General features: G+C 70.4%; 39 protein-coding genes (1 of these 39 running past the window's edge). 23 read left to right on the plus strand and 16 right to left on the minus strand.

What is annotated here, in order from left to right; genetic code table 11:
• The 3 genes from miaB to ACFQU4_RS36075 form a co-directional block, all read left to right on the plus strand.
• Positions 1 to 138, plus strand: the 3' end of a protein-coding gene (gene miaB, locus ACFQU4_RS36065) for a tRNA (N6-isopentenyl adenosine(37)-C2)-methylthiotransferase MiaB (protein ID WP_377501663.1). The gene continues 1,338 nt to the left of window position 1, outside the view; 138 of the gene's 1,476 nt are visible here — the last part of the coding sequence; the start codon falls outside the window, past its left edge; the stop codon is at positions 136 to 138.
• A gap of 130 nt (positions 139 to 268) precedes the next feature.
• Positions 269 to 796: a ferritin gene (locus ACFQU4_RS36070; RefSeq protein WP_377501665.1), complete on the plus strand. Its 528-nt coding sequence runs from the start codon at positions 269 to 271 to the stop codon at positions 794 to 796.
• A 58-nt stretch (positions 797 to 854) separates the two neighbouring features.
• Complete coding sequence (locus tag ACFQU4_RS36075) at positions 855 to 2,393, plus strand: hypothetical protein (RefSeq protein WP_377501667.1); 1,539 nt, start codon at positions 855 to 857, stop codon at positions 2,391 to 2,393.
• A 104-nt stretch (positions 2,394 to 2,497) separates the two neighbouring features.
• Here the strand turns inward: ACFQU4_RS36075 and ACFQU4_RS36080 are convergent, their stop codons facing one another.
• Complete coding sequence (locus ACFQU4_RS36080) at positions 2,498 to 2,704, minus strand: antitoxin (RefSeq protein WP_179748065.1); 207 nt, start codon at positions 2,702 to 2,704, stop codon at positions 2,498 to 2,500.
• Between the two features lie 182 nt (positions 2,705 to 2,886).
• On the opposite strand from ACFQU4_RS36080, the gene miaA reads away from it, so the two are divergent.
• From miaA to ACFQU4_RS36110, 6 genes are all read left to right on the plus strand, one after another.
• On the plus strand, positions 2,887 to 3,798 hold the full coding sequence (miaA, locus tag ACFQU4_RS36085) for a tRNA (adenosine(37)-N6)-dimethylallyltransferase MiaA (protein ID WP_377501669.1): 912 nt from the start codon (positions 2,887 to 2,889) through the stop codon (positions 3,796 to 3,798).
• 4 nt (positions 3,799 to 3,802) lie between these two features.
• Positions 3,803 to 4,648, plus strand: a complete 846-nt coding sequence (dapF, locus tag ACFQU4_RS36090) for a diaminopimelate epimerase (RefSeq protein WP_377501671.1) — start codon at positions 3,803 to 3,805, stop codon at positions 4,646 to 4,648.
• A 62-nt stretch (positions 4,649 to 4,710) separates the two neighbouring features.
• Positions 4,711 to 6,186, plus strand: coding sequence for a GTPase HflX (hflX, locus tag ACFQU4_RS36095; protein WP_377501739.1), 1,476 nt, complete (start codon positions 4,711 to 4,713; stop codon positions 6,184 to 6,186).
• A 132-nt stretch (positions 6,187 to 6,318) separates the two neighbouring features.
• Positions 6,319 to 8,400, plus strand: a complete 2,082-nt coding sequence (locus tag ACFQU4_RS36100) for an ATP-dependent DNA helicase (protein WP_377501673.1) — start codon at positions 6,319 to 6,321, stop codon at positions 8,398 to 8,400.
• A 30-nt stretch (positions 8,401 to 8,430) separates the two neighbouring features.
• Complete coding sequence (locus ACFQU4_RS36105; protein WP_377501675.1) at positions 8,431 to 8,664, plus strand: VOC family protein; 234 nt, start codon at positions 8,431 to 8,433, stop codon at positions 8,662 to 8,664.
• Positions 8,661 to 8,885: a VOC family protein gene (locus ACFQU4_RS36110; protein WP_377501677.1), complete on the plus strand. Its 225-nt coding sequence runs from the start codon at positions 8,661 to 8,663 to the stop codon at positions 8,883 to 8,885. The genes ACFQU4_RS36105 and ACFQU4_RS36110 overlap by 4 nt, the downstream gene beginning before the upstream one ends.
• Before the next feature lie 12 nt (positions 8,886 to 8,897).
• Here the strand turns inward: ACFQU4_RS36110 and lexA are convergent, their stop codons facing one another.
• Positions 8,898 to 9,761: a transcriptional repressor LexA gene (gene lexA / locus ACFQU4_RS36115; RefSeq protein WP_377501679.1), complete on the minus strand. Its 864-nt coding sequence runs from the start codon at positions 9,759 to 9,761 to the stop codon at positions 8,898 to 8,900.
• 264 nt (positions 9,762 to 10,025) lie between these two features.
• Here lexA and ACFQU4_RS36120 point away from each other — a divergent pair, with 264 nt between their 5' ends.
• Complete coding sequence (locus tag ACFQU4_RS36120; RefSeq protein ID WP_377501681.1) at positions 10,026 to 10,367, plus strand: hypothetical protein; 342 nt, start codon at positions 10,026 to 10,028, stop codon at positions 10,365 to 10,367.
• Here the strand turns inward: ACFQU4_RS36120 and ACFQU4_RS36125 are convergent.
• Together ACFQU4_RS36125 and ACFQU4_RS36130 are read right to left on the minus strand one after the other, a co-directional pair.
• Positions 10,342 to 10,875 carry an RDD family protein gene (locus ACFQU4_RS36125; protein ID WP_377501683.1) on the minus strand — a complete coding sequence of 178 codons (534 nt, stop codon included), beginning with the start codon at positions 10,873 to 10,875 and terminating at the stop codon, positions 10,342 to 10,344. The genes ACFQU4_RS36120 and ACFQU4_RS36125 overlap by 26 nt on opposite strands.
• A 964-nt stretch (positions 10,876 to 11,839) precedes the next feature.
• On the minus strand, positions 11,840 to 12,427 hold the full coding sequence (locus tag ACFQU4_RS36130) for a GNAT family N-acetyltransferase (RefSeq protein ID WP_377501685.1): 588 nt from the start codon (positions 12,425 to 12,427) through the stop codon (positions 11,840 to 11,842).
• A 96-nt stretch (positions 12,428 to 12,523) separates the two neighbouring features.
• On the opposite strand from ACFQU4_RS36130, the gene ACFQU4_RS36135 reads away from it, so the two are divergent.
• The 4 genes from ACFQU4_RS36135 (at position 12,524) to ACFQU4_RS36150 (ending at position 17,511) form a co-directional block, all read left to right on the plus strand.
• Positions 12,524 to 13,435, plus strand: coding sequence for an acyl-CoA thioester hydrolase/BAAT C-terminal domain-containing protein (locus tag ACFQU4_RS36135; RefSeq protein WP_377501687.1), 912 nt, complete (start codon positions 12,524 to 12,526; stop codon positions 13,433 to 13,435).
• Between the two features lie 49 nt (positions 13,436 to 13,484).
• Positions 13,485 to 13,964: a DUF2752 domain-containing protein gene (locus ACFQU4_RS36140; RefSeq protein WP_377501689.1), complete on the plus strand. Its 480-nt coding sequence runs from the start codon at positions 13,485 to 13,487 to the stop codon at positions 13,962 to 13,964.
• 156 nt (positions 13,965 to 14,120) lie between these two features.
• Entirely contained in the window at positions 14,121 to 14,666 is a 546-nt protein-coding gene (gene nrdR, locus ACFQU4_RS36145; protein WP_377501691.1) for a transcriptional regulator NrdR, read from the plus strand.
• A 28-nt stretch (positions 14,667 to 14,694) separates the two neighbouring features.
• Complete coding sequence (locus tag ACFQU4_RS36150; protein ID WP_377501693.1) at positions 14,695 to 17,511, plus strand: vitamin B12-dependent ribonucleotide reductase; 2,817 nt, start codon at positions 14,695 to 14,697, stop codon at positions 17,509 to 17,511.
• Positions 17,512 to 17,585: 74 nt separating this feature from the next.
• Here ACFQU4_RS36150 and ACFQU4_RS36155 read toward each other — a convergent pair whose 3' ends face one another.
• The 7 genes from ACFQU4_RS36155 to ACFQU4_RS36185 form a co-directional block, all read right to left on the minus strand.
• Entirely contained in the window at positions 17,586 to 19,430 is a 1,845-nt protein-coding gene (locus tag ACFQU4_RS36155; RefSeq protein ID WP_377501695.1) for a glycosyl hydrolase family 28-related protein, read from the minus strand.
• Positions 19,431 to 19,473: 43 nt separating this feature from the next.
• Positions 19,474 to 20,973 (minus strand): ABC transporter substrate-binding protein, encoded by a 1,500-nt coding sequence (locus tag ACFQU4_RS36160; RefSeq protein WP_377501697.1) that lies wholly within the window; start codon positions 20,971 to 20,973, stop codon positions 19,474 to 19,476.
• A gap of 71 nt (positions 20,974 to 21,044) precedes the next feature.
• The gene (locus ACFQU4_RS36165) at positions 21,045 to 21,371 is read right to left on the minus strand and encodes a DUF6385 domain-containing protein (RefSeq protein ID WP_377501699.1); all 327 of its coding nucleotides are present in this window, start codon (positions 21,369 to 21,371) and stop codon (positions 21,045 to 21,047) included.
• 22 nt (positions 21,372 to 21,393) lie between these two features.
• Positions 21,394 to 22,326, minus strand: a complete 933-nt coding sequence (locus ACFQU4_RS36170) for a DUF6772 family protein (protein WP_377501701.1) — start codon at positions 22,324 to 22,326, stop codon at positions 21,394 to 21,396.
• A gap of 38 nt (positions 22,327 to 22,364) precedes the next feature.
• Complete coding sequence (locus tag ACFQU4_RS36175) at positions 22,365 to 23,996, minus strand: exo-alpha-sialidase (RefSeq protein ID WP_377501703.1); 1,632 nt, start codon at positions 23,994 to 23,996, stop codon at positions 22,365 to 22,367.
• Positions 23,993 to 25,066 (minus strand): LacI family DNA-binding transcriptional regulator, encoded by a 1,074-nt coding sequence (locus ACFQU4_RS36180; RefSeq protein ID WP_377501705.1) that lies wholly within the window; start codon positions 25,064 to 25,066, stop codon positions 23,993 to 23,995. Before ACFQU4_RS36180 ends, ACFQU4_RS36175 begins: the two co-directional genes overlap by 4 nt.
• Positions 25,067 to 25,199: 133 nt before the next feature.
• Entirely contained in the window at positions 25,200 to 28,709 is a 3,510-nt protein-coding gene (locus ACFQU4_RS36185; protein WP_377501707.1) for a PQQ-binding-like beta-propeller repeat protein, read from the minus strand.
• 273 nt (positions 28,710 to 28,982) lie between these two features.
• On the opposite strand from ACFQU4_RS36185, the gene ACFQU4_RS36190 reads away from it, so the two are divergent.
• Both ACFQU4_RS36190 and ACFQU4_RS36195 read left to right on the plus strand, forming a co-directional pair.
• Positions 28,983 to 30,449: an extracellular solute-binding protein gene (locus ACFQU4_RS36190; RefSeq protein ID WP_377501709.1), complete on the plus strand. Its 1,467-nt coding sequence runs from the start codon at positions 28,983 to 28,985 to the stop codon at positions 30,447 to 30,449.
• A gap of 19 nt (positions 30,450 to 30,468) precedes the next feature.
• Positions 30,469 to 32,073, plus strand: a complete 1,605-nt coding sequence (locus ACFQU4_RS36195) for an extracellular solute-binding protein (protein ID WP_377501711.1) — start codon at positions 30,469 to 30,471, stop codon at positions 32,071 to 32,073.
• Between the two features lie 33 nt (positions 32,074 to 32,106).
• On the opposite strand, the gene ACFQU4_RS36200 is transcribed toward ACFQU4_RS36195, so the two are convergent.
• Complete coding sequence (locus tag ACFQU4_RS36200) at positions 32,107 to 32,679, minus strand: hypothetical protein (protein WP_377501713.1); 573 nt, start codon at positions 32,677 to 32,679, stop codon at positions 32,107 to 32,109.
• 487 nt (positions 32,680 to 33,166) lie between these two features.
• Here ACFQU4_RS36200 and ACFQU4_RS36205 point away from each other — a divergent pair, with 487 nt between their 5' ends.
• From ACFQU4_RS36205 to ACFQU4_RS36225, 5 genes are all read left to right on the plus strand, one after another.
• The gene (locus ACFQU4_RS36205) at positions 33,167 to 34,438 is read left to right on the plus strand and encodes a nucleoside permease (RefSeq protein WP_377501715.1); all 1,272 of its coding nucleotides are present in this window, start codon (positions 33,167 to 33,169) and stop codon (positions 34,436 to 34,438) included.
• 43 nt (positions 34,439 to 34,481) lie between these two features.
• A complete protein-coding gene (locus tag ACFQU4_RS36210) occupies positions 34,482 to 35,423 on the plus strand; it encodes an AEC family transporter (RefSeq protein WP_377501717.1) in 942 nt (313 codons plus the stop codon).
• 46 nt (positions 35,424 to 35,469) lie between these two features.
• A complete protein-coding gene (locus ACFQU4_RS36215; RefSeq protein ID WP_377501719.1) occupies positions 35,470 to 36,438 on the plus strand; it encodes a hydroxymethylglutaryl-CoA lyase in 969 nt (322 codons plus the stop codon).
• A 69-nt stretch (positions 36,439 to 36,507) separates the two neighbouring features.
• Positions 36,508 to 37,443, plus strand: coding sequence for a hypothetical protein (locus tag ACFQU4_RS36220; protein WP_377501721.1), 936 nt, complete (start codon positions 36,508 to 36,510; stop codon positions 37,441 to 37,443).
• Positions 37,427 to 39,094, plus strand: coding sequence for an NAD-binding protein (locus tag ACFQU4_RS36225; protein WP_377501723.1), 1,668 nt, complete (start codon positions 37,427 to 37,429; stop codon positions 39,092 to 39,094). Before ACFQU4_RS36220 ends, ACFQU4_RS36225 begins: the two co-directional genes overlap by 17 nt.
• Positions 39,095 to 39,105: 11 nt before the next feature.
• Here ACFQU4_RS36225 and ACFQU4_RS36230 read toward each other — a convergent pair whose 3' ends face one another.
• The 3 genes from ACFQU4_RS36230 to ACFQU4_RS36240 form a co-directional block, all read right to left on the minus strand.
• Positions 39,106 to 39,972 carry a P1 family peptidase gene (locus ACFQU4_RS36230; RefSeq protein WP_377501725.1) on the minus strand — a complete coding sequence of 289 codons (867 nt, stop codon included), beginning with the start codon at positions 39,970 to 39,972 and terminating at the stop codon, positions 39,106 to 39,108.
• Positions 39,972 to 41,432, minus strand: coding sequence for an anion permease (locus ACFQU4_RS36235; protein WP_377501727.1), 1,461 nt, complete (start codon positions 41,430 to 41,432; stop codon positions 39,972 to 39,974). The genes ACFQU4_RS36230 and ACFQU4_RS36235 overlap by 1 nt, the downstream gene beginning before the upstream one ends.
• An 83-nt stretch (positions 41,433 to 41,515) precedes the next feature.
• Positions 41,516 to 42,826 carry a hypothetical protein gene (locus ACFQU4_RS36240; protein ID WP_377501729.1) on the minus strand — a complete coding sequence of 437 codons (1,311 nt, stop codon included), beginning with the start codon at positions 42,824 to 42,826 and terminating at the stop codon, positions 41,516 to 41,518.
• A gap of 88 nt (positions 42,827 to 42,914) precedes the next feature.
• Here ACFQU4_RS36240 and ACFQU4_RS36245 point away from each other — a divergent pair, with 88 nt between their 5' ends.
• Complete coding sequence (locus ACFQU4_RS36245) at positions 42,915 to 43,778, plus strand: phosphotransferase (RefSeq protein ID WP_377501731.1); 864 nt, start codon at positions 42,915 to 42,917, stop codon at positions 43,776 to 43,778.
• A 12-nt stretch (positions 43,779 to 43,790) separates the two neighbouring features.
• On the opposite strand, the gene pgm is transcribed toward ACFQU4_RS36245, so the two are convergent.
• On the minus strand, positions 43,791 to 45,419 hold the full coding sequence (pgm, locus tag ACFQU4_RS36250) for a phosphoglucomutase (alpha-D-glucose-1,6-bisphosphate-dependent) (protein WP_377501733.1): 1,629 nt from the start codon (positions 45,417 to 45,419) through the stop codon (positions 43,791 to 43,793).
• Positions 45,420 to 45,500: 81 nt separating this feature from the next.
• On the opposite strand from pgm, the gene ACFQU4_RS36255 reads away from it, so the two are divergent.
• Complete coding sequence (locus ACFQU4_RS36255; RefSeq protein ID WP_377501735.1) at positions 45,501 to 46,430, plus strand: co-chaperone YbbN; 930 nt, start codon at positions 45,501 to 45,503, stop codon at positions 46,428 to 46,430.
• Positions 46,431 to 46,802: the final 372 nt, after the last annotated feature.

Consider the following 46,802-nt stretch of genomic DNA (forward strand, 5'->3'; position numbering starts at 1 on the left):
GACGACGGCATCACCGGACTGCGCCGGACCCGGGGCGGCGACGCCTGGGCGGCCCGGCAGGCCCGCGCCGCCGACGGCGTTACGGACCGTCCGGTGGTGGGGCTCGGTATGCCCGGAATCGGCGCGCCGAGCAGCTGAGCCGACGCTCCGGCGGCGGATCTGCGTACGGTCCCGCGGACGGTCAGTGGGCCGTGTCACGATGGGGGCGCGGGTGACCATCCCCCTGACGGTCACTGGCGCAAACCCAGAGCGACCAGGAGCAATACAGATGCCAGCAGAGCGTTTCGTGGAGCAGCTCAATGTCCAGATCGGACACGAGTTCTCCGCTCACCAGCAGTACATCGCCTGCGCCGTCTACTACGACGGCCTGACGATGCCCCAGATGGCCCAGTTCTTCTTCAACCAGGCGATGGAGGAGCGGGATCACGCGATGATGATGGTGCAGTATCTGATCGATCAGAGCGCGCCCGTGAAGATCCCCGCCGTCGACCAGCCGGTCAACGAGTTCGCCGACATCGTCGCGCCGGCCGAGTTGGCGCTCGAGCAGGAGAAGCGGGTCACCGGCCAGATCAACGAACTGACCAAGATCGCCCGCGAGGAGAACGACTTCGCCTCCGACCAGTTCATGCAGTGGTTCGTCAAGGAACAGGTCGAGGAGGTCGCCACGATGGGTGACCTGGTGACCGTCGTGAACCGCTCCCGGAACAACATCGAGGCGATCGAGGAGTACATCCAGCGGGAGCAGTCCGGCGGCGCGACCGACCCGACCGCTCCGCCCATCGCTGGCGCCGGCTGAAGATATCGGCCGGGCGGTGATCCGCCCGGCTGAACCGGCTGATGCAAGAATGACCGCCGTGGCTGACGATTGGGATTGGTTCTGGGCCAGCGAGTACGGCCGTGACCGGATGCTCCGCGACGAGGTCGAGACGCTGTCCTACCAGGCGTCCGCGGCGGCCAGTCGGGCCAGCCGGATGCAGAGTCAGCTGGCCAAACTGCAGGGTTCGCTGGAGTCCCGGCTGAACGCCCTGTCCAAGGCCTTCGACGCGTACGTCGAGCTCGGCGACGTCCGCGAGGAACTGGCCGGCTATCCGGACACCACGGCGATCCGGCGCGACGTGATGTCCGTGATCGAGCAACTCTCCAACGGCCTGCCGGTCAGCCCGGTCGACCCCCGCGGCGTCGACTACTGGCTGCCGCACGCCACCAACACCGTGATCGAGATCGCCGGCGGCAACGCCGAGGCCGGCAAGACGGACGTCGGCGCCGCGCCGGAGTCGAGGCTGTACGTGGTCGCCGCGGCCGGCGCCCTGGGCCACGGCGAGCGGGTCGCCGACCGGCTGCCGGAACTGCTGATCACCGACCGGGAGCTGACCGGCCACCAGGTCGTCCTGCTGGATGCGGTGGTCGCCGGCGTCTTCGGGCCGAAGGCGCTGGAGTCGCTCGAGCCGTCGTTCCGGCCGTTGCTGCAGCGGACCGACCCGGCCGGCTGGCGGGCGACCCTGGAGCGGGTCCTCGGTGTGACGAACGACGACTTCATCCTCACCTGGATCCGCGGCCAGCTGGCCGACAAGGGGACGGCGCCGTCACCGGACGCCCAGCAGTCGTCGCCGGAGGGCGGGCAGCCCGCCAAGCCGGCCGGCGCTTCGGGCGACGCGCCCCAGGGTGAGGGTGATCCGAAGGCATCACTGCGCGGTCTGGTGGCGGCCCTGATCGGCAGCGGGTACGGCGGCGAGGGCGCCCTGCTGGCCCGGGCCCGCGACCTGCGCTGGCAGATCGAGAACCCCGGCCAGACCCGGCCCGAAGCGGAACAGGGCCCGGCGCCGGCCGACGCGCTGGACCGGATCGTGCACTACCTGAAGGAACTGCCGGTCGGCTCGCCCGAGCAGCGGACCCTGCTCCGCTGGGTCGGGCCCGGACTGCAGACCTTCATCGACCCGCTGGGCACCGTCGCGGCCCGGCCGGCGGCCTCGGTCGACATCCGTACCTACTACGGGTCGGTCGCGGTCACCGCCGCCGGCCCCGACCAGAAGCGCTGGCAGCAGATCGTCCGCAACATCGAGGAGTCCGGCAAGGTGCCGCCCAGCAAGCTGTACGGGTTCGGCATCGCGGCCGCCGTCGGCGCGGTGCTGGCCCTGGTCTGTGCGCTGACCGGGCAGGTCGTGCTCGCCGTCCTGGCGGTCGTCGCGGCCGTCATCCTCGGCGTCCTGTGTGGCCTGCAGTTGCGCGCCCGGCACGAGGCGGTCGAGTCCGCGAAGGCGGGCCTGGACCAGGCGAACAAGCAACTCGGCGACGGCGTGAAGCGGGCCGAACTGGCCGACACGGCGGCCCGCGAGTCCGCCGAGGAGCGGACCCGGCTGGTCGATCACCTCCGGGCCAACCTGGCCCGTCTCTGACGGACGAACGCCCGGAGCCGGGGCAGCGCGACCGGGTCCGGGCATGAAGCGAGGGGCCGTCCAGGGACGACCCCTCGTTTGTTTGGCCTAAGTTCTGGCGAGAATCAGGCGGGCTGTTCCGGCTCGTCCTGGTTGCCACCGCCGAGGAAGTTCCCGGCCTGGTCCTTGACGAAGTCGGCACCCTGATCGATCTGCTCCGAGTGCTGCCCGCCAGTCTTCTCGTCGACAAAGTTGGCGGCCTGATCGATGCCCTGGTCGACCGCTTCCTGGTTGTCGCCCAGCATTTCCTTGGCCTTGTCGAAGATACCCATACTCCGTCCTCCGTTCCTGCTCTGGTACCGACCGCCACTCTGACGGCGTTGGCAGGCGACTCCCCGCATGAGCGGACACCTGCCGGTACGCCACCTTTCTACCGCTTCCGGTGTCCACCTGGCCAGTGCCCTCGCCGTACGTCGCGTCCGCTTCCGCGCGGCCGATCGGGCACACTGCTCGGGTGACAGTGGTGCTGGTCGGACCGACCGCCTCCGGCAAGTCGGCGCTGGCCGTGGCGCTGGCCGAGCGGCTGATCGCGGCGGGGCGCCCGGCCGAGATCGTCAACACGGACTCGATGCTGGTCTACCGCGGGATGGACATCGGGACGGCCAAGCCGAGCGCGGCCGAGCGCGCTGCCGTACCGCATCATCTGGTGGACATCTACGGCATCGACCGGACCGCGACCGTCGCCGAGTTCCAGGAGCTGGCGCGGGCGGCGATCGCCGACTGCCGGTCCCGTTCCGTGCTGCCGATCCTGGTCGGCGGCTCGGCCCTCTACATCCGGGCGATCGTGGACGACTTCCGTTTCCCGGGTACGGACGCCGCGCTGCGGGCCGAACTGGAGGCGGAGCTGGAGCGGACCGGACCCGAACCGCTGCACGCGCGGCTGGCCGAGGCCGACCCGGCGGCCGCGGCGGCGATCGAGCCGCGCAACGGGCGCCGGATCGTCCGGGCGCTCGAGGTGATCCGGCTGACCGGCGGGCCGTTCCAGGCGACGCTGCCGGCCCACACCGCGGTGCTGCCCGACCTGACGATGCTGGGCCTGGACGTGGACCGGCCGACCCTGGACCGGCGGATCGCGGACCGGGTGCGGGCGATGTGGCAGGCGGGCTTCGTCGACGAGGTACGCGAGCTGGCCGCCCGCGGTCTGCGGGACGGGCTGACCGCCTCCCGCGCGCTCGGCTACCGCCAGATGCTGGCGTACCTGGACGGCGAGACCGACGAGGCCGGCGCGATGGAGGCGACGATCACCGCGACCCGGAAGTTCGCCCGCCGGCAGGACGCCTGGTTCCGCCGCGACCCGCGGATCCGTTGGCTGCCGTACGACGCGGCCGACCTGGTCCCGTCCGCGCTGGCCGCAGTGGAACACTGAGACGGTGCACAGCTTCTCCTTCACCAAGGGCCACGGGACCCGCAACGACTTCGTGATCGTGCTGGACCGGGAGGACATGCACGACCCGAGTCCGGGCGAGGTGCGCGCGATCTGCGACCGCCGGGCCGGGATCGGCGGCGACGGGCTGCTCCGCGCGGTGAAGGCGGGCCGGATCGACGAGTGGGACGGCGATCCCGACCTCTGGTTCATGGACTATCGCAACGCCGACGGGTCGGTGGCCGAGATGTGCGGCAACGGGGTCCGGGTGTTCGCCCGCTACCTGGCCGACAACGGGCTGGCCGACGGGCCGGTGATCCCGATCGCGACCCGGTCCGGGGTGCGTGAGGCCACCCTGCTGCCCGACCGCCGGGTCCGGGTCGATGTCGGCGTCGTCACCGTCGACGCCGGTGCGGTCAAGGTCACCGCGGCCGGATTGGACCAGCCGGTGCCCGCCACGAAGGTCGACGTCGGCAACCCGCACGCGGTCGCGTTCATCGACGACCCGGCGGTGCTCGACCTCACCAAACCTCCGGTCTGGGAGCCGGCCGAGGCTTTCCCGGCGGGCGTCAACTGCGAGTTCGTCCGGATCGTCGGCGACCGCCATGTCGAGATGCGGGTCTACGAGCGGGGCGTCGGCGAGACCTTGTCCTGCGGCACCGGCACGGTCGCCGTGGCGGCCGCCACCGCCGAGCGGGAGGGCGTGGTCGAGCGTCCGGTCACGTACCGGGTGGACGTGCTCGGCGGCACCGTCGAGGTCGAACTGACCGGCGGCGACGGCGGCGACCAGGCGTTCCTGACCGGGCCGGCCGTGATCGTCGGCCACGGCGAGCTCACCCTGGCCGAGGACTGATCCTTCGCCCTGGGCCGAATTCGGTGGTCGGGATTTGCCCGGCGTGAGATTCTGGGTTGACGATGACATCTGCCGCAGAGAACTCCCTCGACGATGAGTACGTCGACGACACCGCACCCGAGCCGTACCCCAGCGACGAACCCGATCCTGAGGACGCCGGCTACGACGGAGCGCAGTGGGACCTCGCGGACCGGCTGTCGCTCCGCCGCGTGGCCGGGCTGTCCACCGAACTCACCGACGTCACCGAGGTCGAATACCGCCAGCTCCGGCTGGAACGGGTGGTCCTGGTCAGCGTCTGGACCACCGGCAGCGAGGTGGACGCCGAGAACTCGCTGCTCGAGCTCAAGCTGCTCGCCGAGACCGCGGGCTCGGAGATCCTGGAGGGCCTGATCCAGCGCCGGCAGCGACCGGACCCGGCGACCTACATCGGTCGCGGCAAGGTCGACGAGCTGCGCCAGGTCGTGGTGGCCACCGGCGCCGACACCGTGATCTGCGACGGCGAACTGGCACCTGCCCAGCTGCGCAACCTGGAGGATCGGGTCAAGGTCAAGGTGATCGACCGGACCGCGCTGATCCTGGACATCTTCGCCCAGCATGCCAAGAGCGCCGAGGGCAAGGCCCAGGTCGAACTGGCCCAGCTGCAGTACCTGAAGCAACGACTCCGCGGCTGGGGCGGCAACCTGTCCCGGCAGGCCGGCGGACGGGCCAGCGGCGGCGCCGGCATCGGCGGCCGTGGTCCCGGTGAGACGAAGCTGGAAACCGACCGGCGCCGGATCCACAGCCGGATCGCGAAGCTGCGGGCGTCGCTGCGCGAGATGGACTCGACCCGGGAGACCAAGCGGGCCGAGCGGCGCCGGCACGAGATCCCGTCGGTCGCGATCGTCGGTTACACCAACGCCGGCAAGTCCAGCCTGCTGAACCGGCTCACCGGCGCCGGCGTGCTGGTCGAGGATGCGCTGTTCGCGACCCTCGACCCGACCACCCGGCGGGCCGAGACCGCCGACAGCCGGGTCTACACGCTGACCGACACGGTCGGCTTCGTCCGGCACCTGCCGCACGACCTGGTCGAGGCGTTCGCGTCGACCCTGGAGGAGTCGGCCCAGGCCGACCTGCTGGTGCACGTCGTCGACGGCTCGGACCCCGATCCGGTCGGTCAGATCAAGGCCGTCCGTACGGTGCTCAACGACATCGGCGCCGGCAAGGTGGCCGAGCTGATCGTGATCAACAAGGCCGACCGGGCCGATCCTGACCAGCTGGTCGCGCTGCGCAGCCAGTATCCGGACTCCATGATCGTTTCGGCGCGGACCGGCCGCGGGATCGACGAGTTGCGGGCCCGGGTGGAGGCGGGACTGCCGCGCCCGGAGATCGAGGTGACCGCCCTGATTCCGTACCAGCGTGGGGATCTGGTCAATCGGATCCACCAGGCCGGCGAGCTGATCGACGTCGACCACCAGGCCGAGGGAAGCCTGATCCGGGCCCGGGTGAACGCCCAGTTGGCCGGGATGCTGGAGCCGTATCAGGTCGCTCCGGCCGGCTGAACCCTGGACCCCGAGCCGTCCCCACTCCGTCCTCTGAGTCGTCCCAACTTCGTGCCCTGAGCCGTCCCAACTCCGTGCCCTGAGCCTGTCGAAGGGCCCACTGTCGGCGAGGGCCCTTAAGGTTGTCGGGTGGTGGCGGAACCGACGGCGCAGGTACGCGAGAACGAGACGACGGATCCGGGGCACCGGAAGGTGCTCGACGCCGCCGTCTCGGGGATCTCCGGCCAGGAACGTCCCGGTCAGGTGGAGATGGCTGACGCCATCGCCGCCGCCCTGGATTCGGGCCGCCATCTGCTGGTCCAGGCCGGCACCGGCACCGGCAAGTCGCTCGGCTACCTGGCGCCCTCGTTGATCAAGCTCGTCGAGGGTTCGGCGACCCGGATCGTGGTCGCCACCGCGACCCTGGCCCTGCAGAGCCAGCTGGCCGACAACGACATCCCGGCCGCGCTCGAGGCGGTCAAGAAGGTGTCCGGCAAGCAGCCCCGGCACGCGGTGCTCAAGGGCCGGACCAATTACGCCTGCCTGTACCGGGCTCGGAGCGGGGGAGCGGACGACCAGGCGGCGCTGTTCGGCGTCGACGATCTCGCCTCGACCCTGCCCAGCGCCGGGACGGCCGAGCCGGAGTCGGCGCTCGGCGCGGAGGTGCTCCGGCTGCGGGAATGGATCGAGGAGGAGCACGACCGGACCGGTTTGGCCGACCGGGACGGCGCACCGAGCCACTCGGAACGGGCCTGGCAGCAGGTGTCGATCCCGGTGCGGGAATGCCTCGGCGTGCAGCGCTGTCCGTACGGTGACTCCTGTTTCGTCGAGCGGTCCCGCGACGTCGCCCGGGCCGCCGACCTGATCGTCACCAACCACGCGCTGCTGGCGATCAACGCGATGCACGGCGAGACCGCGCTGCCGGAGCACGACGCGGTGATCATCGACGAGGCGCACGAGCTGGTCTCCCGGGTGACCGGCGCGGCGTCCGCCGAGCTGAGCCCGCAGGCCATCGAACGGGTCGGCCGGCGCGCGGCGGGATACCTGGAGGACGAGGTTGCGCTGGATCTGCTCGAATCGGCGGACACGCTGCGGGCGGCTCTGGACGAGTCGCCGCTGGAACGGATCGAGGACGCGGATTCGCCGCTGGGCCTGGCCTGCGCGACGGTACGGGTCGCGGCCCGGCGGGCGGTCAGCGACCTGACCAGCGGCGGTGAGAAGACCGATCCGGAGCAGCGCCAGGCGGCCGCGGCGGTGAAGGAGATCTTCGACATCGCCGAGCGGATGGCCGGGATGAGCCAGTACGACGTGATCTGGGTGACCGAGCGGGAGCGGACCGGCCGGGAGGCCTGCGTGGCGCCGCTCTCGGTGTCCGGGCTGATGCGGTCCAGCATCTTCGGGGCGCGGACGGTCGTGCTCACCTCGGCGACGTTGCGGCTCGGCGGCGACTTCGGACCGGTCGCGGCGTCGGTCGGGCTGCGGCCGGAGGAACGGGACGACTCCGTACCGTCCGGCGACGGGGACACCGAGGGCGAGAATCCCGACGGGCCACAGCCGTGGCGCGGGCTCGACGTCGGTTCGCCGTTCGACTATCCGCGGCAGGGCATCCTCTACATCGCGACCGATCTGCCGCCGCCCGGCCGGGACGGCATGGCGGACGCGACGCTGGCCGAGATCGCCGAACTGGTCTGGGCCGCCGGTGGCCGTACCCTCGGGCTGTTCTCGTCCCGGCGGGCCGCCGAGGCCGCCGCGACGTACGTCCGGAAACAGCTGCCGAAGCAGACGATCCTCTGTCAGGGTGACGCCCAGCTGACCGAGCTCAAGCGGCGGTTCGTCGCCGAGGAGGAGAGCTCGCTGTTCGGCACGCTGTCGCTGTGGCAGGGCGTCGACGTGCCGGGCTCGACCTGCATCCAGGTGATCATCGACCGGATCCCGTTCCCGCGGCCGGACGACCCGCTGTTGCTGGCCCGGCAGCGGTCGGTGGCCGAGGCCGGTGGCAACGGCTTCATGGCGGTGGCGGCGACGCACGCCGCGCTGCTGCTGGCGCAGGGCACCGGGCGGCTGATCCGCCGGATCAGCGATCGCGGCCTGGTCGCGATCCTGGATCCGCGGCTGGCCACGGCGCGGTACGGCAGCTTCCTGCGCGCGTCCCTGCCGTCGTTCTGGCCGACCCGGGACCGCGAGGTCGCCGTGCAGGCGTTGCGCCGGCTGACGACGCCGCCCGGGACGGCCTGAACTGTCGGCGGCCGCGGCTAGCGTCGGATCATGGACTCAGCTGCGGCCGAACCGCCCGGGCTCGGATTCACCTTCGACTGCGCCGATGCGGGCGCCCAGGCGAACTTCTGGGCGCGGGCGCTCGGGTACGAGCCGGCTCCGCCACCGACGGGCTGGGACAGCTGGGAGGCCTGGCTGACCGAGCACGAGGTCCCGCGCGAGGAGTGGAACGAGCTGGCCGCAATCCAGGATCCGGCGGGCCGCGGGCGTCGTGCTCCTTCGTGACGGTGCCGGAGCGGAAGACGGCGAAGAACCGGCTGCATCCGGACCTCAAGGTGTCCGGTGGGCGTCAGGTCGATCAGGCGGTGCGGCGCGAGCGCATCGAACGCAAGGTTGCCGAGGTCGTCGCGGCCGGCGCCACTGTGCAGGCCCGGCTCCTGGTTGGCGAGCATCTCGATCACGTGATGCTCACCGACCCCGAAGGCAACGAGTTCTGCGTCGTCTAGCGACGCCGGCGATCAGCCGAGCCGGCGGAGCACGGCGACGACCTTGCCGAGGATCGTGGCGTGGTTGCCGTCGATCGGGTCGTAGGCCGGGTTGTGCGGCATCAGCCAGACCTGGCTGCCGGTGCGCTTGAACGTCTTGACGGTCGCCTCGGTGTCCAGCAGGGCCGCGACGATGTCGCCGTTCTCGGCGGTCTGCGCCTTCCGGACCACCACCCAGTCACCGTCACAGATCGCGGCGTCGACCATCGAGTCGCCGCGCACCTCCAGCAGGAACAGCTCGCCGTCGCCGACCAGCTGACGGGGCAGCGCGAACACGTCCTGCACCTGCTCCTCGGCCAGGATCGGGCCGCCGGCCGCGATCCGGCCCAGGACGGGAACGTGCACCGGCGCCGGGAAGCTGTTGCCGACCTCCGACTCGTCGAACTCCGACTGGGTCGCCGACGCGACCGGCCGCGCCACCGCGGCGGCCGCCGGATCGCCCGGCAGCAGAACCTCGAGCGCGCGCGGCCGGTTCGGGTCGCGGCGCAGGAACCCCTTGGCCTCGAGCACCTTCAACTGGTGCGCCACGCTGGACGAACTGGCCAGCCCGACCGCGTCGCCCATCTCCCGGATGCTCGGCGGGTAGCCGCGGGCCTCGACCGTTTCCTTGATCACCTCGAGGACGCGGCGCTGCCGCGGAGTCAGCCCGGCGGCGTCGATCGGGCCGTCCGGCAGCGAGCTGACGGTCGCGCCGAGTTCGGCGGCGACGTCGGCGTCGCGCGGCCGGCCACGACGGCGCGCCGGGGTGGTGGGGGTCTTCGACGCGTCGTCGGTCGCCCGTGACCGCGTCGCCGGGCCCCGCTTCTTGTCCGATGCATTGTCGTCGCGCTTCGCCATGCACCTGACAGTAGAGAAGCGGTACGACAAATTCAAACATCTGTTCGACCGGCGTGTCGGTCCGTTCGAACACCTGGGGGAGCCCCGAACCCGGTCGGCGATCTTGTCCGGGGCGGACTGTCAGTGGTCGCTGATTGACTCAAGTTCATCGGAAGACACACCCGAACACGCGTGCGAATGTGCTTGCTTTCGACGGCAACGAATGGGCATTATCAAACACACGTTCTATCGAACATCAGTTCGAGCTGACAGAGGGAGAAGGCGATGGCGACAGCAGCCTTGATCGCGAATCCGACCCGGACTCGCGTTCGTCGTCCCAGCCGTGGATCGGCCCGGCTGGGCCGGCCGGTGACGCAGCCGGTGACCGCGATCCGCGGTCCGCAGGTGCGGAAGGTCCCCGTGGCGGGTGTGCGTTCCTGCCGCGACGCGGGCGTCGTGCCGGTGCGTGACCTGGATGTGCAGTGGCGGCTGACCAGCCGGGGGATCGCGGTGATCATGGTCGTCGGGCTGCTGATCGCCGCCGCGGCGCTGACCGTGATCGGCGCGACCGTGGCGCGGGTCACCAGCGACGACTACCGGCCTACGGCGCAGTCGGCCGTTCGCTGACCGGCCCGGCCTGCTCGGCCGGCTGGTCGACGACGATCGTCTGCATGACCTTGTCGGCAAGGGTTTGCCGCTTGTCGTCCCAGAGTGGCCAGAGATAGCCGATGTAGGCGGCACCGTCGATGACGTGCACGATGTCCCGCAAGAAGGCGTAACCCGCGCCGATCGGCTGCCCGCTCTGCTCGCCGATCAATTTGATCTTCATCACCCGTTTGCCGAGTGACTGGCCGGTCCGCCCGGCCGTGATCCATCGGTTGTAGATCGTCCAGCCGAGAGAGATCAACCAGAGCACCACGACAACGACGATCCAGACCGTCAGGCCCGACAGATCCGGGTTGAAGCGGCCCGAGGTCTGAATGGACGCGAACATCGTGAAGATCACGTTCATGTAGCCGATCATGAAGACGACCACGTAGATCAGCGACGGAATCGAGTCGATGAGGTTCGCCCCGACCCGCTTGCCCCAGTGCGCGTAGTCCGTGCGGAGCTGCGGCCGGGGTGGGAACGGCATCGGATACGGCCGGCCCGCAACCGGCGCCGGCTGCATTGGCCCGGGCGGTGCGGCCGGCGGGCCCTGTGGGGCGAATGCTCCCGGTCCCGGCTGGTACGGCGGTGCCTGGTTCGGCCCCGGTCCGCCGCCGGTCCAGGGCTGCTCGGCAGGAGCAGGCCCGGGCGCAACCCAGGAGTTCTCCCCGGGCTCCGGCGCCCACGGCTGACCGGACTCGGATGGCCTCGGCCCTGGTCCTGCCGTCTCGGGCTGGGTCGAACCGGGCTGGGACGGTCCGGCTTGCGGTGCACCGGATGGAACCGATCCGGGTTGAGACCAGGATTGCGCCGGATCTTGCTGTTCGGGCTCGGGCTGGGCAGCGGCCGGGCGGGCCCAAGGGCTCTCCTGGGTCGGCGGTTCCGCAGCGGCACCGGCTGAGAACTCAGGTGTCCCCGGGCGGGTCGGCGGTGCGAACGCGGCAGGCTCACTGCCGTCCTCCGCTGCTGGCGGAGACAGCTGGTGATCATGATCCCCGGGCAGATCAGACACTTGGCTCGTGCTGTCCCCGGAGTGCGGCCGTTGGCCGAGATCGTCGACGACCGGCGACTGGTTCGAGAAGCCCGCGGGATCCGCTGCCTGATCCTGGGTCGGTGCCTGATCCGTGTTGGTCACGGGGCGCCCTGACTGGTCCGGGCTGCCGGCCGGGGCCGCTGAGCGGTCTGGGTCGGCCATGGCCTGCGCTGGCTGGTCGGGGTTCGCCGGCTGGGTCGGCGGCTGTTGGACCGATGGCCACGGTGGGGCTGGTTCGCGGGGCGGGGCCGGGTCGGTTCCGGCCGTGCCGGGATCGGGCTGGTGCCCGGGTTCGATCGGTGGCTGGCTCACTGTGCGCCCTCCCGCGTCGGGACGCCGCCGTCGTGGCGGCTCAAGCACGGGAGCCTAGCGCTCGTTGCTGTCTGGACGAGGGCGGCCCGAGCGTTGTTCCTGCTCCTCAGGACAGTCGGGCGGGGTCGAGGGTCCTGGTGATGATCCAGGAATGCTTGCCGACCTGGCGGAACCGCGTGAAGCCGTACTCCTCGAAGAGTTCGACGGTGGCGGAGAACAGGAAGCCGCTGGGTGCCTTGCGGCCGGCGGTCGTCTGCGAGACCGCCTCGATCCGGCCACCGCCGGCCGCGGCGATCAGGTCCAGCGCACCGCCGAGCGCGGCGCGAGCCACGCCGCGTTTCCGGTGTCGCTTGTCGACGAAGATGCAGATGATGCGCCAGTCGGCGGGCGGCGGCGGATCCTGGGCATAGGCCCGCCGATGGGTCAGGCCCGGCAACTCCGCCGGGCTTCCGTACTGCGCCCAGCCCTGGGCCAGACCGTCGCTGTCGAGGACGAGGGCCGCGTGGGCCCGGCCGGTGCGGACCCGTTCCTCCTTGGCCGCCCGCTTGTCCTCGGGGGTGGCGAGACCGGGCTGTCGGTGGTTGTTCTGGCACCAGCAACCGCCCATCACGCCGCCGTTGCGCTCGACGAGTTCCGCGAAGGCGTCCCAGGTCGACCCGTCCAGCCCGCGCACCGTGAGGTTGCCTGTCGTCATCAGGACAATCTGCCAAGCGCCGGTGCGGTCCGCCAGGGATTCGGCTCCTTTACCCGGCGTCCGGGGAGTGTCGGAATCGATCCGTAGGCTCCCGCCATGGACGTGACGGTCGATCGTGATCAACCCCGAGCGGCGGGACTCAGCGGCCTGTTGATCACTCCCGCGGACGGTGCTGCCGAGGGCGGTGTGGTCCTGGTGGGCGGGTCGGAAGGTGGACTGCACGAACACGACGCGATGGTGCTGGCAGGTGAGGGCTTCGCCGTCCTCGCCCTGGCCTACTTCGGGGCGCCCGGCGTGCCGCCGGTGCTCAAGGACCTTCCGCTGGAGTACTTCTCCCGCGGGGTGGAGTTCCTGCTGGGCACCGGCGTCCGGCGGGTCGGAATCCTCGGCGGCTCCCGCGGGGGCGAGGCCGCGCTGCTGGTGGCGAGCCATGATCAACGGGTCGCCGCCGCGGTGAGTGTCGTGGGCAGCGGCGTGGTCACCCAGGGCATCGACTACACGCTCGGCTCGGTGGACGTGATCATGGGCACGCCGACCGTCGCCTGGACGGTCGGCGGGGTGCCGTTGCCGGCCTTGCCGAACCGGGTCTCCGCGGACTTCACGTCGGCCGTGGCAAGCGGCGGGCCGGTCGGCCTCGCCGCTCAGTACGCGCCGCTGCCGGCCGAGGCCGCCGCGCTGGACCTGATCAGCGTTCCGGTGGAGCGCAGCGACGCAGCCATCCTGCTGATCGCCGGCGAACGCGACGCGATGTGGGACTCCGCCGCGTATCACGCGGTTGCCGCCGCCCGGCTCGAGGCGGCGCGGCATCCACGGAGTTGGCGCAATGTCGTGCTGCCCGGTGCGGGCCACGGCATCGCCGGGCCGCCCGGCCCACCGATCACCAGTACGGTCTCGCCGGGCCCGGGAGTGGCGTTCGAACTCGGCGGTGACCCGGCGGCCACGACCGCGGGCCGGGCGGAGGCGTGGCGGCTCACGGTGGAATTCCTGCGGGAACACCTGCAGGACTAGCTGAGCGCCGCCCGCCGGGGACGGACTCACGGGGTGCAGAATGGGCCGCATGGCCGGACATCACGGGACCCAGCGGGCCGATCGGAGCGCTGTCTCCGCAGCCGATGCTGTCCCCGCCATCGCGACGTCCGAACCGTTCCGCGCCGCGACCGGACTGAAGTACCTGGCCGGCTTCTTTGGTGGCGGCGTCGCGCTCAGCGCGCTCTATGCGGCCACCGGCCAGGGCATCCCGTGCCCGCTCCGGATGCTGACCGGCTGGGAGTGCCCGCTCTGCGGCGGCACCCGGCTCGGCAGCGCCCTGCTGCACGGCGACCTGGCGGCCGCGTTCGCGTACAACCCACTGATCTTCCTCGGCCTGATCGGCCTCACCGTGGTCGGCGTGCTCTGGATCGTCGAGGCCGTCGGCGGCCCGAAGGTACGGCCGCCGGCGAGGGTCGGCGCCCTGCTCAAGCGGATGACGGCGACCCGGTGGCTGATCGCCGGCCTGGTCGTCTCGGTGGCGTACCTGCTGCTGCGCAACCTGCTCTGACGGGCCATACCAGACCGCGAATCCCTCGCCTGTCATTTACTCCCTAAGATCCCTTGCGTGTCGCTCAGGTGAGCCATAGGGTCTAGATGTAGTAGTCAGGGGACGGACCACGGCCCACAGATAGTGGTAGCCGGGTCCCGGGGAGAGGACAACCGAATGCACTGCCCGTACTGCCGACACACCGACTCGAAGGTCTTGGACTCGCGCACCGCGGAAGATGGCTGCAGCATCCGCCGTCGCCGCCAGTGCCCGTCCTGCTCGCGTCGCTTCACCACGATCGAGCAGATGCAGCTCGTCATCGTGAAGCGCAGCGGCGTCGTGGAGCCGTTCAACCGGGACAAGGTCGTCTCCGGGGTACGTAAGGCCTGCAAGGGACGGCCGGTCGACGAGACCCAGCTGGCCCGGCTCGGCCAGGTGGTCGAGGACACGCTGCGCGCCTGCGGACAGTCCGAGATCCCGGCCGACGAGGTCGGCGTCGCGATCCTCGGCCCGCTCCGGGAGCTGGACCAGGTCGCGTACCTCCGCTTCGCCAGCGTCTACAAGCAGTACCACTCACTGGAGGATTTCGAGTCCGAGATCGCGATGCTGCGGATCGAGTCCGAACCGCTCGGCATCGAACCGCTGATCCCGGATGAGGTCGCCGACAACAAGGTCAGTAACTTCACTCCCCACAAGCTCACCCCGGGACGGACCAACTCCTGAGGGGCACGACGAGAGGAACCCATACGCAATGACGGAGCGCACACAGTCGATTCCCCACGGCGCCGGACCGGCGCCGCGGGGACTGCGGATCGATCGGGTGTTCAGCACACCCGGCGTGCACCCGTACTCCGAGGTCACCTGGGAGAGCCGGGACATCGTCCAGACCAACTGGAAGACCGGCGAGGCGATCTTCGAGCAGCAGGGGACCGAGTTCCCCGACTTCTGGAGCGCCAACGCGGCCACCATCGTTGCGACGAAGTACTTCCGCGGCGCGCTGGGCTCGGCGAACCGGGAGCGGAGTCTCCGGCAGCTGATCGACCGGGTGGTGCGGACGTACCGCCGGGCCGGTGAGCAGTACGGCTACTTCGCCACCCCGGGCGACGCCGAGGCGTTCGAGCACGAGCTGACCTGGCTGCTGCTGCACCAGTACTTCTCGTTCAACTCGCCGGTCTGGTTCAACGTCGGCACGCCGGCCCCGCAGCAGGTCAGCGCCTGCTTCATCCTGTCCGTCGACGACACGATGGATTCGATCTTGAACTGGTACCGCGAGGAGGGGCTGATCTTCAAGGGCGGCTCCGGCGCCGGGGTCAACCTGTCCCGGATCCGTTCCAGCAAAGAGCTGCTCAGCTCCGGCGGTACGGCCTCGGGGCCGGTCTCGTTCATGCGCGGCGCCGACGCGAGCGCCGGGACGATCAAGTCCGGCGGCGCCACCCGGCGGGCCGCGAAGATGGTGGTGCTCGATGTCGATCATCCCGACATCGAGGAGTTCGTCGAGACCAAGGCGCGCGAGGAGGAGAAGATCCGCGCGCTCCGTGAGGCCGGCTTCGACATGGACCTCGGCGGCCGCGACATCAACTCGGTGCAGTACCAGAACGCCAACAACTCGGTCCGGGTCACCGACGAGTTCATGCGCGCCGTCGACGACGGCACGGAGTTCGGCCTGCGTGCCCGTGCCGACGGCCGGATCGTCGACACCGTGGACGCCCGCGAGCTGTTCGACAAGATCGCCAAGGCGGCGTGGGAGTGCGCCGATCCCGGGCTGCAGTACGACGACACGATCAACGACTGGCACACCAACCCGGAGTCCGGCCGGATCAACGCGTCCAACCCTTGCTCGGAATACATGAGCCTCGACAACAGCAGCTGCAATCTGGCCAGCCTGAACCTGCTCAAGTTTCTGGCCGACGACGGCACCTTCGCCGCGGAGCGGTTCGAGCGGGCGGTGGAGTTGATCATCACCGCGATGGACATCTCGATCTGCTTCGCGGACTTCCCGACCGAGGCGATCGGCCAGACCACCCGGGACTTCCGCCAGCTCGGCATCGGGTACGCCAACCTCGGTGCGCTGCTGATGGCGACCGGCCACGGCTACGACACCGAGGGCGGGCGCGCGCTCGCCGCCGCGATCACGTCGCTGATGACGGGTGCCTCGTACCATCGCTCGGCCGAGCTCGCCGGCGCCGTCGGTCCGTACGCGGGCTTCAGCCGGAACGCCGAGGCGCACCGCCGGGTGATGCGCAAGCACCAGGCCGCCAACGACGCGCTGCGGCCGGTCGGGTCGCTGGACTCGTCCGTCCAGAAGCGGGCGACGGCGGCCTGGGACGCGGTGATCAAGTCCGGCGAGGCCAACGGGTTCCGGAACGCACAGGCGAGCGTGCTGGCGCCGACCGGCACGATCAGCTTCATGATGGACTGCGACACGACCGGCATCGAGCCGGACTTCTCGCTGGTCAAGTTCAAGAAGCTGGTCGGTGGCGGGTCGTTGCAGATCGTCAACCAGACGGTGCCGCGGGCGCTGCGGAAGCTCGGCTACGCCGACGAGACGGCCGAGGCGATCGTGGAATACATCGCCGAGCACGGCCACGTGATCGACGCGCCCGGGCTGCGGACCGAGCACTACGAGGTGTTCGACACGGCGATGGGCGAGCGGGCGATCAAGCCGATGGGCCACGTCCGGATGATGGCCGCGGTGCAGCCGTTCCTGTCCGGCGCGATCTCCAAGACGGTCAACCTGCCCGAGACGGCGACGGTCGAGGAGATCGGCGAGGTCTACCTGCAGGGCTGGAAACTCGGCCTCAAAGCGCTCGCCGTCTACCGGGACAACTGCAAGGTCGGCCAGCCGCTCAGCGACGGCAAGGCGAAGCAGAAGGACGCGCCGGCCGACCAGACCGTGATCGAATACCGGCCGATCCGCAAGCGGCTGCCGAAGACCCGGCCGAGCCTGACCACCTCGTTCTCCGTCGGCGGCGCCGAGGGCTACATGACCTCCGGTTCCTATCCGGACGACGGGCTGGGCGAGGTGTTCCTCAAGCTCGGCAAGCAGGGCTCGACCCTGGCCGGCGTGATGGACGCGTTCTCGATCGCGGTCTCGATCGGCCTGCAGTACGGGGTGCCGCTGGAGACGTTCATCCAGAAGTTCACCAACCTGAAGTTCGAGCCCGCCGGTCTGACCGACGACAAGGACATCCGGATGGCGCAGTCGATCATGGACTACATCTTCCGGCGGCTGGCCCTTGATCATCTGTCGGTCGAGCGCCGCGCCGAGCTCGGCATCTACACCGCCGAGGAACGCGCCCGCCAGGTCGAGACCGGCTCCTACCTGCCGGCCGACGACTCGGTGAGCGAATCCGAGTCGCTGAAGAGTACGGACGGCGAGGCCGAGCCGGACGCGACCCCGGCCGCCACTCCGGCCGATCCGTCGGTGCACACGACCGCCGAACTGGTGGAGTCGATCTCCGGCACCAGCGTCGACGCCCCGCTCTGCTTCAGCTGCGGGACGAAGATGCGGCCCAGCGGCAGCTGCTACGTCTGCGAAGGCTGCGGCTCGACCAGCGGCTGCAGCTGAACCCCGACGGTCCCTGAGCCTGTCGAAGGGCGAGGTCCGAGATGGCCCGGCCCTTCGACAGGCTCAGGGCACGATCAGGCGATCGGGTCGGCGAGCGGGATGCGGCGCCAGGCGGTGCCGTCGGACAGCGCCAGGCAGGGCTTGCCGTCGTGACCGTCGCCGACCTGGATCAGGGCGCCGGGAGAGTCGCCGGCCGGCGGCAACGTGGCGACCGTGTACGGGTGCAGCCGGGTCGCGTGGGTGTAGACGGACCGTAGCCCGGCGTCCGCGCTGCCGAGGTCGCGGGCGTTGTCGGCCGGCGGGATCAGCCCGGCGACGCTGGCCTGGAAGGACACCACCTCGTTGGTCGAGTTCGTCGAGCAGAGCAGGTTGGTGGCTGCCGAGCCGCCGTCGTTGACGGCCACCACGTCGATGCCGCCCTTGATGCCGGGTCCGGATCCCGCGGCCAGCGCGCTCTCGACCAGGTAGCCGCCGAGGCGTTCCTTGGCCGCGACTCCCTCGGTGGCGGTGCTCACCACCCGGGCGGCGCCGCCCTTCGGCGCGGCGAGCTGGAGCCGGGAGAACCGCCCGGGTTCGGACTCGACGAACGAGTCGGCCGCGATGGTGCCGGCGGCGACCAGGGCGGAGGACTCGAACACGTTGCCGATCACGTTGGACTCGCTCAGCGCGCCGGTGATCTTGATCGGCGCACCGTCCGGATTCCCTCCGGTGGAGAAGGCGTTGCTGCTGACCGCGAACCGGGTCGCGTCGGCCATGGCGAGCACGGCGGCGTGGGCCGACGCCTTGCTCAGGTTCCAGTGATCGAACGAGTTCGCGGTGATGCTGATCTTGTCGGCCGGCCGGTCGAACCGGATCGGGGAGCCGGCGATCCAGTTGAACGAGTTGGCCGAGATCGTGACGTTCTTCGCCTCGACCGACCCGCCGAACTGGATGGCGTACCGGGGCGGGTCCCAGGCGCCGGGCGTGGTGTCGAAGCCGCCGATCACGTTGCCGCTGATGGTCAGGTTGTGGCCGCCGGAGTTGATCTCGATGATCGCGTTGCCGGTGCCGTTCTCGACCACGTTGCCGGTGATCGTCGAGTTGATCAGGCTGCCCTTGAACAGCCGGCGGCCGATGTCGAGCAGGTTGTTGCTGATCACCGCGCCGCGGAAGTCGCCGTCCGGGGCGCCATTGAACACGATCGCGTCGAAGTTGGAGTGGAAGTGGTTGTCGGTGATCAGCCACTTGCGCAGCCCGTACGGGAGCAGGTGCACGCCGGACCCCTGGACTCCCTCGGTGGGCCAGGAGATGGTGATCCCGGTCGAGCAGACGGCGACCTTGTTCTTGGTGAAGAGGAAACCGCGGCCGACGCTCTCCATGGCCCGCTGGAACCGGAGGAACGAGCACTCGACGATGATCACGTCGGTGTCGTCGGTGTTCGCCGTCCGGGCGATGTGCAGCGCGACGTTGTTGGCGGTCTTGGCCGGGGCGTCGAACGCGACCCCGTGGATGCCGCCGAGCGAGGCCTCCCAGCGGATCCCGATCCCGTCCTGGTGGAAGATGATCTTGGACGGCTCCTCGCCGAACATGCCGTAGCCGCGCAGCACGAAGCGGTTCAGGTGTTCGCCGGGAGTCTCGTACTCGTGATCACCGACGACGATCGTCTTGGTGACCTTGTACTGCCCGGGCGGCAGTACGACGATCTTGTTCTGTTGCTTCCGGGCCGCGTTGATAGCGGCCTGGATGGCGTCGCTGTCGTCGGCCACACCGTCGCCGACGGCGCCGAAATGCTGCGGGGTGAGTACGGGCGTGCCGTCCTCGTTCGTGGTGCTCGGCGGTTCGGCCTTCGCCGCGCTGCTGGTGGCGGCGAGCAGGCCGATCCCGGCCGCGCCGGCCATGATCATCCTGCGGCGGTTGAGATTGATGTCGTCGTCGGTCATCGCACTGCTCCAATCGATCGATGTTGGCGTGGGTTCGTGGTGGTCATTCGGTCACCGAGACGTTGTCGAAGCGCGGCAGCCCTTCGCCGTCGGCGACGAAGCCCGCGACGGTGGTCCGGGTCGCGAAGACGTTGTCGACGAACATCGGGTACATGCCGACGGCCTCGTTCCAGATCAGGGCGGTGGCGTCGGCATAGGCCTGCTCGCGGGCGGCCGGATCGGTGGAGCTGCCGGCCTTCTTCAGCAGCGCATCCAGGTCCGGATTGCAGTAGCCGGTACGTTTTGCGGCGCAGGGGTAGAGCCGGCCGAGGTTGTACGAGGCGTCCAGGCCGAGGGTGCCGACCTGCTGGATGTTGATGTCCCAGCGCAGCGCCAGCAGGTCCTCGGTGTAGACGGCCTGCTCCTTCTCCAGCACCTCGACCTTGACCCCGACGGCTGCCAGATCGGAGGCGACCGACTGCACCCACTGCTTGAACTGGGCCTGCGAGAAGTGGAACCGCAAGGTGGTGTTCTCGAAGTCGAAGCCGGCGTCGGCCAGGGCCTGCTTGGCGGCGTCCGGGTCGTGGGCGACCGGCTGCTGCGGCGCGTAGCCGAAGACGGTCGGCGCCAGGACGGAGTCCGCCGGCTTGCCGCTCTCCGGATAGAGCTGGGTGATCAACTTGTCGAAGTCGACCGCCTGCCACAGCGCGCGCCGTACCTTCGCGTCCTTGAGCGCGGGCGTCGAGGCGTTCATCCACATCGTGATCACCGCGGAGCCGACCGCGGATTCGATCTTGATCTCGGGGTTGGCGCGAAGCTGGCGGACGTCGTCGTCGGACATGCCCCAGATGACGTCCAGCTCGCCGGTGCCGAGCGCGGTGACCCGGGTGGCCAGCTCCGGGATCGACCGGATCGTCATCCGGTCGACCTTCGGCTGGTCGCCCCAGTAGTGCTCGTTCGGGATCATGACCAGGTCGCCGCCGGGGGAGAACGACTCGACGGCGAACGGCCCCGAGGTGACCGGCTTGCCCTCGTAGCTCTGCACGGTGGCGCTGGCCGGAGTGATCATCAGCCCGGTCAGCTTGGCCGGCAGGGCCGGGTCGGCGGCGGGCGCGGTGAAGGTCACCGTACGGTCGGTGGCCTCGACCTGGACGCCGATGAAGTTGGCCGAGTACGGGCCGTCCGACTCGACCGTCCGGGTGAAGGCGGCCGCGACGTCCTGGCCGGTGATCGGGGAGCCGTCCGAGAAGGCGATCCCCTCCTTCAGGGTGAACTCGAACGTCTTGGCGTCGGCGCCGGCGTCCCACTTCTCCGCGGCGACGCCCTCGAACTCGCCCGGGCCGATCGTGCGCAGCAGCGGGCTGTACAGCTGGATCGAGGCGACCCGGGTGCCGCCGTCGATGGCCAGCTTCCCGTTGGGGTCGATGGACTCGATTGGGAACTGGCCGGCCACGGCGAGCTCGCCGCCGCCTGGCTCGCCGGAGCCCGGCGTCGCGGGGCCGGTGCTGGTCGTGCTGCAGCCGGCGATGATCATGGTCAGGATCGCGGCGGTCGCAACCGCCACAGGCCGAAGGGTTCTCATGGCCTCACTCCTCGTTGAGTCGGTACTGCATGCGTGGTGATCGGGACGGGTGATCAGCCCTTCAGGGCGAGGTGCACCAGGACCCTGGCTGGTTGTTCGGGTGTCGCGCCGGCGAAGGTCAGCCGGAGCCAGCCGCCGAAGTTGGCCAGCTCGATGGCGATGATCTCCTCCTCGGCCGCGATCACGCGGGACTCGCCGCGGTCGACCCAGTGCAGGCCGTCGGGGGAGATCTGGGCCTGGACGGACAGGTCCGGATGATCACCCTCGACCTGGACGAAGAAGACGGCCTCGGCGGCCCAGCCCGCTTCGTACGGATGGGTCGCGTGGACGTCGCTGATCGTGAGCCGGCGTTCGATGACGGACGTGGCGAAGTTGAGCACTGCGTTGGCCTCCGTGGCGTGGTCAGTCGGTGGAGTAGACGACGGAATCGAGGAAGAGGTTTACGCTGCGATTCGTGTCGGTCTCGACGAAGAAGATCGGGTTGATCAGATTGGTGATGCTCTTGTACGGGCTGACCAGCGTCGGCGCCAGGCCGCGCAGGTCGAACGTCCGGTCCATGCTCTGCAGCTCGACGTACTCGCGGGCCTGGTAGTCGATCAGGAGCCGGAAGTAGAGCCAGTTGATCTTGTCCGGGCTTTCGTTGTACAGCAGGTCCTGGGCGCCGTCGGGCACCCACTGGAAGGCGTCGGCCGAGCCGTCCGGGAAGCGGCGTCCGTACCAGAGGTTGTCCACGCCCGGCCGCTGCCAGCCGTCCTCGCGGCCGTAGCACCAGTCCTTCTTGGTCACGCCGTCGGCGACCTTCCAGTACTGCCACTTCTTGGTCAGCTCGCCGTTCACGGAGTTGACGTAGCGGACGCCGGGCATCCACCGGTACTCGGAGTCCTGGATGTCGAAGTAGAACCCGAAGGCCCGCAGGTCCTCCTCGCCGAAGCCGAGCCGGTCCTGCTGCGGCGTGTACGCGTACCAGGTCTCGATCTGGACGTGCCGCAGGTCCGGGTCGAAGTTCGACAGCCGCTTCAGCGCGACACCCATGCTGCCGTCGGCCGGCTTCTCCTCGTAGCGGTTGGCGACCGGCTTGGTGTTCAGCTTCAGCGAGTACGTGCCCTCCATCGACCCGTGCGTCGCGGCGAACCGCATCGGCGCCGCGCTGATCATGGACGGCGCCCAGCTGGCCAGGTCGACCTCCGACGGGTGGTGCCGGTAGTCGTCGTTGACGAAGTTCGGGGTCAGGTCCAACCAGCCGTTGAAACCACGATCGAAGTCGTCGTAGGTGACGATGTTGCGCAACGGCTTGAACTTCTCCAGGCCTCGTTCGTACTGAATGACCTTCTGCACTGTGCCTCCGAGCGAAGAGTGATGGATGCGATGGATGCTTAGGGGTCGAGCCGGAGCTCGTCGACCTGGAACGCGTAGCCGGCGTCGGGACCGGGATCGACGGCGACGAACTCGATCCGCACCGGTCGGCAGGCCCGGACCATGATCATCCCGAGCTCGACCTCGAGGTACGGGTCGCCGGTCGACGTGGCGACGACCCCGCCCCGGCGGCGGCCGTCGACCTTGATCATCACCGCCGCGCCGGATTCCCGCCCGGGAGCACGGAACCGGCACCGCAGCCGGCGCTGGCCGGACGTCGGCGGCACGATGATCATGGTGTGCCCGTCCTGGCGGGCCGCCGCAGGCACGGCCAGCACGGCGGAGCCGCCGGCCGCCGGGTCGATGATCATCGGTGCCCGGGGAACGGTGGACTCGGCCCGGAGCCCCTCGGCCTGATGCCGATGCCGGAGCCCGACCGGCCCGGTCCGTACGTCGTCGTGGCCCTGGCTGAGCCAGCCGAGGTCGAACCGGCCCGCCACCACGTCGAGCGTCTCGGCACCGGAGCCGCCGAGCCGGCTGTACAGCACCAGTGCCGTCGCGTCGTCCAGCCAGACCGCATCGGAATAGCCGACCCGGGCGTCGTCGACCACGCGGCCCCAGGACCAGGACTCGGCGCCGTCGTGGCTGATCCGCGCATACAGGGTGTCCCGGGCCGTGCCGGCCACCGGGCTGGTGTAGACGACCCGCTCGACCCCGTGCCGGTCCACCCGGGCGGCCAACCCGACGGTGATCCCCGCGTGCGGCGGGATATTGGTCTCGATCGCGGCTTCGGTGAAGGTCAGCCCACGGTCCCGGCTCCGGGCCGCGGCGCGGCTGGTGTTGCTCACGCCGCCGCCCAGTCGCGAGTTCATGATCACTTCGCCGGTGGCCAGCTCGGCGATCCGTGCCTCGTTCAGGCCGAGGCCGGCGCCGTCCGGGACGGTGCCGCCGCGCGCCCAGGTCAGGCCGCCGTCGTCGCTGTAGATCACGCTCGCCGTGTAGTCCCGTTCGGCGGCGGGCAGGTCCAGCGGCCGCCGGTGCCAGACCTCGACGAGCAGCCGGCCGTCGGCGAGCTGGATCCCGCGGCCGGGACCGGGCAGATGGAACGTCCAGCCCTCCGGGTTGCCGGTGAAGAGGTGAGTCTCCTCGGTCGGGTCGCTCCAGCTGAGTCCGTCGTCGGCCGACCAGCGGCGGAAGACCCGCGACGCCTGGCCGCGGTCGTTCCAGGCGTACCAGACGGTGATCCGGCCGGTGCGCCGGTCGACCACCGGAGTGGGGTTGGCCCAGCCGCCACCGTCCTGCCGTTCCAGGTACGTCGTCGGCTCCCAGGTCCGGCCGCCGTCGAGGCTGCGGCGCAGGACCAGGTCCTTCGGCCCGTCGTCCGCGCTGGTGCCGACCCGGGCCTCGCTGAAGGCCAGCACGACACCGGCCGGGGTGGTGTCGACCGCGTGGACCCGGAAGTCGACCCAGCCGTTCTCGCCGCGGATCCACAGCGTCGTCTGCTCGAGGCGTCCCGGCCGGTCGGCGGTACCGGGGGAGTCGTCGGTCGGTTCGGCCGCCGCCGCGCCCGCGGAACCGGTCACGATCGCCGCCGTGATCGTCCCGGCCCCGGCCAGGAAGGTGCGTCGTGGGGTCGCATCGGGGCTCCTCACGACCGTGCCACCGGCCGGGTCCGGGGTGCCGCCACCGAGTCCCCGGGGATCGGGATGCAGTCCAGCATCAGCTGCCGCGCCGCGCCGGCCTCGTCGGCGAGCAGTTCGAGGAGCAGTTGGACGGCGGCCCGGCCCATCTGCTCGCGCGGGATGGCGAACCGGGTCCAGTCCCGGGCGGTCGCGTTGACCAGCGGCGGATCACCGAGCACGACCACCGACAGGTCCTCCGGGATCCGCGCCCCGACCGCGGTGACGGCCCGCTCCACGGCGGAGATCGCGGTGTCGTCCTGGCTCGGTTCCACCAGAACGGCCGTGATCCCGGCCGCCAGCCAGTCCTCGATCAAGGACTCGGCGACGACGTCCGAATCCTCCAACGGATGCAGCAGGATCCCGTCCGCCGGCAGGCCCAGCTCCTCGACGCCCTGCCGGAAGCCCGTCTCGCGGTCCTTCGTCCATTCCTGATCATGGGCGACCTTGAGGTACGCGAGCCGCCGGTGCCCGAGCTCGGCCAGGGAACGCACGACCGTCCGGGTCGCTCCGACGTAGTCGGCGCCGACATAGGAGAGGTCGTGGCCCGGCACGTCGCGGCGGCCGATGAAGACAAACGGGAAGTCCTCGCGGAGCAGCGCCGCCATGTCGTCCTGGTGCAACCGGCGGCCGAGCAGGACGCAGCCGTCGGCGACCTTGAGCCGGTTCACGCCGTTGGCGTAGATCCGCCGGTCGCCGCCGGCGCTGGCGGAGCTGAACAGCAGCAGGTCGTAGCCGTGTTCGGCGGTCGCCTCCTCCACGCCGAGCAGGAACGGGAAGTAGAAGTCGCGCTGGTCCACCGGGAAGACCGGCTCGAACGTGTAGACGCCGAGCAGCCGGTTCACCCCGCCCTTCAGGTTGCGCGCCGACGCGTTGACGGCGTAGCCGAGTTCGGTGGCGACCTCGAGCACCCGTCGCCGGGTGCCCTCGGCGATCAGGTCACTGGCCGGGCCGCCGCTGACGACCAGCGACACCGTCGACTGGGAGATGCCGAGCCGGGTCGCGATGTCCTTCTGGGTCGCGCGTCGTCGCTGAGCGGCCATTGACATCCTTAATACGTATGAATAGCGTGTACCTCACGTTACGAATCGGGTGCGGGCGCCGTCAAGGGCTTCCGGGCGATATTCCGTGCAGCCATCCGGCCGGGCCAGCGGCCCGGTGTTGGCGTGCGATTCTTCAGCTCAGGTACGGGAGCCAGGCATGTCCGCCGGCCCCGTCGCGGAGGTACAAACCGGTGCCGTTGTCGACGCGGAACGGTGCGACCTGCAGCACCGGACCCGGTCGCTTGAGGTGGCCGGAGTCGGTGCCGTCGAGGCCGAATCGCAGCACCGGGCCGGTGGTGGCGACGACGACGGTGCCGCCGGCGACGGTCGCGGCGACCACCGCGGATCCGACCCCGCGCTGCCAGCGCGTCGATCCGTCCGGTGCGACCCGGTACAGGAAGCCCGCCCTGGTCCCGATGATCAAATCGTCGCCGGTCCTGGTGACCGCGGTGATCACGTCGCCGAACGCGCGGTCCCAGGCCCGCTCGCCGTCCGGGCGGTAGGCGGTCAGGTGCCCGTCCCAGCCGCCGAACACGGCAAGCCTTCCGGCCCCGCCGGGATTCGGTACGGAAGCGACGACCGACCCGCCGGAACTCTCGACGCCACGGGTCCGGAACAGCGCGGTCCCGTCCGGGCGGACGGCGTGCCAGGTCCAGTACTCGGTGGCGGCGATGATCTCGTCCAGGCCGTCCCCGTCCAGGTCGGCCGGGCCGGCCGCGGACGCGGCATGGACCACCTCGTAGCGCCAGCGGAAGTCGCCGTCGCCGGTGAACGCCTCGACGTGGCAGCTCTCCGTCGCGATGATCACCGACGGCGGCCCGTCCGGGTCGAGCCGGGCGGAGAACGCGGCCCGCACCGTCGCCGGGTGACCCATGTGCGGCTGGAACGTCTGCCGCCACAGCGGTGCGCCGTCCGGGGCGAGCACGGCGAGCCGGCCGTCGGCCTGGCCGACGATGATCCCGGACCCGTCCGGCCCGCCGCCGCGGCCGAGCGCCGTCACCGGCGCCACGGTGTCCGCGCGCCAGAGAAGTTGATCTTCGCGGTAGCAGGACACCCCGGTCGCGTCGCCGAGCAACAGCCGGTCGGTGCCGTCGCCGGCCAGGTCGGTGATCAACGTCGCGGTGGCCGGGTGCTCGAACGACCAGCCGGGTTCGGGGTGCGAGGTGGCCTGCCCTTCGACAGGCTTAGGGAGCGTTGGAAGTTCGGGCTCAGGGAGCGTTGGAAGTACGGGCTCAGGGGACGATGGGAGTGCGGGCTCAGGGAATGATCGGGTCGGACTGGCGGTGGGGGCGGCGTCGGTGATCACGCGCGGGCCGTCGCCGGCGGCGAGGGCACCCAGATCGAGCTGCCGGGACTGGTTCCCGATGATCATCCGGACCAGGTCGCCGGACCGCTCCAGGGCAGCTTCGCCCGGGCCGTCGGCCAGCAGGTGGACCAGGGTCCGGGACTCGCCGGCCCGGAGGTCGGCCGCGGACACCTGGCGGAGCACGGAGACCTCCGGCTCGGCGTAGCGATAGTCCGGCCAGTTCGTTCGCCGGTACGGCTCCGCGGCGAGCTCGGTCCGCCACGTGCCGGCCGGGGCCGCGGTGATCAGCCGGAGGCGCTCCTCGCCCATGATCGTCGTCCAGCGGTCACCGTCCTGCTCGGTGCGGCCGACGGTCCGCCACAGGCAGTGCGTCTCGACCGGCCCGGCGGTGCCGGCGGTGATCGTGTCGACCACCAGGAAGCCTAGCCCGGGCAGCATGATCACCGAACGGTTCCAGTCGCAGCCGGCCAGGCCGGCCAGGCCGACGGTGGCCATCGCCGCGCGTTGATCATGGAACTGCCAGCGCAGGCTCGCGTACGGCGGCCGGGCCGACGTCTCGCCGTCGCGGAAGATCAACACGGTGTTGTGGAAGTTCGCCGAGATCTTGTCGTAGTCGGCGTCCTCCAGCCAGAGCCGGTTCCGCGAGGTGAGCCGGACGATCGCCCCGGCGTCGACGTGGCCGTGCCCGCCGACGCCGACACCGTCCAGCAGCAGGTAGCGGTCGGCCTCGCCGATCCCGTCCCGCAGGGCCAGCTTGTCGAACCCGTCGGCCGGCGCCGGCAGTCGTACGCTCTCGACGAAGGCCGGCTCCAGCGGCCGGACGTCGATCGGCGCCACGGTGAACAGGGTGTCGTCGCGGCGCCAGGCCGAGGACCCGTAGTCGTGCCCGATCGGGTCGATCCCGAGGTGGGCCGGCTCCGGCCGGGAGCTGAGCTTGCGCGACACCAGCGAGCGGGCCGCCGGATCCTGCAGCAGCCAGGCGGCCGGCGCCCAGAACGCGAGCTCGGTGTAGTTGCCGTCGTAGCGCGACGCGTCGCCGTGCGGCACCTGGTGGCCGAGGTTGTCCATGGCCGTGATGCCGCGGTCCAGCGTGGCCCGGCACCAGGCGTCCTCGACGTAGGCCGGGTGGGGTCGGACGAGGGCGTACCGCAGCGTGTGGGCGAGGGTCAGCCAGCCGTAGCTGTCGCAGTCCTCGGTCGGCTTGGTCGCGGTGAGCTGCGGGCCGAAGCACTCGTCGGCCATCGCCAGCCAGCGCTCGGCCCGGTCCGGATCGTGGCTCCCGGCGATCATGGTCGCGCCGAACAGCAGCCCGAGCGCGGCGAAGGTGAAGTGGTTGTGTCGGGCCGGATGGCTCGCCGTGGCCTGGTGCATCACCCACTGCTCCTCGCTGTTGCCGAGGTAGGCCAGCAGGTGCGCGGTCAGCTGCCGCCGGTCCTCGGCGGTGAAGGTGGGGGAGTCCTTGATCGCGTGCCAGCCGGCGATCATGCCCACCGCGGCGAAGTCGGCGTCGAAGCCCCAGCGTCCCCACTGGTCCGGCTGCCAGGCCGCCGTCTCGGTGATCATGTCGGTGAAGATCGCCAGGTAGCGCTCGGTGAACCCGGGGTCGCCGGTCAGCTGATACATCAGGGCCAGATGGTTCAGGTACGGCGTCATCCCGCGATGGGTCCTGGTCCGGTACGCCTGCACGGCCGCGGCCCGGAACTCCTCGGCGCCGAGTCCCTCTCCGTCGTGGTCCGGTGACAGCTGCGGATACCGGCGCCGCAGCTCGTCGGCGATCACCACCTGGTGCACCCGGGCGATCGCGACCCGGCCCGGCTCGATGATCAGGTACGGCTCCAGCAGTTCCAGCGCGGTGTCCAGGTCCTCGTCGTCGCTGACCCCGATGATCAAGGCGTCGACGCCGTGGCCCCACGGATCGGTGAAGGTGCGCAGGTAGGCGCCGCCGTGGCCGGGGAAGGTGGGATCCACCGGGAGGCACTGGCGGTGGTAGAGCCCGGCGAAGTCGGGGTTGCTGTCCAGGTTGCCGATCATGATCCGGAGCGACTCCGTACCCGCGCGGAACTCCTGCGGCGTCCGGGGCTCGCCGGCCGGCCAGCCCGCGGCGACCGGCTCCGGCACCGTGGTGCCGAGCCCGGCCGTGCGACTGGCCTCCCGGAGCCGTTCGGCCAGCCGCTGGCCGGCGGCCCGGCCCGGCGGCGAATCCGGGCAACTGATCTGGAACGTCGTTCCGGACCGGTTGATCATGGTGAACGCGTCCGGACCGGGCACGTCGATGATCTTGGTCAGCGGAACGGGATAGTCGGCGTTGAGTTCGGCCCAGGTGGGCAGGGGGCGCATCGATGTCCTCAGAAGTGATCGAGCGAGACCGCGTCGTCGAATCACTGTAACAACATTGGGACACACTTAACTAGCTAATGTGTCTGACCTTATCTACGATGATGGAGCTACCAGAAAGGAGCTGAAATGGATCGACGTGGATTTCTTTTCGGCACATCATTGACCGCCGCGGCCGTAGCCGTCGGACTGTCCGGGTGCAGCGACCAGACCGGACAGCCCAGCAGCCGTGAAGCCGGAAGTGGTGAGCTGCCGACCCGGGTGCCCTTCGAGTCCGTGAAGCCGGACCTCCCGGAAATCGAGGGCGGTGTGCCGCCGGCCTACTTCGCGTACCCGACGAAGCCGGTCAAGCGGGAAGGCTTCCCGCACCAGAACGCCTCCGGGCCGATCACTGCACTGCTGCAGGGGAACGCGGCGGTCACGCCGCGGGACAGCAACGCGTGGTGGAAGAAGCTGGAGGAGTCCTCCGGGTTCAACTTCAACATCGCCAGCGTCGTCTCGGCCGACTACACCGCCAAGTTCCAGGTCACCCTGGCCGGCGGCGACGTACCGGATCTGGTGCAGATCGTCGGCGTGCCGGGGTTGCCCGGCGTGCTGGACAAGTACTTCACCGATCTGACGCCCTACCTGGCGGGCGACGCGATCAAGGAATACCCCGGTCTGGCGTCGATCCCGACCGACACCTGGAAGATCGGCCAGGTCAACGGGAAGATCTGGGGCATCGCCCAGCCGCGACCGCCGGCCGGCACCATCCCCAGCTACCGCGGCGACCTGTTCGCGAAGTTCGGCATCAACGAGCCGCCGGAACTGCGCGACGGGCAGGACTTCCTCGACCTCTGTGGCCAGGTCAGCGACGCCAAGAACTCGATCTATGCCATGGGCGCGCGGCCGGCCGGCTGGATGGTGCCGGCCATGCTGGAGATGATGGGCGCGCCGAACCAGTGGCAGGACGAGGGCGGCAAGCTCACGTACGTCTGGGAGACCGAGGTGATGAAGGACGCCCTCGACCAGGTCGCGCAGATGTTCAAGAAGGGCTACCTGCATCCGGACTCGGCCGCGGCCGGCGCGGAGAACTACACCTGGTGGCAGAGCGGCCGGACGTCGGTCTACCTCCAGTCGTTCGCCGGCTGGAGCGGGTACGCGAAGCTGAACCCCGGTTGGAACCTCGACGTGCTGACCCTGCCCAAGTGGGAGGGCGGCGGCGTGGCCGCCAAGCAGCTCAGCGTCGCCGGCTACGGGGCGTACGTCGCGATCAAGAAGGGCAGCGACGAGCGGGTCAAGGAACTGCTGAAGTTCTGCGACTACCTGGCCTCGCCGTTCGGCACCGAGGAGCAGTTCCTGATCAGCTTCGGCATCGAGGGAACCGACTTCAAGAAGGAGGGCGGCGGCGACCCGGTCGCCCTGCCCGCCGCGACGACGAACTCCCCGCCCGGCATCGGCTACATCGGCGGCCAGAGCTCGGCCGTGATCTACACGCCGAACAGCAAGGAGATCGTGCAGAAGCAGCACGACTACCTGAAGAAGGTGCTGCCCGGCGGGATCCAGAACCCGGTGCTCGGTCTCTACTCCGAGGCCTCCGTGACGTCCGGTGCCGCTGCCGCGACCGAGGTCCAGGCGACGATCGACGAGATCGTGATCGGGCGCAAGGCGGTCTCCGACTGGGACGCCCAGGTCGACCGCTGGCGCAAGCAGAGCGGCGATGAACAGCGGCAGGAGTACCAGGAAGCGCTGCAGAAGAAGTAGCCAACTCCAAGGAGCGGACGTGGATCGGCGAGGATTTCTGGTCGGCACCTCGGTCACCGCGGCGGCGGTCGCCGCCGGGCTGTCGGGATGCAGCGACCAGTCCGGACAGCCCAGCAGTCGGGAGGCGGGCAGCGGCGAACTGCCGACCCGGGTCCCGTTCACGGTGAAACCGGATCTGCCGGAGATCGAGGGAGGGGTGCCGCCCGGCTACTTCTCCTATCCCGAACCGGTGAAGCGGGACGGCTTCCCGGTGCCGGAGGTCTCCGGCCCGATCACGTCGCTGTTGCAGACGGGCGCGACCATCGCCCCGAAGAGCAGCAATCCCTGGTGGCAGAAGCTCGAGGAGGTGTCCGGCTTCACGTTCGACGTGACCGGCACCCTTTCGGCCGACTACCAGGCCAAGCTCCAGGTCACCCTGGCCGGCGGCGACGTACCGGATCTGGTGCAGATCGTCGGCGTGCCGGGGCTGCCCGGCGTGCTGGACAAGTACTTCACCGATCTCACGCCCTACCTGGCCGGCGACGCGGCGAAGGAGTATCCGGGGCTGGCGGCGATCCCGACCGAGACCTGGAAGATCGGCCAGGTCAACGGCAAGCTCTGGGGGATCGCCCAGCCGCGGCCGCCGGCCGGCACGATCGCCACCTACCGCGGCGACATGTTCGCCAAGGCTGGGATCACCGAGACGCCCGATTTGCGGGACGGCCAGGACTTCCTGGACCTGTGCGAGCAGATCACCGACGCGCGCAACTCCGTCTACGCGATGGGCGCCGATCCGGCGGGCTGGATGGTGCCGGCGATGCTGGAGATGATGGGCGCGCCGAACCAGTGGCAGAACGAGGGCGGCACGCTGACCCACGTCTACGAGCTGCCGGTGATGAAGGACGCGCTGGACCAGGTCGCGCAGATGTACCAGAAGAACTACCTGCACCCGGACTCCGCCTCGGTCGGCTCCGGCAACGTGACCTGGTGGCAGAGCGGCCGGACCTCGATCTACCTGCAGGCGTTCACCGGCTGGGGCGGCTTCGTGCGGCAGTACCCGGCCTGGAACGTCGGCGCGATGATCTTGCCGAAGTGGGACGGCGGCGGGCCGGCGGTGAAGCACCTCGGCGTCGCGGGCTACGGCGCGTACGTGGCGATCAAGAAGGGCAGCGACGAGCGGGTCAAGGAGTTGCTGCGGTTCTGCGACTTCCTGGCCTCGCCGTTCGGCACCGAGGAACAGTTCCTGCTCGCGTACGGTCTCGAGGGCAAGCACTTCGAGCGCGAGGGGTCCGACCCGATCCGGCTGCCGGCCACCGACACCGACGTCCCGCCCGGGATCGCCTACGTCGGCAGTCAGGGGGCCTCGGTCCTCTACACCCCGAAGAACGAGGCGATCGTCCGGAAGCAGTACGACTACCTCAAGCAGATCCTGCCCACCGGGGCCACCAACCCGGTGCTCGGGCTCTACTCCGACGCGGCCGCATCCTCCGGTGCCACCGCCGCCACGGCGATGAACGACCTGATCAAGGAGATCGTGGTCGGCCGGAAGACGGTCGCCGACTGGGACGCCCAGGTCGGCCGCTGGCGCAGCGAGACCGGCGACAAGCAGCGCGAGGAGTACCAGGAAGCCTTGCAGAAAAGGTGATCCGCTGCGGTCAGCTGATCATGGAGTGATCAGCTACACCCGTACCTTGGACGGCCGGTCGTAGCGACGGGCGCGCCGCCGGGACCGTTCGGTGGCGAGGTCGATCGCGGGTGCCAGGCCCGGTCGCTCGACGGCTTGTTGATCACTGCGCTGATCAAGGAGGGCGAGCAGCGCGGGCACCCCGTTCCGGACCGCCGCGACGGCCGCCTCGGGCAGCCCGAATCCGGACAGGTCCGACGACGGCATGGCGGCCAGGACCTCGGCCCGGCGCGCGGTGACGGGATCGGTGAACTCCGGGTATTCGGTGCAGTCGAAGGCATCCTCGGTGCTGTGCAGGAACCGGCCGAGCTGTGGGTCGGCCTCCGCCGGCAGCGCGGACACCCAGGTCAGCCAGGCCGCCGCCGCGGCCACGCCGCTCGGGGTGCGGTCGTGCCGCAGCGTACCGAGGTCGATCGTGGCGGACCGGGCGACCAGGTCGGAGCTGAACTTGCGCATGCTCAGCTCGGTCGGGCCGTTGTGCCAGCGGACATGCCAGCCATGCCGCCAGCTCTGGCCCGGCCCGCGGTAGACGAGTTCCACCTCGACGTCGGTTCGCCGGGTCAGCATGCGGCCCAGGATCCATGCCTGAAACGACTCGTGGCGCCAGCTGTCGCGTCGTGGTTCGGTGAACATTCGGGTTTCCTATCTGGGTTCCGCTCGGCCGGGCCATGCCTGTGGGCTCGGTGAGCGGGGTGAGCTGTTCCTGCCGGATCGTCCGCCGGCCGAACCTGGGTCGTCGGGCCTCACCAGGTTCACCTCCAGCGATCGGTGCCGTCTGGACGAGGCAGGGCCCCGCAGCCCGGGCCGAGTGAGTGCCCGTTGCCCTGCTTCATGGAGCTAGACACCTGGTCCGGCACCGTTTTGACGCGGCCGCAACGTGATCTGGGGCACAGTCGTCTTGCCGCCAGGTCCGAGGAGCGGCCCCGGCGGGCCGGCGACCCGAGGCGTGAACCGCGCCGGAGACTTGCCGGAAGGCCTGCCTCGGGCAGGCGCCTTCCCGTACGATGAGGCGCAGGTCACAAGATCATCGCAGTGCTGCGAGAGGGGCTTGATCATGGCGGGTTCCGAAGAGATCGAGTTGCCGAAGCTCGGCGGCGGCACCGGGCCGACCCGGTTGTCGATGGGCATCCGGGTTCGGCTGTCCGGACTGATGCTCGGCGAGTTCTTCGTCTGGGGCGCCTGGTTCGTCACGCTGGGCACGTTCCTGACCCAGCAGATGGGGGCCTCCGGCGCGGAGATCGCGCTCGCGTTCCTGACCCAGTCCCTCGGCGCGGTGCTGGCGCCGTTCATCGTCGGCCTGATCGCCGACCAGTTCTTCCCGGCCCAGCGGATCCTTGGCGTGCTGCACCTGGCCGGTGGCGTGCTGCTCTGGATCGCGTCCTTGATCACCGACTTCGGCCCGTTCTTCGTCGTGATCTTGATCTACATGATCTTGTTCATGCCGACCCTGGCGCTGGCCAACACGGTGGCCTTCCGGCAGTTGCACAGCCCGGAGACGCAGTTCCCGGCGATCCGGGTCTTCGGCACCATCGGCTGGATCATCGCCGGGCTGCTGATCGGCTTCCTCGCCTGGGAGTCCACCAAGAGCCTCGACCTCACGTTCAAGATGGCGTCGATCATGGCGATCCTGCTCGGCATCTACTGCTTCACGCTGCCGCACACGCCGCCGGAGGGCCGCGGCCAGAAGCGCACGGCCCGGGACATCCTCGGCCTGGATGCCCTGGCCCTGTTGAAGAATCGGACCTTCGCGGTGTTCTTCGTCTCGTCCATCGCGATCTGCATCCCGCTGGCCTTCTACTACAACTTCACGAACCTGTACCTCAACGAGATCGGGATCCAGGGTGCCGCCGGGTTGCAGACGATCGGCCAGATGAGCGAGGTCGCGTTCCTGCTGGTGATGCCGTTCCTGCTGAAACGACTCGGCGTCAAGATCACGCTCGCGATCGGTATGGCGGCCTGGGCGCTGCGCTACGTCCTGTTCGGTTTCGGCGATGAGGGCGCCCTGTTCTGGATGATCGTGGTCGGGCTGCTGCTGCACGGGGTCTGCTACGACTTCTTCTTCGTGGCCGGCCAGGTCTACACCGACCGGTTCGCCGGTCCCGGGCTGCGGGCGTCGGCGCAGGGCCTGATCACCCTCGCCACGTACGGTGTCGGCCTGCTGATCGGCTCGCTGATCTCCGGACCGATCGTGGACTCGTTCGCGACCGGCACGGCGTCGCACAACTGGCTCCAGATCTGGATCATCCCGGCGGCCATCGCGGCCGTGGTGCTGGTCGGGTTCTGGCTGCTGTTCCGGGACTCCAAGGAAGGCGCCGGATCGGCATAGGAGACACTTGACCCGGTTCAGATCACCGGGTCAGGAGTCGAAAGTGCTGGGAGTTCTCGAGGGCTTTGTCACGATCATCGTGATCATCGTCCTCGGCGTCGGCCTGGCCCACTTCAAGATCGTCGAGCTGTCCGGGCAGGTGTTGCTGTCCCGGATCTCCTTCTTCGTCGCCAGTCCGGCACTGATGATCACGGTGCTCGGCGGCACCGACGTGAGCACGCTGTTCTCGGCCAACCTGATGGCGTCGATCGGCAGCGTGATGGTCACCGGCGTGATCGCGCTGATCCTGCTCCGGGTGGTCTGGCGCCGGAGCGGGGCCGAAACCGTGATCGGCATCTTCTCCGCCGCGTATGTCAACGCCGGCAACCTGGGCCTGCCGATCGCCGCGTACGCGCTCGGCGACGCCTCCCTGATCGCGCCGATGCTGCTGGTCCAGTTGCTGGTGCTGCAGCCGATCGGGATCGCGGTGCTCGACCTGACCACCCGACCCGAGGAGGCCGACCGGTCCCGGCGCCGCCGGCTGCTCCGGTTGATCGGGCAGCCGTTCCGGAACCCGCTGATGATCGCCTCGTTGATCGGCCTGATCCTGTCCGTGACCGGCTTCCAGCTGCCCCGGGTGATCAACGACCCGCTGCACCTGGTCGGCGGGATGGCGGTGCCGGCCATGCTGCTCGCGTACGGCATCTCGCTGCGGCTCGGGCCGCTGCCCGGCCGCGGCGAGCCGCCGGTCCAGATCGGCACCCTGGTCGGGCTCAAGCTGATCGTGCAGCCGCTGATCGGGTTCCTGCTGGCCAAGTTCGTGGTCGGCCTGGACCCGCTCGGCGTGCTCGCGGTGACCGTGATCGCCGGCCTGCCGACGGCGCAGAACGTGTTCACCCACGCGGTCCGGTTCGACCGCGGCATCGTGCTGGCCCGGGACACGATCTTCCTGTCCACCCTCGGCTCCATCCCGCTGATCGCGATCCTCGCCGCCGTCCTCGGCTGACCCGGCGGCCCTCTTCGGCCGGCACCGGGGAGCGTAGGGTCCGGCCATGAGCGGATTTCCGTCGCCGTACCCGATGGCCGGGCTGCCGGACCGGGTCAGCGTCTACGAGGTGGGCCCGCGGGACGGGCTGCAGGCGGAGTCGGTCCTGGTGGACCCGGCGACCAAGATCGAGTTCATCCGGCGGCTGGCCGGCTGCGGTCTGCGGACGATCGAGGCGACCAGCTTCGTGTCGCCGAAGCGGGTGCCGCAGCTGGCCGACGCGGATCAGGTGCTGGCGGCGCTCGACCTGGCCAAACCGGGCCTGCGCTACCCGGTGCTGGTGCCGAACGAGCGCGGGCTGGACCGGGCACTGGCGGCCGGCGCGAGGGAGGTGGCGGTGTTCGTCAGCGCCACCGAGCGGTTCGCCGCGGAGAACCTCGGGACCACCCTGGATGGCGCGATCGAGCTGGCCGGGCCGGTGGTGCGGCGGGCCCTGGCCGACGGTCTCGGCGTGCGCGGCTATGTGTCGATGTGCTTCGGCGACCCCTGGGAAGGTGCGGTCGAGCCGGCCGCGGTCGCCGACGTGGTGGGCCGGCTGGCCGAGCTCGGCATCCAGCGGTTCAGCCTCGGTGACACGATCGGGGTCGGCACGGCCGGCCAGGTCGGCGCGGTGCTGGCCGCGGTGGACCGGACCGGGGTCGGCCGGGACCGGATTGCGCTGCACTTCCACGACACGTACGGTCAGGCGCTGGCCAACGTCGTCGCCGGGCTGGCCGAGGGGATCACCGAGTTCGACGCGTCGGCCGGTGGGCTCGGCGGCTGCCCGTTCGCGAAGTCGGCCACCGGCAACCTGGCCACCGAGGACCTGGTCTGGCTGCTGCACGGTCTCGGCCTCGACACCGGGGTCGACCTGCCCGCGTTGGCCGCGGTCAGCCGCTGGCTGGGGGAGAAGATGGGCCGGGCCCCGGTCTCCCGGGTGGTCGCCGCGTTGACCGGACCCGGCTCCGCGCCGGGCCCGGGAACGGATTCCCGCTGAGATCGGGAGGACCCGTTCGATGATCATCGCGGGTTGATTGGATAGGTTCGCCTGAGGAGGTGGGGAGCAGTGGCGGATTACGAGGACTTCGACATCGATCGGAGCACGGCACAGGCCTGGGCGGAGTTCACCGACCGGTTGTCCGAGGTGATCTCGATGATCGACGAGTCCGGGGATCTGACCATCGGCACGGTGGCCGACGCGGGCGGCCCGCCGCCGTTCGTGAGCTTCGCCTCCACCGTCGACACCGCCCGGCCGCGGGAGATCCGCGCCGAGGCGGCGAGCAACGCGAGTCTCGGCGAGACGTTCCAGCTGAGCCCGGACCAGCTGGCGGCGATGGAGAAGCTGGGCTGGTCCGCGCCGTCGGCCGAGCCGGGCGGCTCGAGCAACTTCTGGGCCGACCGGCTGCAGGACGAGTCGGAGGAGATCAGCCGGCTCGCGGTCGGCGCGCTGCGGGACGTGTACGGCGTGCAGCATCCGGTGTTTCTGGCACCGAGCCAGCTGGCCGAGGTGCTCACCTCCCGGCCGGTCGCGGAGGTCGACGTCGCCGACCTGCCGGAGTCGGTGGTCGCGCTGCTGCCCGGCAGCCGCGAGCATCTGGACGAGTTGATCGACGCCGAGCTGACCGACCTGCTCGGCCACCCGCCGATCCGCGACGCCGAGGGCGACGTGGCGATCCGGGTCGGCTCGACGATGGTGTTCCTGCGCACGGCCGGCGACGGCCGCGAGATCATCGTGTTCGCCACAGTGGTGCACGAGGTCGACGGCCGGTCCCGTGCGTCCGAGGTGCTGAACGATCTCAACAGCGAGGCGCGCTGGGTCAAGTTCCAGCTGATCCGGGACCGGGTGTTCGTCAGCCTGTCGATCCCGGCCCGCCCGTTCGTACCGTCGCATCTGCGGCAGGCGGTACGGATCATGTCGGATGTCGCGGACGGGATCGACGACGAACTGGCCAGCCGGCTGCGCGGGCGGACCACGTTCGGCGACCATGACGAACGAACCTGATCCCGAGTCGGTCACCGGACTGGCCGAGGATCACGTGGTGATCATCGGCTCCAGCAGTACGACGATCCGTCTGGCCGAGGAACTGGAACGCGCCGGCGAACGCGTCATCGTGATCGTCCACGGCAGTGCGACCTCGGCGGTCGTCGCCGACCTCGAGTTGCTGGGCGCCGAGGTGCTGTCCAGCCTGCAGGTCCGGCCGGCCGAACTGCGCCGGGCCGGCATCGAACGGGCCAAGGCCGCCGTGATCGTCGGCGAGGACGACGTGTTCGCGATCCGGGTGGCGTTGGCCATCGAGGAGCTCAATCCTGCGGTCCGGCTGGTGATCGAGCTGACCAATCCCGAGCTCGGCTCGCGGCTCGGCCCACTGTTCGGCGAACACGTCGTGCTGTCGTCCGCCGAGCTGGCCGCGCCGGCCTTCGTGGGGGCCGCGCTGGCCTCGACCTCCGTCAGCACGTTCGAGATCGGCGGGCGCCGGGTCATCGCCGGCCCGCGGTCCCGGGTCGGCGGCACCGAGCTGGTGGTGCTCGGCGACACCGCGCAGTCCGGCCGGGACGCCGTGCTGCCCGCCTCGGGGGACCTGGTGCTCGGGACCGAGCTGGTCGGCGATCCGGACATCCAGGCGCGCCGCTCGGGCATGATCGGCGCGCTGGCGTACGTCTTCGACCGCCGGGTCAGGGTCGTTCTGCTCGGTCTGCTGGTGCTGATCCTGCTGTCCACGATCTATTTCCATCTCGCCGGGTCGGACTGGCTCACCGCGCTGTACCGGGCGCTCGCCGCGACCATCGACACCGGCCTCAACGTGGACGATCTCGGGGTCGGGTTCCGCTTCGGCGCCGTGTTGATCCAGGTGTTCGGACTGGTGCTGTCGTCCGGCGTGACGGCGGTGATCGTCGACGCGATGATCAGCGCCCGGCTGCCGGTGCTGACCGGCGGCATCCGGGGCAAGCCGCGGCACCACGTGGTGATCTGCGGACTCGGCCGGATCGGGACGTCGGTGGCGGCGCGACTGCGGGATCGCGGGGTGGCCGTGGTCGCGATCGAGCACAACGATTCCGCCCCGGGCGTGCTCTGGGCCCGGCGGGCCAAGGTGCCGGTGATCATCGCCGCGGCCACCGATCGGGCGGTCCACGCGGCGGCCGGCATCGGCCGGGCCGCGGCCGTCCTGGCGCTGACCGACGACGACGCCGCGAATCTCGAGATCGGCCTGGTCGCGCGGGAGACGAACCCCGAGGTCCGTGTCGTGCTTCGGATGTACGACGACGAGCTGGCCGACCGGGTCGAGCACCGGCTCGGCCTGAAGCCGACCCGGAGCGTGTCGATGCTGGCCGCGCCGGCCTTCGCCTCGGCGGCGCTGGGGCGGCGGCGGGAGATCATCTATCCGGTCGGACGGCGGGTACTGCTCTTCACCGAGGTGACCGTGCAACCCGGCTCGGCCGCGCCGGGTCAGCGGCTGCGCTCCCTGGGCGCGCACGGTGAGTGCACAGTGCTGGCCTTCGCGCCCGCCGGCGCCGACTGGTCCTGGCAGCCGATCAACCCGGTGCTGCGGGTCGGCGACCGGATCGCCGTCGTCGCCAGCCGGTCGGGCCTGGCGAGCGTGCTGCTGACCACCAAACAGCTGAACGGCGCAACGACCCCGACCGAGTCCCGCTGAAGTTCCTGGACTCAGGTCAGGGGAGTCCGGAGCGCCTGCTCGACAGCGGCGACGGCGAGCAGCCGGACCAGGTCGACCGGAGCGTCCACCTGTCCGGTGGCCGCGGCGATGAACGCGTCCCCGTCGCCGGAGGTGTGCGGGGGAGCGACGGCCCGGGCCAGCCCGTCGTGGGCGCCCTGCGCCGCGGCCAGGCAGCCGAGCTTGTCCAGCCGGGCGTTGGTGATCACCACGCCGATCGCCGTGTTCTGGGCCTGGTCCAGGAAACTGGCGGCGACCCGGATCGCGGCGGCGCTCTGCTCCAGATCGGTCGCGAGGACCGAGCCGTCGTGGTCGATCGACCCGAACGCGTTCGCGGCACAGAGCGCGGCCACCACCAGGTCATCCGACCGAAGTATCGCCGAGCGCAGGCCGCCGGGCTGGGGTGTGCCGGTGATCTTGCCGACCGTGGCCCCGGTGCCGGCTCCGATCAGCCCGCGGACCTCGCCGTCCGGCGTGGCCGCGGCTGCCGCGGCATAGCCGGCCTCCGCCCCGGGACGTACGGACGCGTCGCCGACCATCAGGTCGAAGAGGCCGAGCGCCGGGACGATGGGTACCGGCCCGGCCGGGGTCGGGACCCCACGGCCCTGCTCGGCGCAGTACCGCATCACCCCGTCCGCGCTGGCCAGCCCGAAGGCCGAGCCGCCGGTCAGCACGGCGGCGTCGATCCGGGCCACGGTCCGCTCGGGGGCGAGCAGGTCGAGCTCGCGGGAGGCGGGTGCTCCGCCGCGGACCTCCGCCGAGGCGACGGTGCCCTCGGGGAAGATCAGCACGGTGCAGCCGGTCCGCGCGACCGGGTCGGTCCAGTGCCCGACCCGTACCTCGTCGAGGCCGAGCGCCATCAGCCGAACAGCTGGTTGCCGAAGATGATCACCACGATGCCGAACAGCGTAGCCAGGGCGACCACACCGAAGCAGGCGACCGCGGCCACGGTCGCGGCGGGCGCCCGGGTGATCACGCCGTCCGGCCCGGTGCTGTGGCTGCCGCCGTACCAGAACCGGAGACCGAGGGCGAACAGGGCCGGCAGCCCGGCGCCGAGCACCAGCCCGACGGCGACGACCTGCCAGAGGGACTGGGCGGAGGAGACGATGACATCCATCAGGCGGGCCAACTTCGAGGAGACGTCGTCGTGGTCCGCGGGCGGCACCCCGTCGACCCAGACGTCGTTGACGTTGTCGTGGTGGACCCGCTGCCGGCGGGACCGGAGGTACATCAGCAGCGACGCGACGACCAGGACCGCGAAGACCACCGAGACCCCCGCGACACCGCCGATCGCATGCGCCAGGAACCAGCACAGGGCGCCGATCACCGCGGCGGCCGGCAACGTGATCAACCAGGCGATCGCCATCCGGCCGGCCACCCGCCAACGGACCGTCGCGCCGCGCCGGCCGACCCCGCTGCCGAGGATCGACCCGGTCGCGACGTGGGTGGTGGACAGCGCCATGCCGAGGTGGCTGGAGGACAGGATGATCGCGGCGGCCGCGGACTGGGCGGCCATGCCCTGCGGCGGCACGATCTCGACCAGCCCCTTGCCGAGGGTACGGATCACCCGCCACCCGCCGACGTAGGTGCCGGCCGCGATCGCCAGCGCACAGGCGACCTTGACCCAGACCGGGATCGCATGCAGGTCGGTCCAGGTCCCCGCGGCGATCAGCGCCAGGGTGATCACGCCCATCGTCTTCTGCGCGTCGTTGGTGCCGTGCGCGAGCGACACCAGCCCGGCCGAGCCGACCTGGCCCCAGCGGAAGCCGGCGTCGCGTTGTCGCTCGGGCAGGCTGGCCACGATCCGGAAGATCACCCTGGTCCCGATCGCGGCGACCAACCCGGCCACCAGCGGAGCGGCGACGGCCGGAATGATCACCGAGACCAGGACGCCGTTCCACTTGACGCCAGCGGGGCCGAGGGCGGCGATCGCCGCGCCGATCAGGCCGCCGAAGAGCGCGTGCGAGGACGAGGACGGAAGGCCGAACAGCCAGGTTGCCAGGTTCCACAGAATGCCCCCGACCAGGCCGGCCAGCACCAGGGTGAGGATCGGTGTGCCCATCAAACCGGCCACCGGACTGCCGTCACTGCCCTGGATGTTGACCACCTTGTTGCTGACCGTCAGGGCGACCTCGATCGAGAGGAACGCGCCGACCAGGTTCAGCACTGCGGAGACGGCGACGGCCACCTTCGGCCGGAGCGCGCCGGTGGCGATCGTCGTCGCCATCGCATTGCCGGTGTCGTGGAACCCGTTGGTGAAGTCGAAAGCCAAGGCCGTAACGATGACGACCGCCAGGATGAACCAAACCTCAACGGGCACGAGATCATCGTGCTGGTTGTCACCTCAATTTGTCGAACCAGACTTGTGAAAGCGCCCAATCGTTCACCGATAGTTCACTTTGGCTACGGGCTCGGGAGCGCCGTTTCCGCGTCCAGCCAGGTGGCCGGATCAGCGGGGTCAGGCGCGAGCGTGACCTGGCGGGCAAGCCTGGCCAGCAGCTGTTGCGCTCGGTCCCGGTCGCCCCGATCAGGGTCCGCAAGGTGCCAGTGCAGGGTGGCACAGACGATGCCGTCCGGAGTGCGCAGGAACTGGGTCTCGGTACGGGTCACCCGCCGCTCCTCGGATTCGTTGGGGTCGAGCCGCGGGGGCGGGCTCAGCGACCCGCAGGTCCGCACGTTCCGGGAGTCCGGCGGCACGGACAGCCCGACCCGGAACTCGTATCGGTCAACGGTGAGCTGGTGGTGGGTCGACCCGTTCTCAGCCCGGTCCAGCGCGGCCGCGTTGAAACCCGCCGGCAGCCTCGACAAACCAATCGGGGTACGGAACTCGCCCACCTGGAACCGCACCGCGTTGGCGAGGCCGATCAACGTGTCCCGCGGTGTCGGGCGACCGCAGCGGACCACGACCGATCCGGCCTGGGAGAACCAGCCCAGGTCGGAGTCGGTCAGCATGCCTCGTTCGCCACGGACGGTGACCTCCCGCAGGTTCCGCCCGCGGACCGCGACCTCCCCGATCAGGACGTGGCACAGGTTCGCCTCGCCGAAGAGCGTCGTCGACTCCAAGGTCCGGGACAGGCCGACTGCGAGGATCCGCCAGCCGTCCGGCGGATCGACCCGATGCCGCAGCTGCACCCCGTCGACCACCGCGGCGGCCTCGAAGGTGTACCACCGCAGCAGCCCGGCACCGTTCGGGATCATGATCATCAGCAGGACCACGACGGCGATCAGTGCGGCCAACCGGCGATGACGCTGGGTCCGCGCCTGAAGTCGGGCTCGGACTGCTTGGCCGACCAGTCCCGGACCCGGAGCCTGCTCGGCGAGCCGGTCCAGCCCGTAGCTCAGGTACGCCTCGGCCGGCTGCGGCACCTCCGCCGCCAGGGCGGCCAACCGTCTCTCGATCCGGGTGACCGGCTGGCCGAGGCTCCGGGCCAGCTCGGCGGGCGCCAGCCGCTCGCCGTACCGAAGTGTGATCAGGGCCCGGTCGGCCACCGGGAGCCGGCGCAGCCACTCGGTGATCGACACCTGCTCGTGGTCGGCGGGCACGATCACCGGGGTGCGCGGCAGGTCGAGGGCGGCGCGGACCAGGCGATCCCGGGTCTCCGGCAGCTCCTCACCGGCCGGCCTCGGCAGCACCCGGGCCAGGACTTCGACCGCCGAGTCGCCGGCCAGGCAGGCGGAGAGCTCGGCGAGCCGGTCCAGGTCCGGGTCGCTCATGAACGCGACTTTGGCATAGGCGCACGGGATCCGCAGCCGATCGGAAAACCGGTGTCGCCCCGCGATCCGGCCGATTACGGTCCCGAGCATGCCGTCGCCGCTGACCGAGACCCGTACCCTGCCCGAACTCGTCGAGCTGGTCCTGGCCGAGGGGCGCGACGTGGACCTGACCGGCGCCGAGCTCTTGGTCGGCTGGGAGAACGCGGTGATCAGGACGGCCGACGGCTGGATCTACCGGTTCCCGCGGCTGGGTCCGGAGTCGTACCGGCGGGAGCTGGTGATCTTGGACCGGCTGGCCGGAACCTTGCCGGTCCGGACGCCGGAGATCGCGTGGACCGGGCGCAGGGCCGAGTTCGCGGCGTACCGGACGATCGTCGGCGCCACCGCCGATGCCGAGTCACTGCGGACGGCGCCGGAGGAGGTGCGGCTGCGGACGGCGCAGTCACTGGCGGCGTTCCTGGCCGCGATGCACTCTCGCTTCGAGCCTGCGGAACGGACCGAGCTCGGGATCGACCGGTTCGACCCGCGGGCCATGGCGGCGGAGCTCGAGGAGGCGCTGCCGTCCCTTCCGGCCGCGGCCCGGGCCGGCCTCCGGACCGTGCTGGACGCCTTCCGGGAGACCGGACTCGCGCGTCCCGAGCCGGATCCGGTCACCCTGCACGGCGACTTCCACTTCGGCAATCTGGTCCTTGATCAGCCGACCGGCGTCGTCACCGGCGTCTGGGACTTCTCCTGCGTCGCGGCCGGCAACCCGTCGCTCGATCTCCGGTACCTGCTCCGCGACCCCGCCGACCTCGGCGACCTGATCGCCCGGTGCTACGCCGAGGTGACCGGCCGGGAGCTGGACGTCCTCCGCGCCCGCCTGGCCGGCGACCTCGAGGAGCTGACCGACGCCCTCACCGAGCAGCGCCCGATCGGGCCAGTGCTCCGGTCGGCGCTGTCGCAGCTCTGACGACGACCTCGGTCAGCCGAGCGCGGCCGACACGACGTCCTTCGCGGCCTGCTGCACCTCGGCCAGATGATCTTGGCCGCGGAACGACTCCGCGTAGATCTTGTAGACGTCCTCGGTCCCGGACGGCCGGGCGGCGAACCAGGCCGACTCGGTGATCACCTTGAGGCCGCCGATCGGCTCGTCGTTGCCGGGCGCCGAGGTGAGGGTCGCGGTGATCTTCTCGCCGGCCAACTCGGTCGCCGAGACGGCCGACGCGTCCAGCTTGGCCAGCTTCGCCTTCTGCTCCCGGTCGGCCGGTGCGTCGATCCGGGCGTACGCCGGAGCTCCGTGTTCCGCCGTCAGCTCGCCGTACAGCTGACTGGGGGAGCGGCCGGTCACCGCGGTGATCTCGCCGGCCAGCAGAGCGAGCAGGATGCCGTCCTTGTCGGTGGTCCAGGTGCTGCCGTCCAGCGCCAGGAACGAGGCCCCGGCCGACTCCTCGCCGCCGAACCCGAGCCCGCCGGAGCGCAGGCCGTCGACGAACCACTTGAACCCGACCGGCACCTCGACCAACCGCCGGCCCAGCGACTCGGCCACCTTGTTGATCATGGACGACGACACCAGGGTCTTGCCGATCCCGGCGTCCGGGTTCCAGCCCGGCCGGTTCTGGTAGAGGTACGAGATCGCCACGGCCAGGTAGGCGTTCGGGTTCATCAGGCCGACGTCCGGGGTGACGATGCCGTGCCGGTCGGCGTCGGCGTCGTTGCCGGTCGAGATCGCGTACGCATCCCGGTTCTTGATCAAGGACGCCATCGCGTCCGGCGACGAGCAGTCCATCCTGATCTTGCCGTCGGTGTCCAGGGTCATGAAGGCCCAGCGCGGGTCGACCGCCGGATTGATCACCGTCAGGTCGAGGTCCAGCCGTTCCGCGATGTAGCCCCAGTAGCCGACGCTGGCGCCGCCCAGCGGGTCCGCGCCGAGCCGCAGCCCGGCCTCCCGGACCGCCGGCAGATTCAGCGCGTTGGCCAGGTCGTCGCAGTAGCGGCCGACGTAGTCGAACCGCTCCACCTGCGCGTACGCGCTCGCGAAGGGGATCCGGCGGATCGACCCGGGATCGCGGAGCAGCTCGTTGGCACGGGCCGCGATCGCCTTGGTCGCGTCGGTGTCGGCGGGACCTCCGTGCGGCGGGTTGTACTTGAAGCCGCCATCCCGGGGCGGGTTGTGCGACGGCGTCACGACGATGCCGTCCGCCTCGGCCCCGTCCGCCGTCCGGTTGTGGACGACGATCGCCCGGGACACGGCCGGGGTCGGCGTGTACTCGTCCGTACCCTCGCAGCGGACCGGAACGCCGGCCGCGACCAGCACCTCGATCGCGGTCTGCCAGGCCGGCAGCGACAACGCGTGGGTGTCCTTGCCCAGATAGAGCGGGCCGGTCACGCCCTGCGCCGCCCGGTACTCGACGATCGCCTGCGTCGTCGCCGCGATGTGCGCCTCGTTGAACGCCGTGTCGAGGCTGGCCCCGCGGTGACCCGAGGTGCCGAAGACGACCTGCTGGGCGGGATCGTCCGGGTCGGGCCGGCGGTCGTAATAGGCGGCGATCACGGCGTCGACGTCGATCAGGTCTTCGGGAAGTGCCGGCTGGCCGGCTCGTGGGTGCGCCATGGCGCCATTCTGGTCCAGATCCCGCTGATCGGCTGCCGGACCCGTTCCACTGTTCGGCGCCGACTTTGACAGGATGGGCCCATGAGTTCGTCGAGCTTCAACCCCAGGGGTGCGGTCGACCTGTCCCAGCTGGCCGAGCAGGCCAAGCAACGGGCCGCGAGCGGGCCGGGCGGATCCGGCGCGAAGGCGGGCGGCAGCTACGTCGTCGAAGTCTCCGAGCAGACCTTCGAGTCGGACGTGATCCGGCCCTCGCTGCAGCACCCGGTCGTCGTCGAGTTCTACTCGCCGCGGGTCTCCAGTGGCCAGCAGCTGTCCGACGCGCTCGCCGCCGCCGCCAGCGAGGCGGGCGGCAAGTACCTGATCGCCCGGCTCAACGTCGACGCCGCGCCGCAGCTCGCCGGTCAGCTCGGCCTGCAGGCCGTACCGACCGTCGTCGGCGTCGTCGGCGGTCAGCTGGTGCCGCTGTTCCAGGGCGTCATCCCGGCCGATCAGGTCCAGGCAGCACTGGACCAGCTGGTCAAGGCCGCCGTCGCGAACGGCATCGTCGGCCGGGCCGAGCCCGTCGGCGGACCGGTCGAGGAGGACGCCGAGGACGAGCCGGATCCCCGGTTCGCCGGCGCCGACGCGGCCCTGGAACGCGGCGACTTCGCGGCGGCCGTCGAGGAGTTCGACAAGCTGCTCGCCGCCAACCCGGCCGACGCCGAGGCCAAGGCCGGCAAGGCCCAGGCCGGTCTGCTGGCCCGGACCGCGAACACGTCGGCCGAGGTCGTCCTGGCCGCCGCCGCGTCCCCCGACGCCACCCTCCAGGTGCACCTGGACGCCGCCGACCTCGAGGTCGTCAGCGGCCAGGTCGACGAGGCCTTCGCCCGCCTGATCGACCAGGTCAAGCGCCGCGCCGGCGACGAACGCGACCAGGCCCGCCTCCGCCTCCTGGAACTCTTCGAGACCCTCGGCAACGCCGACCCGAGAGTCCAGAAGGCCCGCCGCAACCTCATGGCCGCCCTCTTCTAACCCGCCCCCCCAAAAGATCCGCCGACCCGGCACAAAAGCAGGCGTTTCTGCGGCGTGTCGCTGCGGAGGTGCCCGGTCGATTCGGTGGGCGGGTGGGGAGGCGCAGCACGCCTTCTGCCCGGGCATCTGCCCAGATCGGACGCAACCGGCTGCTCGGTGGGCCTTCCGGCCCAGGTCATCGGTTGCGTCCGATCTGTGACTGTCGCGAATGTCCCTCGCTCCGGGGTGGAAACGGCGGATTCGGGGGCGGTTTCAAGTGTTCGTCGCAACGGTGAGTAGTTGATCAAGCTTCTCAGCTGGGGTGGCGAAGTCCAAGATCTTGCGGGGTCGGGTGTTGAGGAGTCGTTCGGCTTCGAGGACTTGGTGGTCGGT

It is taken from the genome of Microlunatus sp. GCM10028923, from assembly GCF_042666975.1.
In the GTDB taxonomy this organism is placed as follows: domain Bacteria; phylum Actinomycetota; class Actinomycetes; order Propionibacteriales; family Propionibacteriaceae; genus Microlunatus.

Excerpts from the sequence above, each read along its gene's own strand:
- ACFQU4_RS36255 (WP_377501735.1), top strand. The coding sequence starts at position 45,501 with ATGAGTTCGTCGAGCTTCAACCCCAGGGGTGCGGTCGACCTGTCCCAG.
- ACFQU4_RS36140 (WP_377501689.1), top strand. The coding sequence starts at position 13,485 with ATGGCCGGACATCACGGGACCCAGCGGGCCGATCGGAGCGCTGTCTCC.
- pgm (WP_377501733.1), bottom strand. The coding sequence starts at position 45,419 with ATGGCGCACCCACGAGCCGGCCAGCCGGCACTTCCCGAAGACCTGATC.
- ACFQU4_RS36130 (WP_377501685.1), bottom strand. The coding sequence starts at position 12,427 with ATGACGACAGGCAACCTCACGGTGCGCGGGCTGGACGGGTCGACCTGG.
- ACFQU4_RS36150 (WP_377501693.1), top strand. The coding sequence starts at position 14,695 with ATGACGGAGCGCACACAGTCGATTCCCCACGGCGCCGGACCGGCGCCG.
- ACFQU4_RS36105 (WP_377501675.1), top strand. The coding sequence starts at position 8,431 with ATGGACTCAGCTGCGGCCGAACCGCCCGGGCTCGGATTCACCTTCGAC.
- hflX (WP_377501739.1), top strand. The coding sequence starts at position 4,711 with ATGACATCTGCCGCAGAGAACTCCCTCGACGATGAGTACGTCGACGAC.
- ACFQU4_RS36245 (WP_377501731.1), top strand. The coding sequence starts at position 42,915 with ATGCCGTCGCCGCTGACCGAGACCCGTACCCTGCCCGAACTCGTCGAG.
- lexA (WP_377501679.1), bottom strand. The coding sequence starts at position 9,761 with ATGGCGAAGCGCGACGACAATGCATCGGACAAGAAGCGGGGCCCGGCG.
- ACFQU4_RS36120 (WP_377501681.1), top strand. The coding sequence starts at position 10,026 with ATGGCGACAGCAGCCTTGATCGCGAATCCGACCCGGACTCGCGTTCGT.
- ACFQU4_RS36230 (WP_377501725.1), bottom strand. The coding sequence starts at position 39,972 with ATGGCGCTCGGCCTCGACGAGGTACGGGTCGGGCACTGGACCGACCCG.
- ACFQU4_RS36200 (WP_377501713.1), bottom strand. The coding sequence starts at position 32,679 with ATGCTGACCCGGCGAACCGACGTCGAGGTGGAACTCGTCTACCGCGGG.
- ACFQU4_RS36135 (WP_377501687.1), top strand. The coding sequence starts at position 12,524 with ATGGACGTGACGGTCGATCGTGATCAACCCCGAGCGGCGGGACTCAGC.
- ACFQU4_RS36240 (WP_377501729.1), bottom strand. The coding sequence starts at position 42,826 with ATGAGCGACCCGGACCTGGACCGGCTCGCCGAGCTCTCCGCCTGCCTG.
- ACFQU4_RS36215 (WP_377501719.1), top strand. The coding sequence starts at position 35,470 with ATGAGCGGATTTCCGTCGCCGTACCCGATGGCCGGGCTGCCGGACCGG.
- ACFQU4_RS36225 (WP_377501723.1), top strand. The coding sequence starts at position 37,427 with ATGACGAACGAACCTGATCCCGAGTCGGTCACCGGACTGGCCGAGGAT.
- ACFQU4_RS36180 (WP_377501705.1), bottom strand. The coding sequence starts at position 25,066 with ATGGCCGCTCAGCGACGACGCGCGACCCAGAAGGACATCGCGACCCGG.
- ACFQU4_RS36080 (WP_179748065.1), bottom strand. The coding sequence starts at position 2,704 with ATGGGTATCTTCGACAAGGCCAAGGAAATGCTGGGCGACAACCAGGAA.
- ACFQU4_RS36070 (WP_377501665.1), top strand. The coding sequence starts at position 269 with ATGCCAGCAGAGCGTTTCGTGGAGCAGCTCAATGTCCAGATCGGACAC.
- ACFQU4_RS36155 (WP_377501695.1), bottom strand. The coding sequence starts at position 19,430 with ATGACCGACGACGACATCAATCTCAACCGCCGCAGGATGATCATGGCC.
- ACFQU4_RS36125 (WP_377501683.1), bottom strand. The coding sequence starts at position 10,875 with ATGCCGTTCCCACCCCGGCCGCAGCTCCGCACGGACTACGCGCACTGG.
- ACFQU4_RS36205 (WP_377501715.1), top strand. The coding sequence starts at position 33,167 with ATGGCGGGTTCCGAAGAGATCGAGTTGCCGAAGCTCGGCGGCGGCACC.
- ACFQU4_RS36185 (WP_377501707.1), bottom strand. The coding sequence starts at position 28,709 with ATGCGCCCCCTGCCCACCTGGGCCGAACTCAACGCCGACTATCCCGTT.
- nrdR (WP_377501691.1), top strand. The coding sequence starts at position 14,121 with ATGCACTGCCCGTACTGCCGACACACCGACTCGAAGGTCTTGGACTCG.